General features: G+C 62.3%; 40 protein-coding genes and 2 pseudogenes (1 of these 42 cut by a window edge). 21 read left to right on the top strand and 21 right to left on the bottom strand.

Going from position 1 to position 48,869, the window contains the following annotated elements; translation table 11 throughout:
- From AC1DYW_RS29995 to AC1DYW_RS29945, 11 genes and pseudogenes are all read right to left on the bottom strand, one after another.
- Window positions 1-1,095: calcium-binding protein (locus AC1DYW_RS29995; RefSeq protein ID WP_477228601.1), on the bottom strand; the 1,095-nt coding region annotated here is incomplete at its 3' end.
- A gap of 326 nt (window positions 1,096-1,421) precedes the next feature.
- Complete coding sequence (locus tag AC1DYW_RS29990; protein WP_477228600.1) at window positions 1,422-3,698, bottom strand: beta strand repeat-containing protein; 2,277 nt, start codon at window positions 3,696-3,698, stop codon at window positions 1,422-1,424.
- 200 nt (window positions 3,699-3,898) lie between these two features.
- Window positions 3,899-4,000, bottom strand: a pseudogene (locus AC1DYW_RS29985) (3-oxoacyl-[acyl-carrier-protein] reductase); the annotation flags it as partial.
- Between the two features lie 291 nt (window positions 4,001-4,291).
- Window positions 4,292-7,282: a beta strand repeat-containing protein gene (locus tag AC1DYW_RS29980; RefSeq protein ID WP_477228599.1), complete on the bottom strand. Its 2,991-nt coding sequence runs from the start codon at window positions 7,280-7,282 to the stop codon at window positions 4,292-4,294.
- Between the two features lie 201 nt (window positions 7,283-7,483).
- Window positions 7,484-8,254 carry an SDR family oxidoreductase gene (locus AC1DYW_RS29975; RefSeq protein WP_477228598.1) on the bottom strand — a complete coding sequence of 257 codons (771 nt, stop codon included), beginning with the start codon at window positions 8,252-8,254 and terminating at the stop codon, window positions 7,484-7,486.
- A 13-nt stretch (window positions 8,255-8,267) separates the two neighbouring features.
- Complete coding sequence (locus tag AC1DYW_RS29970) at window positions 8,268-9,263, bottom strand: ABC transporter permease (RefSeq protein ID WP_457150898.1); 996 nt, start codon at window positions 9,261-9,263, stop codon at window positions 8,268-8,270.
- A gap of 123 nt (window positions 9,264-9,386) precedes the next feature.
- Window positions 9,387-10,427: a sugar ABC transporter substrate-binding protein gene (locus AC1DYW_RS29965; protein WP_477228597.1), complete on the bottom strand. Its 1,041-nt coding sequence runs from the start codon at window positions 10,425-10,427 to the stop codon at window positions 9,387-9,389.
- A gap of 39 nt (window positions 10,428-10,466) precedes the next feature.
- Window positions 10,467-11,231 carry an ATP-binding cassette domain-containing protein gene (locus tag AC1DYW_RS29960; RefSeq protein WP_477228596.1) on the bottom strand — a complete coding sequence of 255 codons (765 nt, stop codon included), beginning with the start codon at window positions 11,229-11,231 and terminating at the stop codon, window positions 10,467-10,469.
- Window positions 11,228-12,394: an ROK family transcriptional regulator gene (locus tag AC1DYW_RS29955; RefSeq protein ID WP_477228595.1), complete on the bottom strand. Its 1,167-nt coding sequence runs from the start codon at window positions 12,392-12,394 to the stop codon at window positions 11,228-11,230. Before AC1DYW_RS29955 ends, AC1DYW_RS29960 begins: the two co-directional genes overlap by 4 nt.
- Window positions 12,395-12,643: 249 nt before the next feature.
- The gene (locus AC1DYW_RS29950) at window positions 12,644-13,948 is read right to left on the bottom strand and encodes a M23 family metallopeptidase (protein WP_477228594.1); all 1,305 of its coding nucleotides are present in this window, start codon (window positions 13,946-13,948) and stop codon (window positions 12,644-12,646) included.
- Between the two features lie 145 nt (window positions 13,949-14,093).
- Window positions 14,094-14,561, bottom strand: coding sequence for a peroxiredoxin (locus AC1DYW_RS29945; protein ID WP_095085361.1), 468 nt, complete (start codon window positions 14,559-14,561; stop codon window positions 14,094-14,096).
- 95 nt (window positions 14,562-14,656) lie between these two features.
- Here AC1DYW_RS29945 and AC1DYW_RS29940 point away from each other — a divergent pair, with 95 nt between their 5' ends.
- The gene (locus tag AC1DYW_RS29940) at window positions 14,657-18,055 is read left to right on the top strand and encodes a hypothetical protein (protein ID WP_477228593.1); all 3,399 of its coding nucleotides are present in this window, start codon (window positions 14,657-14,659) and stop codon (window positions 18,053-18,055) included.
- Window positions 18,056-18,074: 19 nt separating this feature from the next.
- Here the strand turns inward: AC1DYW_RS29940 and tyrS are convergent, their stop codons facing one another.
- Complete coding sequence (gene tyrS / locus AC1DYW_RS29935) at window positions 18,075-19,328, bottom strand: tyrosine--tRNA ligase (RefSeq protein ID WP_477228592.1); 1,254 nt, start codon at window positions 19,326-19,328, stop codon at window positions 18,075-18,077.
- Window positions 19,329-19,373: 45 nt separating this feature from the next.
- Here tyrS and AC1DYW_RS29930 point away from each other — a divergent pair, with 45 nt between their 5' ends.
- The 5 genes from AC1DYW_RS29930 to AC1DYW_RS29910 all read left to right on the top strand — a co-directional run bounded on the left by AC1DYW_RS29930 (window position 19,374) and on the right by AC1DYW_RS29910 (window position 23,391).
- Window positions 19,374-19,670: a hypothetical protein gene (locus AC1DYW_RS29930; protein WP_477228591.1), complete on the top strand. Its 297-nt coding sequence runs from the start codon at window positions 19,374-19,376 to the stop codon at window positions 19,668-19,670.
- A gap of 98 nt (window positions 19,671-19,768) precedes the next feature.
- On the top strand, window positions 19,769-20,503 hold the full coding sequence (locus AC1DYW_RS29925; RefSeq protein WP_477228590.1) for a glycosyltransferase family 2 protein: 735 nt from the start codon (window positions 19,769-19,771) through the stop codon (window positions 20,501-20,503).
- Window positions 20,496-20,828, top strand: coding sequence for a lipid-A-disaccharide synthase N-terminal domain-containing protein (locus AC1DYW_RS29920; protein ID WP_095085369.1), 333 nt, complete (start codon window positions 20,496-20,498; stop codon window positions 20,826-20,828). Before AC1DYW_RS29925 ends, AC1DYW_RS29920 begins: the two co-directional genes overlap by 8 nt.
- 58 nt (window positions 20,829-20,886) lie before the next feature.
- The gene (locus AC1DYW_RS29915; protein ID WP_477228589.1) at window positions 20,887-22,536 is read left to right on the top strand and encodes an ArnT family glycosyltransferase; all 1,650 of its coding nucleotides are present in this window, start codon (window positions 20,887-20,889) and stop codon (window positions 22,534-22,536) included.
- Window positions 22,537-22,647: 111 nt separating this feature from the next.
- Window positions 22,648-23,391, top strand: coding sequence for a phosphatase PAP2 family protein (locus tag AC1DYW_RS29910; RefSeq protein WP_477228588.1), 744 nt, complete (start codon window positions 22,648-22,650; stop codon window positions 23,389-23,391).
- A gap of 20 nt (window positions 23,392-23,411) precedes the next feature.
- On the opposite strand, the gene AC1DYW_RS29905 is transcribed toward AC1DYW_RS29910, so the two are convergent.
- Together AC1DYW_RS29905 and AC1DYW_RS29900 are read right to left on the bottom strand one after the other, a co-directional pair.
- The gene (locus AC1DYW_RS29905) at window positions 23,412-24,062 is read right to left on the bottom strand and encodes an FMN-binding negative transcriptional regulator (RefSeq protein ID WP_477228587.1); all 651 of its coding nucleotides are present in this window, start codon (window positions 24,060-24,062) and stop codon (window positions 23,412-23,414) included.
- A gap of 18 nt (window positions 24,063-24,080) precedes the next feature.
- Window positions 24,081-24,755 carry an alpha/beta hydrolase gene (locus AC1DYW_RS29900; protein ID WP_013532163.1) on the bottom strand — a complete coding sequence of 225 codons (675 nt, stop codon included), beginning with the start codon at window positions 24,753-24,755 and terminating at the stop codon, window positions 24,081-24,083.
- Between the two features lie 241 nt (window positions 24,756-24,996).
- Here AC1DYW_RS29900 and AC1DYW_RS29895 point away from each other — a divergent pair, with 241 nt between their 5' ends.
- From AC1DYW_RS29895 to sufA, 7 genes are all read left to right on the top strand, one after another.
- Window positions 24,997-26,160 (top strand): cysteine desulfurase family protein, encoded by a 1,164-nt coding sequence (locus AC1DYW_RS29895; RefSeq protein WP_477228586.1) that lies wholly within the window; start codon window positions 24,997-24,999, stop codon window positions 26,158-26,160.
- A gap of 188 nt (window positions 26,161-26,348) precedes the next feature.
- Window positions 26,349-27,866, top strand: coding sequence for a Fe-S cluster assembly protein SufB (gene sufB / locus AC1DYW_RS29890; RefSeq protein ID WP_013532161.1), 1,518 nt, complete (start codon window positions 26,349-26,351; stop codon window positions 27,864-27,866).
- Window positions 27,867-27,892: 26 nt separating this feature from the next.
- Window positions 27,893-28,648 carry a Fe-S cluster assembly ATPase SufC gene (sufC, locus tag AC1DYW_RS29885; RefSeq protein ID WP_477228585.1) on the top strand — a complete coding sequence of 252 codons (756 nt, stop codon included), beginning with the start codon at window positions 27,893-27,895 and terminating at the stop codon, window positions 28,646-28,648.
- 25 nt (window positions 28,649-28,673) lie between these two features.
- On the top strand, window positions 28,674-29,942 hold the full coding sequence (sufD, locus tag AC1DYW_RS29880) for a Fe-S cluster assembly protein SufD (protein WP_477228584.1): 1,269 nt from the start codon (window positions 28,674-28,676) through the stop codon (window positions 29,940-29,942).
- 115 nt (window positions 29,943-30,057) lie between these two features.
- A complete protein-coding gene (locus tag AC1DYW_RS29875) occupies window positions 30,058-31,299 on the top strand; it encodes a cysteine desulfurase (protein ID WP_477228583.1) in 1,242 nt (413 codons plus the stop codon).
- Between the two features lie 5 nt (window positions 31,300-31,304).
- On the top strand, window positions 31,305-31,697 hold the full coding sequence (locus tag AC1DYW_RS29870; RefSeq protein WP_477228582.1) for an SUF system Fe-S cluster assembly protein: 393 nt from the start codon (window positions 31,305-31,307) through the stop codon (window positions 31,695-31,697).
- 103 nt (window positions 31,698-31,800) lie between these two features.
- Entirely contained in the window at window positions 31,801-32,181 is a 381-nt protein-coding gene (gene sufA / locus AC1DYW_RS29865) for a Fe-S cluster assembly scaffold SufA (protein ID WP_013532156.1), read from the top strand.
- 27 nt (window positions 32,182-32,208) lie between these two features.
- On the opposite strand, the gene AC1DYW_RS29860 is transcribed toward sufA, so the two are convergent.
- Entirely contained in the window at window positions 32,209-32,706 is a 498-nt protein-coding gene (locus AC1DYW_RS29860) for a GFA family protein (protein WP_477228581.1), read from the bottom strand.
- Between the two features lie 90 nt (window positions 32,707-32,796).
- Here AC1DYW_RS29860 and AC1DYW_RS29855 point away from each other — a divergent pair, with 90 nt between their 5' ends.
- Window positions 32,797-33,120, top strand: a complete 324-nt coding sequence (locus AC1DYW_RS29855) for a TfoX/Sxy family protein (protein WP_477228580.1) — start codon at window positions 32,797-32,799, stop codon at window positions 33,118-33,120.
- A gap of 13 nt (window positions 33,121-33,133) precedes the next feature.
- Here the strand turns inward: AC1DYW_RS29855 and AC1DYW_RS29850 are convergent, their stop codons facing one another.
- Together AC1DYW_RS29850 and AC1DYW_RS29845 are read right to left on the bottom strand one after the other, a co-directional pair.
- Window positions 33,134-34,051 carry a pseudouridine-5'-phosphate glycosidase gene (locus tag AC1DYW_RS29850; RefSeq protein ID WP_477228579.1) on the bottom strand — a complete coding sequence of 306 codons (918 nt, stop codon included), beginning with the start codon at window positions 34,049-34,051 and terminating at the stop codon, window positions 33,134-33,136.
- A 73-nt stretch (window positions 34,052-34,124) separates the two neighbouring features.
- A complete protein-coding gene (locus AC1DYW_RS29845; RefSeq protein ID WP_477228578.1) occupies window positions 34,125-35,069 on the bottom strand; it encodes a carbohydrate kinase family protein in 945 nt (314 codons plus the stop codon).
- 281 nt (window positions 35,070-35,350) lie between these two features.
- Between AC1DYW_RS29845 and recA the strand changes: the two genes are divergently transcribed.
- The 5 genes from recA (at window position 35,351) to AC1DYW_RS29820 (ending at window position 42,095) form a co-directional block, all read left to right on the top strand.
- Window positions 35,351-36,448, top strand: a complete 1,098-nt coding sequence (gene recA / locus AC1DYW_RS29840; RefSeq protein ID WP_095085392.1) for a recombinase RecA — start codon at window positions 35,351-35,353, stop codon at window positions 36,446-36,448.
- A 393-nt stretch (window positions 36,449-36,841) separates the two neighbouring features.
- Window positions 36,842-39,508: an alanine--tRNA ligase gene (alaS, locus tag AC1DYW_RS29835; RefSeq protein ID WP_477228577.1), complete on the top strand. Its 2,667-nt coding sequence runs from the start codon at window positions 36,842-36,844 to the stop codon at window positions 39,506-39,508.
- Window positions 39,509-39,518: 10 nt separating this feature from the next.
- Window positions 39,519-40,814, top strand: a complete 1,296-nt coding sequence (locus AC1DYW_RS29830) for an SDR family oxidoreductase (protein ID WP_457153592.1) — start codon at window positions 39,519-39,521, stop codon at window positions 40,812-40,814.
- Complete coding sequence (locus AC1DYW_RS29825) at window positions 40,811-41,299, top strand: DUF2269 family protein (protein WP_477228576.1); 489 nt, start codon at window positions 40,811-40,813, stop codon at window positions 41,297-41,299. Before AC1DYW_RS29830 ends, AC1DYW_RS29825 begins: the two co-directional genes overlap by 4 nt.
- Before the next feature lies 1 nt (window position 41,300).
- The gene (locus AC1DYW_RS29820) at window positions 41,301-42,095 is read left to right on the top strand and encodes a PhzF family phenazine biosynthesis protein (RefSeq protein ID WP_477228575.1); all 795 of its coding nucleotides are present in this window, start codon (window positions 41,301-41,303) and stop codon (window positions 42,093-42,095) included.
- A 35-nt stretch (window positions 42,096-42,130) separates the two neighbouring features.
- Here AC1DYW_RS29820 and AC1DYW_RS29815 read toward each other — a convergent pair.
- The 4 genes and pseudogenes from AC1DYW_RS29815 to AC1DYW_RS29800 all read right to left on the bottom strand — a co-directional run bounded on the left by AC1DYW_RS29815 (window position 42,131) and on the right by AC1DYW_RS29800 (window position 46,737).
- Window positions 42,131-42,756 (bottom strand): annotated as a pseudogene (locus AC1DYW_RS29815) (glutathione S-transferase family protein).
- A 24-nt stretch (window positions 42,757-42,780) separates the two neighbouring features.
- Window positions 42,781-43,992, bottom strand: a complete 1,212-nt coding sequence (locus AC1DYW_RS29810) for an NADP-dependent isocitrate dehydrogenase (RefSeq protein ID WP_095085403.1) — start codon at window positions 43,990-43,992, stop codon at window positions 42,781-42,783.
- A gap of 345 nt (window positions 43,993-44,337) precedes the next feature.
- Window positions 44,338-45,315 (bottom strand): right-handed parallel beta-helix repeat-containing protein, encoded by a 978-nt coding sequence (locus tag AC1DYW_RS29805; RefSeq protein WP_477228574.1) that lies wholly within the window; start codon window positions 45,313-45,315, stop codon window positions 44,338-44,340.
- A 441-nt stretch (window positions 45,316-45,756) separates the two neighbouring features.
- Window positions 45,757-46,737, bottom strand: a complete 981-nt coding sequence (locus AC1DYW_RS29800; RefSeq protein WP_477228573.1) for a right-handed parallel beta-helix repeat-containing protein — start codon at window positions 46,735-46,737, stop codon at window positions 45,757-45,759.
- Between the two features lie 495 nt (window positions 46,738-47,232).
- Here AC1DYW_RS29800 and AC1DYW_RS29795 point away from each other — a divergent pair, with 495 nt between their 5' ends.
- Together AC1DYW_RS29795 and murI are read left to right on the top strand one after the other, a co-directional pair.
- Window positions 47,233-48,159, top strand: a complete 927-nt coding sequence (locus tag AC1DYW_RS29795; RefSeq protein ID WP_477228572.1) for an RNA methyltransferase — start codon at window positions 47,233-47,235, stop codon at window positions 48,157-48,159.
- A protein-coding gene (murI, locus tag AC1DYW_RS29790; protein WP_477228571.1) for a glutamate racemase crosses the window boundary here: on the top strand, window positions 48,152-48,869 show its 5' portion. 98 nt of this gene lie beyond the right edge of the window; 718 of the gene's 816 nt are visible here — the first part of the coding sequence; it begins with the start codon at window positions 48,152-48,154; the stop codon falls past the right edge of the window. Before AC1DYW_RS29795 ends, murI begins: the two co-directional genes overlap by 8 nt.

Genomic DNA, 48,869 nt, shown 5'->3' with positions numbered 1-48,869 from the left:
GACGATATCGCCGGCATTGTCGACGAAGTAGGTGTCGTCGCCCTGCGCTCCGCTCATCGTGTCGGCGCCGCCTTTGCCGTCCAGCAAATTGTCGCCGGAATTGCCGGTCAGCATGTTGGCCAGGCTGTTGCCGGTGGCGTCGATGGAGGCCGCGCTGCGCAGTGCGACGTTCTCGATGTTGCCCGTGAAGTGGTTGCCATCGCCGAGGTTGATCGAGATATAGCCGTTGACGGTATCGGTGCCGTTGGCGCCGGCGGTGCTTTCACTGACGATGTCGCCGGCATCATCGAAATAATAGATGTCGCTGCCTGCACCACCTGCCATGAAATCGGACCCGATGCCCCCGTCAAGCAGATCATTTTGGCCCGAACCAATCAGGTGGTCGCTGCCCGCGGTGCCATTTACGTTGATAGTCTGGTGAGCGCCGCCCCAATTGTCGAACGTCACGCCTGAAAGATCGATATTTGTTCCGTTGACACTCAGCACCTGGGTGTTCGCTGAGTTGCCGACAACCCGATTGATATGGCCCGCGCCGATTTGCTGCGAACCAAAAATGGCCGTAAAATCGAAGCTTATCGAACGCAATATTTCCATCTCAGTGATAGTCGAGGTGGAGAAATCGTAGGCGCTCCCGGCTCCCCCATTGACATCAATGGTGTCGTTACCTGCTCCACCGTCAAAGGTCGAACCAGCGCGGGCTGCATCTGTTGGCTGAAACAAGAAGAAGTCGTCGCCGAAGCCGCCATGGATGATGTCGACGCCACCACGGGTATAGAAGGTATCCATCATGCTCGAACCGGTGACGGTGTCCGCGCCGCTGGTGCCCAGGAAATTAATCATATCGCTTGGAGGACTCCAGCCACTGAAGGTCCATGCCTGCGCCGAAAAACTGCCTCCAGCGATCAGGCGTACATCGAACTCGTCACCATTGCTGCTGCCGTTAATGGCGACCGAATTTGAGATTTTTCCCGGACCAAATTGGCTGGCACTGAAAATTGCCGCAGCAAATCCCGGCCCAGTGAAATTGATAGCAGTAATATTGACAAGATTGTCTGGGGCGTAATCATGTGTTGTGGCGATGTTGAGGACAGACATGTGTTCTCCAAAGCACTGGCGTGGCATCCATGATGGGCGTCACTTTAAAAGTTATTTTGGTATCTAGTGCGATGCGGTCTAAGTGCGCTCTGTATCTGGCCGATGTCGCCGAAAGTTTTCTGACAATATTTCGTGCCGGCAAGGGGCCCCTGCCGTCCGTCCGTATCGAACGTTTTCGCTCTGTTGATCGGCTGGCCTGAAAGCCGGGAATAGCTCGCCATTCCCGCCACGATCAAACGCAATGACGATGATTACGCTTCAGGTTTTTCTGCCGGGAAACCCGTCGCCGCCCCGGCTCACGCCGGGGCGGCCTATTTTTGTTTTACTCACACCACGACGAAATCGGCGTTGGTCAGCGCCAAATTGGCGGCCAGCGTGGCGAAATGGGTGGAGCCGCCAGCGGCACTGCCATTGCTGTCATAATAGAGCCAGCCGGTGTCGGTCTCGTAGATGATGTGATCGGTGCCGTCGGCGGCAAGGCCAGTTGTGTTCTTGACGAACTGGTCCGCTGTCAGCGTGCCGTTGCCGCCAAGCGCCGCGAAAATGGCGTTATCGACCTGGATGGTGTCCTCGGCGACCGAGAAGTCGGTGATGCGGTCGACATTGGTCGAGGCATTGAGCGTCGTGGTGAAGACAAAGGTGTCGTTGCCGGTGCTGCCGGACAGCGTGTCGTTGCCGAGCAGGCCGTTGATGACATTGGCGCCCGAATTGCCGGTGATGACATTGGCGATCGAATTGCCGGTGCCGTTGATGTTGCCGGTGCTTCGCAGCGCCAGGTTCTCCAGTTCCTGACCGGAAAGATTGAAGCTGACATAGGCCTGCACATTGTCGGTGCCCTGGCCGTTGAGCTCGATCACCTTATCACCGGCATTGTCGACGTAGTAGGTGTCGTTGCCGGTGCTGCCGCTCATCGTATCGGCGCCGCCGAGGCCGTCGATGATGTTGTTGCCCGAATTGCCGGTGATGGTGTTGGCAATCGAATTGCCGGTGCCATTGATGGAAGCCCCGCTGCGCAGCGCAAGGTTCTCCAGCTCCTGTCCGGAGAGGTTGAAGCTGACATAGGCCTGGACATTGTCGATGCCCTGGCCGTTGAGCTCGATGACCTGATCGCCTGCATTGTCGACATAGTAGGTGTCGTTTTCGCCACCTCCACGCATGATGTCGGCGCCTGTGCCACCATCCAGAAGATCGGCTCCCCGGCCGCCATTCAACGTGTCGTTTCCGCCTTCGCCGTAAACTGAGTCATTGCCGTAACTCAGGTCGCTTGAACCATCACGCTCATCGCCCCAGAGCGTGTCGTTGCCGTCGTGGCCCATCAGAACATCGTTGCCGCCACGGCCACGCAACTGATTGTCAGCCGCGTTGCCATAAAGCCCGTCGTTGAAAGCGGTTCCACGCGCGTTGTTCACGCCGACCAACGTGTCGTAGCCGATGAAGAGGTTGCTCTCGTCCATGTCGTGGGCAAAGCCGCCCTGCAGGTCGACCAGAACCGCGCCGCCAGCCCCGTTGTAGTTGACCCGGCCTCCCTCCGTGCCGGCCAGGAACCTTACGACATCGTTCCCGGCGCTGAGATAGAAATCCATGTAGCCGCCGAATGTGTTGGTAAAGGAGGCGTCGACGACGAACGTGTCGCCAAAGGCGGTGTCGTCGATGGCGTGAATGCCCGATACGCGATCGACACCACCTTGCCCATCTGCGATGGCAAAACCGATGGCATTCGATCCGGCCGCAAGGCCAGCCCGAGCCTGTGCCGTGAGGTTGGCCACGATGGCAGTCGTCGCGCCCGCATAGAGGAGTTCGACATAGTCGATGTCCGTGTTTCCGGAGGCCTGTGCAATGATCCTGTCATTGCCCTGGTCCCCCGACACCGTAGCGGCAACCGCCGTCAAGGTGTCGTTGCCGTTGCCGCCGCTCAAGAAATCGAAATCGTCCACGGTCGCCGACACGCCGCCATTGATAATATCGGCGCCGTTGTCACCCGCGAGATAGTTGCTGCCGGTTGTGCCGGTGATGGTGTCGGCGAACTGGGTGCCTTCGGCATCCTCGATGCCGGTCAGCGTATCCGTGAAGCCCCAGCCGTCAGTTACAACGCCGGTCGCCAAATTGATCGTGGCACCATGTGTGATGATGCCGCCGCCGTCGACGTCGATTCCATAGTCAAGGCTGTCGTCCCTGTAGGAAACCATATCCTCGCCGGCGCCGCCAATGATGGTGTCGGCGCCGCTTCCCGCGAACACCGTGCCGCCGTTTGATCCCAGATGGATGATGTCGTTGCCCGCCCGGGCAAACACCCAAAAGCCGTCATTTCGCATCGTTATGTTGTCTGCGAAGTGGCTGGCGTTCACCGACTCGACACTGTTGAGCGTGTCGGTGTTGCCGAGGCCGTCGGTGACGACACCAGTCTGCATGTTGATGGTCAGGCCGTTTGAGTAAGTCTCGTAAAAAACGACGTCGATGCCGTCCCCTCCATTCACCTGGTCATTGCCGCCAATCGCCATGCGAATGTAGTCGTCACCGGCCAATGCGTTGATTGTGTCGTTGCCGATCAGGTCTTGAATGTCGGGATTGATATCGTTGCCGACGGTTCCATTGATGACTGCCATTTGATCCTCCCGCTGTATGGTATTCCCCAAGGGCAACTGTATCCGAAGGTTGCATTAGAGTCATCTCATGCAAAGAACGTAGGGTCACCTTGTTCAACGCCAGCGAAGTGCCTCGCAATTCGAGTTCAACAGTATTGTTGGACAACCGCGAAGTTTTTCGAGGAAGCTTTACGGCTTCGGAGCGCCGCAGGGCGCAGCGATCACAGCGGCAGGAGCCGGAAGTCGTTGCCCTCGGGCAGCAGTTGGCCGCCATCGACGACAATGCCGGTGATGTAGCTGGCAGCGTCGGAGGCGAGGAACAGGAGCGGGTCGACCGTCATCGCACACCAGATTTCTTCAATGAAAGCGTGAGGCGCCGACGCTTTCTCCTAAAGCAATTCCAGGAAAAGTGTGAAACGGTTTTCCCGGGAAAAGCGCGTAGCGCTTTCCCTTAGGGAATTGCGTCAAAACAAAGAGTTAGAGCGGTTCGCCGTTTCCGTGAAACGGTGAACTGCTCTGGAGCCAGCAACCGCACCACCCCTGCTGGGAACGGGAGCCCGTCACACAGTCCTGGTGTGACGGGCCCCATGTGGCGGGCTGTTTTCGTTGCCTCCTCACACTACGACGAAATCGGCGTTGGTGAGCGCGAGGTTGGCGGCCACCGTGGCGAAATGGATTGAGCCGCCAGCCGCACTGCCGTTGCTGTCATAGGTGAGCCAGCCGGTGTCGGTCTCGTAGATGATGTGATCGTTGCCGTCTGCGGCAAGGCCGGTGGTGTTCTTGACGAACTGGTCCGCCGTCAGCGTGCCATTGCCGCCAAGCGCTGCAAAGATCGCATTGTCGACCTGGATGGTGTCGTCGGCGACCGAGAAGTCGGTGATGGTATCGACATTGGTCAAGGCGTCGAGCGCTGTATGGAAATGGAAAATGTCGCTGCCAGTTCCGCCGATCAGTGTATCGTTGCCCAGGTGGCCGTCGAGGATGTCGTTGCCCGCGCCGGCAGTCAGGGTGTTGTCATGCTCGCCGCCATATATCTGATCCGCAAACTGCGTACCGGTGACATTTCGGATGGTGGCTACGGTATCCGTATTCCCAAACGAATCCGTTGCGGTATCGGCTGCCAACCCCAATTGCGAGCCGACTCCCCAGAGATTGACGAGGATACCATGTATGGCGCCGCTGCTGACGTCGGTACTGTAGTCGACCGTGTCAAGGCCGGAATTGCCATTGATCGTGTCATTTCCACGTCCACCGATCAGCCTGTCGTCGCCTGAGTTGCCGTTGATGATATCATTTCCGTCTCCGCCAATGAGCGTGTCGTTCCCGTCCTTGCCGCTTATTGTATCGTTGCCGCCTCCACCGATGAGAATGTTGGCGAAACCATCGCCGTTCAATGTGTCGCCACCACTGCCGCCGGTGACGTTCTCGATGTTGCGAATAGTATCTTCCGCGATCCCGCCGATCGTGACTTGAGCGTCAACGAACTTGGTTAGACTTACAGCAACAGCTGAGGTTTGATTGCTGTAGTCGGCCGTGTCGACACCATCTCCACCATCCATAACATCGTTGCCGAGGCCTCCTCTGAAGATGTCGTTGCCGCCGAGGCCCAAAAGTGTATTTACACCACTGTTGCCAGTGATGATGTTGGCAAGGGAATTGCCGGTGCCGTCGATGTTCGCCGATCCAGTCAGCGTCAGGTTTTCCAGGTCCTGGCCTGAGAGATTGAAGGAAATCGCGCTGTTGACCGTGTCAGTGCCCTGACCACTGGCCTCGATCACGTGATCGCCGGCATTGTCGACATAGTAGGTGTCGTTGCCGGTGCTGCCACTCATCGTATCGGCGCCGCCCATTCCGTTGATGATGTTGTTGCCACTGTTGCCGGTGATGCTGTTTGCCAGGCTATTGCCTGTGGCGTTGATCGAGGCACCACCGCGCAGCGCGACGTTCTCGATATTGCCCTTGAAGTGGTTGCCATCGCCAAGGTTGATCGAGACATAGCCATTGACGACATCGGTGCCGTTGGCGCCGGCGGTGCTCTCGTCGACGAGATCGCCGGCATTGTCGACATAGTAGGTGTCGTTGCCGATGCCGCCCTGCATCGTGTCGGCACCACCCTTGCCATCCAGTGTGTCGTTGCCTTCAAGGCCGATCAGCGTGTTGACGCCAGCGTTGCCATTGAGAACGTTGGCGAGGGCATTGCCAGTTCCGTTGATGTTTGCCGCGGTGATCAGCGTCAGGTTTTCCAGGTCCTGGCCTGAGAGATCGAAGGAAATCGCGCTGTTGACCGTGTCAGTGCCCTGACCACTGGCCTCGATCACGTGATCGCCGGCATTGTCGACATAGTAGGTGTCGTTGCCGGTGCTGCCACTCATCGTATCAGCGCCGCCCATTCCGTTGATGATGTTGTTGCCACTGTTGCCGGTGATGATGTTTGCCAGGCTATTGCCTGTGGCGTTGATCGAGGCCCCACTGCGCAGCGCGACGTTCTCGATATTGCCCTTGAAGTGGTTGCCATCGCCAAGGTTGATCGAGATATAGCCATTGACGACATCGGTGCCGTCGGCGCCGGCGGTGCTCTCGTCGACGAGATCGCCGGCATTGTCGACATAGTAGGTGTCGTTGCCGATGCCGCCCTGCATCGTGTCGGCACCTTCCTTGCCGTCCAGCGTGTCGTTGCCGCCAAGGCCAATCAGGATGTTGACACCCGAATTGCCGGTCAGCGCATTGGCCAGGCTGTTGCCTGTGGCGTTGATCGAAGCCGAACTGCGCAGTGCGACGTTCTCGATATTGCCCTTGAAGTGGTTGCCATCGCTGAGGTTGATCGAGATATAGCCATTGACGATATCGGTGCCGTTGGCGCCGGCCGTGCTCTCATCGACGATATCGCCGGCATTGTCGACGAAGTAGGTGTCGTCGCCTGCCCCGCCTTGCATGGTGTCGGCACCTTCCTTGCCGTCCAGCGTGTCATTGCCCTCGTCGCCGGCAAGATAGTTGCTGCCGCTTGTGCCGGTGATGATGTCGGCGAACTGGGTGCCTTCAGCATACTCGATGCTGGTCAGGGTATCCGTGAAGCCCCAGCCGTCAATTACAACGCCGGTCGTCAAATTGATCGTGGCACCATGGGTGATGATGCCGCCGCCATCGACGTCATTTCCATAGTCAAAACCGTCGTCCCTGTAGGAGACCAAATCGTTGCCGGCGCCGCCAATGATGGTGTCGGTGCCGCTTCCCGGCAGTATCATACCGCCGTTTGATCCCAGATGGATGATGTCGTTACCCGCCCGGGCATACGCCCAAAAGCCGTCATTTCGCATCGTGATGTTGTCTGCGAAGTAGCTGGCGTTCACCGCCTCGACACTGTTGAGCGTGTCGGTGTTGCCCAAGCCGTCGGTGACGACACCAGTCTGCATGTTGATGGTCAGGCCATTTGTGTAAGCCTCGTAGACAATGTCATCCTCCCCGTCCCCTCCATTCACCTGGTCATTGCCGCCAATCGCCATGAAAATTAAGTCGTCACCGGCCAATGCGTTGATGGTGTCGTTGCCGACCAGGTCCTGAACGCCGGGATTGATATCGTTGCCGACAGTTCCGTTGATGACAGCCATTTGGTCCTCCCGTTGTTTGGCATTTCCCCAACGGAAACTGTATCCTACGGTTGCATTAGAGTCATCTGATATAAAGACGTAGGGTCATCCTGTTCGGCGCCAGCGAAGTGCCTCGCAATTCGAGTTCAACAGTATTGTTGGACAGCGGCCAAGTTTTCCCAGGAAAGCATTACGGCTTCGGAGCGCCGCGGGGCGCAGCGATCAAGGCGGCAGGAGCCGGAAGTCGTTGCCCTCGGGCAGCAATTGTCCGCCATCGACAACAATGGTCGTTCCGGTGATGTAGCTGGCATCGTCGGAGGCGAGGAACAGGAAGGCATTGGCGACGTCGCGCGGGCTGCCAAGCCGGCCGAGCGGGATGGAGTCCTCCATGTTCTTGATGTAGGCCGCGCCGCGATGCAGCTCGATCGCCTCGGTGAGGATGTTGCCGGGCTCGACGCCGTTGACGGTGATGCCGTAGCCGGAGAATTCGAGTGCCGCGGCACGGATGAAGCCGTTGATGCCGGCCTTGCTGGCTGAATAGTGGCCGTGGCCGGGGCTGGTCACATGCGGGCCGGTAATGGAGGAGGTGTACAGCATGCGCCCGTAGTGCTGCGCCTTCATCGGCACCAGGGCGGCGCGGGTGGCATTGAAGGTGCCGCGCAGATTGACCGCCATGACGCGGTCCCAGTCGTCCGCGCTGGTGTTCTCGATCAGCTGCCAGGGATAGATGCCGGCATTCTGCACGACGATGTCGAGGCGGCCATGGTGTTCGAGCGCCAACGCCACCGCGGCCTCGGCCTCGGTCATCAACGAAATGTCGGTGCGGACGAAGGGGACGCCCAGTTCGGCCGCCGTCGCTTGCCCGGCTTCGAGCTCGGTATCGGCGAGCACCAGCTTTGCGCCTTCTTCGGCAAAACGCAGCGCGATGCCCTTGCCGATGCCACGGGCGCTGCCGACGATCAGCGCCACCTTGCCTTCTAGTCGTGCGGTCATGCGAGCCGTCCTGTCATGCCAGTTTTTGACGAATGGTTTGCTTGAAAGCGTCGAGCAGCACGGCGGCCAGCACCAGCAGGCCATGGATCACCTGGGTGAAGTTGGCTGGCAGGCCCATCAGGTTGATCGCCGTGTTGATGGCTGAGAGCAGCAGCACGCCGGCATAGACGCCGGGCAGGGTGCCGACACCGCCTTTCAGGCTGACGCCGCCGATGACGACGGCGGCGAAGGCGTTGAACAAAAGGCCGACACCGAGATTGGCGGTGGCGCCCGAGGTGCGGATCGCCAGCAGCCAGCCGGCAAGGCCGGCAATGGCGCCGGCCAGCACGAAGGCGATGATCAGGTTGCGGTTCACCCGGATGCCGGCGCGGAAGGTCGCCGTCTCGTTACCGCCGATCATCACCAGATGCCGGCCGAACGGTGTCTTGGCCATGATCAGCGAGAAAATGACGAAACAGGCAATCGCGATCCAGGCGGTGAGCGGCAGGCCGACGAGGCGCTGGATGCCGAACCAGCGGATGGCTGGCGCAAGATCCTGCGCCGAACGGCCGCCCGAAATCACCAGCACCAGGCCGCGCACCCAGATGTAGGACGCCAGCGTGATGATGAAGGCGCTCATCTTCACCCGCACCACCAGATAGCCGTTGCAGGCGCCGATGAGGCCGCCGACGGCAACCGCCAGCAGCAGCGAGACCGGAACCATCAGCCATTCCGGATGCAGTTGCACGCCAAGGCCTATGCCCGACGAGCAGAACAGGATTCCGACCGCCATGGCGCTGAGCGCTGCGACGGATTCGACCGACAGGTCCATGTGGCCGGCGATGATGACCAGCGCCAGGCCGATCGACATGACGCCGAGCACGCTCGACGCCTCGATGATGTTGGCGAAGATGCCGAGCTGGAAATAGTTCGGGATGAAGATGGAGAACACCACCAGCACGAACAGCAGCATGAACCAGACGAGGTTGTCGAGGACGAACTCCAGGGCGTGGCGCGTGCGGGGGTTCATGGGCTGATCCGGCTGGCGCATCCCCCTGAAATCAATTCGATTTCCGCAAGGGATCATGCGCGATTGGAATTGCAGAGGATTGGCCCCGGGCCGAGATGGCCCGGAGCGTTTCATGCGACGGGCCTATTCGACGGACTTGATGGCCTCCGTCGACGGCTTCTGATTGCCCCAGAAGGCAGGGTTGTCGACATTTTCCTTGGTGATGGCGGCGCCGGGGATCTTGATGTTCGGGCCCCAGGCTTCCTTGGTCACGGTCGATTTCAAGCCGAGCACGTCGTATTCGCCGGGCTTGATCTCTTCCTTCTTGACGATCTTGTCCATGAACATGGCAACAGCCGCCGCCTGTGCGTAGAGCGGCTGCTCGACTTCGACATTGAGCCAGCCCTTGCGGATCAGGTCGAGGCCGACCGGAGCGCCGTTCGAGCTCATCAGCATGACGTCGCCCGGCTTCTTGCCGGCGGCCTCGAGCGAGGCGACGGCAGCGACCGACAGGTGAGCGGCATGGCTGAAGATCAGGTCGATGTCCGGGTTGGCAAGCATCTGGTCGGCGACGATGGTGCCGGCATTGCTGGCTTCCCATTGCATGGCTGGAAGCGAGATGATCTTGACGTCGGGAAACGCCTTCAGCTTCTCCTCAAAGCCCTTCTGGATGTCGAGCGTATAGGGATCGCCAGGGTCGCCAAGCACCTGCAGGACCTTGCCCTTCACCGCGCCGTTCTTGGCTTTGAGCAGCTTCTCGGCCTGGTCCGCGGCGACGTAGCCGATCTCGACCGTTCCTGCGACCGAGGTGAAGTCGGAGGGCGTCGACGTGATCTGGCGGTCGAACTCGACCACCGGAATGCCGGCGGCGCGTGCGGCTTCGATCGACGGTTTCAGGGCATTGAAATCGACGGCGGCGAGGATGATCGCCGCCGGCTTCAGCGCAATGACGTCGTTCATCTGCGACTGCTGGGCGTCGGTCTTGTTGTCGGCGTTCAGCGCCTTCATCTCATAGCCGACCTGCTTCAGGAACAGCTCCAGGGCGCTCACCGAGCCGGTCTGGAACTCGTCGAGCAGTGTCGGCACCATGTAGTAGACGGTCCCCTTGGACTGGGCGAATGCCGGCGTGAGCGTGGCAAAGGCCAGTGCCAGGATACCGAAGACAGCAAGAAGTATTCGCTTCATGTCGTTCGCTCCTGTTGAGCCGGACCCCTCTTTTGTCCCTCAGCCCGCCGGTCCGGCACCGGCAAGCGTCTCTCCGGTGATCATGTTGATCACCGCATCGGGACTTGTTTTGTTGCGTGCGACATCGCCCGCCACGACGCCCTGCCGGATCACCACGATCCGGTCCGCGACCTGGAAGGCCTGCTGCATGATGTGGGTGATGATGACGACGCCGATGCCCTGGCTCGCCACCTGGCGGATCATGTCGAGACCGCGCCGCGTCTGCTCGACGCCGAGGGCGGCGAACGGTTCGTCGAGCAGCACCAGCTTGCCGCCCCAATGCACGAACCGGTTGAGCTCGATGGCCTGCCGCTGGCCGCCGGAGAGATGCTCGACATTGGTGCGCAGCGAAGGAATGCGCGTGCCCGCGCTAGCCAGTGCCTTCTCGACGACGGCCTCCATCGCGCGCTCATCGAGCACGGGGACGCCAAAAACCTTCCTGGTGATCTCGCGGCCCATGAAAAAATTGGCGACCACGTCGACATTGGTGCACAACGACAGGTCCTGGTAGACGGTTTCGATGCCCGCCGCCTTGGCCTCTGCCGGCGACCTGGCAAGGAACTCCTTGCCCTCGAACAGCATGCGCCCCGAGGTCGGCTCCAGCCCGCCGGCGATGATCTTGACCAGTGTCGATTTGCCGGCGCCGTTGTCGCCCAGCAGCGCCACGACCTCGCCCTTGCCGATCGAGAAGCTGATCCCCTTCAGCGCTTCGATCGCGCCATAGTTCTTGGTGACGTTGTCGAGCAACAGCAGGGGTTCGCTCATGCCGCAATTCCTCCGGTTTTCAGAAGATCGCGCCCGCGTTCGCGTTCAGCCGTGAAGATCTGGCCGAAGCGCGGCGACAGCACCCCGGAAACCGCAAGGGCGGCGGCACCGCGCAACACCGAATGCTGCCCGCCCCGCGCGACCATGAGGCGCGGCGTCGTGCGGTCCTTTCGCGCCGAGACGGAGTTGTGCAGGCCTTCGGTTGAACCGGCCAGCCGTTCGAGCAGGTCGGTGGATGCAAGCCCGCCGAGGATGATCGTTTCAGGGTCGAACAGGTTCTCGATGATGGCGACGGCATTGCGAAAAATCGGGGCGACTTCCACCACCCAATCGGCCTCGCTGCCATTCCAGCGCCGGAGCGCCTCGAGCGACAGGTACCTTTCGAGACAACCGCTGTTGCCGCAGGGGCAAGCCTCGCCACCTGGAACGACGGGAATGTGTCCGACCTCGCCGGCATTTCCCCAGGCGCCGCGCAACACGCTGCCGTCATGAACCATGACGCCGCCCAGGCCGACGCCGAAGTAAAGATAATAGTATTCGGAAAATTGCGCGCCGAGGCCGTAGAGGCGCTCGCCCATGGCGGCCGCCGCCATGTCGGTTTCAAAGAAGGCCGGCAGTCCGGTCGAAGCCGCCAGCCGCTCGCGCAGCACCACGTCCTTCCAGCCGGTCATCGTGGTGGGGCCGACAAAGCTCATGGACTCGACGCCGAACGGGCCGGGCAGGGCGAGGCCGACCCCGAGGACCCGCCCTCCAGCCCGCAATCTGGTCAATTCAACCACCATTGCTCCGATCAGGTCGAAGGCGTGGTCGGGCGTCGCGTTCGGGGCTTCGCGGTACGTGCTCTCGATCACGTCGCCGCTCAGATTGATCAAGGCGGCACTGATGCCGAACGGGGTGATGTGGATACCGACGGCATAGCCCCCCTCGGGATTGATGCGCAGGGTCGCCGGGGGCAGGCCGCGCCCCTTCGGCTCTTCGCGCAGCGACAGGATGTAGCCCTGCTCTTCGAGTTCGCGAACGATGGTCGACACGGTCTGGACGGTGAGCCCGACGCGCCTGGCGATCTCGCCGCGAGCTACTGGCCCCTGCAGGCGGATGGACTCAAGCACGATGCGCCGGTTGTACGGCCGCCCGAACTCCTGATTGGTCCCCCGCAGTGCCATGACGTGCGCCCCTTAGGAGAGCTCAGCTTCGCACCGCTTATTTATTCAGTCAAATGGAATTCAAAAATAATTCGTGCATCCGGTCCTTCGGAACGAGGGCTTGACCAGTGGATGATTTCAGGGGCGCGAAACCATCGTCCGGCAGTCAGGCGGCATGGATGGCGTTGCCTCGGCTCGCCGGGTTGCTCGCGAAGCGGGGCAGATAGGAGTTCGGAGGTATTGGGCCAATCAGCTCAGGGCCTGCGCGGCTCAGAGATACTGGGCGACCCTCTTGCCGATCGTGAGGAAGCGCAGCGGATCGATGGCTTCGCCATTGTGGCGGACTTCGTAGTGCAGATGCGGGCCGGTCGAGCGGCCGCTGCTACCGGTCTTGCCGATGACGGCGCCGGCATCAAGTTTCTCGCCCACGGTCACGTCGATTTCGCTGAGATGCCCATAGCGCGTCGCAAAACCATTGCCGTGGTCGACCTCGACCATGCGGCCATAGCCACCGTTCCAGCCTGCCTTGGTGACGACGCCGGGCGCGGTGACCTTTGCGGCCATGCCGATCGGCGCCCTGAAATCCATTCCGGAATGCAGCGCCGCGGTGCCGAGGATCGGGTCGGTGCGCACGCCGAACGGGCTGGTGACGGAATGGCCCGGAGCCGGGTTGGTCAGCGGCAGCTGGCGCGCTTCCTTCTTGAGATGGTCGAGCGTGTCCAGCGCCTCGTCCAGTTCCTTGACCTTGCTGTCGAACATCATCGAACTGTCGAGCGGGATCAGCGGTCCGCCGACGTCGCTCTCGTTCTTGCCGAAATCGCTGTCTACCGGCAGGCCCGCGGCTTCAAGTGCCTGCGTGATCGCGTCAGCGCTCTTGTAGGCGTTGTCGGCGAGCGTGCTGATGCGGGTCAGTTGATCGCTCTCGATGGATTTCAGCGACTGGTTGATCGACACGAACAGTCGGTCGGCACGATCGGCGGCTGAATCGTTGGGCAGCGGATCGGACCGGGTCGACCACAACGAGAATGGCCGGGTGTCGCCGGCACCGAGATCGGCGCCCAGGCTGGCGACCGCGTAGGTCTGCGCCGGCGACTTGATGCTGCCGGTCACCTCGGCGCGTTTGTCCGGCTTGCCGGCCGCCACCGGATCCTCGGCAGGCGCCGCTCCGACTTCGGTCTCGGCGCGTTCGAGCAGCGGGCCGAGGCGGCCATGACGCTGGCTGAGCTGGCTCTGGCGTTCAAGCAGTTCGCTGACCTTGGTTTCCATCAGCTGCTGGTCGAGCAATTGGCGGCTGGTGATGCGGTCGACCTGGGCGCGAAGCGCCGAAATGCGATCTTCATAGGCCTGCTGCATGCGTGCCTGCCGCGCCGTGGTGGCGCCGATCAGGTCGTCGCGCAGCACCAGATAGGAGGTGGCCAGCAGGTAGCCGATGGCGATGGCCGCCAGCGCCGAGCCGACGAAGGCCGCGAGCCAGGGACGGATCGTGAAGTGCCTGATCTCATTGCCCCGGGCGATGATGATCGTGTGAGGTTCTTTGCGCCTGCCGAAGACTGCTGACTGACCGGTTGCCTTCACGGGACCAAGCTTTCGTTTACGACACCACGACAGCTTGACTACACATTATTAAGGTTAACAAAGCTTTGCGCTGCGGACTTTTCAGTAACGATTGCGCGTCAGGCGGGCATGGGGTTGCGGGCAGTCGGCTGTGCCGACGAAGATCTCAAAGCGCGCGGACAGCCGCGAGCACCTCTTCGGCATGGCCCTTGACCCGGACCTTGCGCCAGATCCTGGCAATCCGCCCGTCGCGGCCGATCAGGAACGTTGCCCGCTCGACACCCATGTATTTGCGGCCATACATCGATTTTTCAACCCACAGATGGTAGGCCTCGATCACCTTGCGCTCCTCGTCGGCGGCGAGGTCGATGGTGAGGCTGTATTTCGATTTGAACTTGTCGTGCTTTTTGACGTTATCAGGCGACAGGCCGATCACCACCGCGCCGGCCTTCTCGAATTCCGGCTTCAGCTGCGAAAAGCTGATTGCCTCTTGCGTGCAGCTTGTTGTGTCGTCCTGCGGATAGAAATAGAGCACAATGGGCTTGCCGGAGGATGCGGCAAGGCTGAGCGATCCGCCGCCGTCCCGCGGCAGGTCGAATTGCGGCGCGATATCGCCTACGTCCAGGTCAGCCATACCGATGCCCTTGTTTGTGGTTACGCGCCAAGCCACAGCCATATAGTGTCGAGCGGGGATTCGTCCACGATCGAGTTCGTACAACGGAAAATTGCGTGGATCAGGAGCAACCGCAGCACGAGAAGATCCGGTTCAGGCGGGATGAGATCACCGACCTGGGGGCCTTTCCCTCCGCGTGCCGCGTGCCGCCGCTGGGTCAGGCGCGGATCGGACGGGGCTTTCGCATCCTGGCAAGGGTGTTCGCCGGTTTCGCCTGCCTCGTCCTGTTGGCGGCAGTCGCCGTCTATCTGGTCGGTGCGTCCGGCGTTGGCTCCGAGCGGCTTCGGGCGGAAGCGGAAACCGCCATCGAGAAGCTGGCCGGCGTCGATGTCGATGTTTCGGTCGGGCCGGCGCGCATCACCCTTGATGGATCGAGCTTCATTGCGTTGCAGGTCAGCGACGTCAGCCTGAAGACCGCCGACGGCAAGCCGATGGCCGATGCGGGCCGCGTGCGCTTCGGCGTGCGCCTGATACCGCTGCTGCGCGGGGAAGTGCGGCTGACCAGCGCCAGGATATCCGATGCGCACATCGTCGTGGCGGCGATGCCGTCCGGCGGTGACTGGGCAGCAAGCCTGCGCAATCAGGATGGCCTCGTCGATCCGGAGAAACTGACGGCTGCGGTGTTCGCCAACGTTCACAGCGCGCTCGACGCCGTGCGCGAAGATTCGATGCGCCAGATCGATCTTCGCAATGTCGAATTCGTACTGCCCGAAACCGGGACGATAAAGCGGGTCAAAGTCACCGACGCCGCCGTCGTGCAGTCGGGACCGGGCGGCATGCAGTTTTCGTCGCAGGCCAATGTCGACGGCAGAGCGGTTACCATCGCCGCTTCCGCCACCCGCGATATCGCGGCACACCGCGTGACGGCGCTGGACGCCAGCATCAATCTGGCGGACGCGAGTGTTGTCACGGGGGCTGCAGATACCACGGCCGCTGCCGGAAAGCTGGGTGCGGTGGCGCTGAAGCTGACGGGATCGGAAGGGTCCGGCACGAATGCATCGCGGCTGACGGCCGCTCTGTCATCGACGGGTTCCATCCTCGATCTCGGCACACGCGGGCTGCTGCCGGCGGACGTCGACGTCAACGTCACGCTGGTTGCGGGCAGCAACAAGGTCCAGGTGGACAGATTGCTGCTGAAGACCGGCCGGTCGACATTCGATTTCGCCGGCTCGATCGGGCCGAAGCCGGCAACCGGAGCGGCCGGCGAGGAACCGGCCTATCGCTATGACCTGACCAGCGACGGTTCCTCGCTAGCGCCTTCGGACTCGCCCGAGCCAGCGCTCGCCTTCCTCGCCCGGATTGCCGGTGTCTACAACACGGTGAGCCACAGGCTGGTCGCCGAGCAGATAGCGCTTCGCTCCGCCTCCTCCGGCGAGGTGCTGGGCACCGCCGCAGTGGAGTTCGTCGACGGCAAGGCGCCGGGGATCAACCTGGCGTTCAACGTCCACAACATGCAGGTTTCTCACGTCAAGCAGCTTTGGCCATGGTTTTCGGCACGCAACGCCCGGCTGTGGGTGCTGGCCAATCTGTTTGGCGGCCGCGTCGTCGACGCCAACCTCCAGTTCCACGTCGTCCCGAACCGTCTCGGCAATGGCGTGCCGCTGTCCGCCGACGAGGTGTTCGGCCGCTTCCAGATCGAGGGATCGCGTTTTGACACGGCCGGCCGCATTCCGCCGATACGCGACGCTGTCGGCGTTGTTGGTTTCCACGGCAATGATGTCGACGTCTCCCTGTCCTCGGGCACCGTCTACATGCCGAGCGGCCGCACCGTCGCGGCCAGCAATGGCACGCTGACGGTCAAGGCCGCCAACCACCCGCCAGTCATCGGCGCGCTCGACATCGATGTCGAGGGCGACGCCTCCGCCGTTGCCGAACTCGCCTCCTACGAGCCGATCAACGCCATGCGCCATGTCGGCCTTTTGCCGGAAGATCTGTCGGGCAGCGTCACCGGCCATGTCAGGGCTGACATTCCTTTGCAGTCCGGCGTCGACTCCTCGAAGCTCGATTGGCTGGTGTCGCTCGACTACAGCGGCATGTCATTGGCCAAGCCGTTCGAGGGGCAGACCGTGACCGATGCGGACGGGTCGATCACCGTCGACCCTGAAAAGGCGGTGATCTCCGCCAAGGCATCTCTGAACGGCATCCCAGCCGAACTCGACCTGATCGAGCCACTCCGGGATGACGGACCGCCGCCCAGCCGCAAGGTGGCATTGGTGCTCGACGACAAGATCCGTGCCGCCGCAATGCCCGGATTGACGCCGCTGCTTGGCGGCACGGTGAAGGTCGCGATCGACAAGAGCGGCAGCGGCGACCAGAACGTCTCGGCCGATTTGACCAACGCCAGGCTGGACATTCCCTGGGCCGGCTGGAGCAAAGGGGCGGGGGTTCCCGCCAAAGCCACATTCGTCATGACCAAGTCCGGCGACACCACGACGCTGTCCGACTTCGATCTCGACGGGAAAACCTTCTCCATCGAAGGCGACATCGTGCTGGTCAATGGCGCCCTGTCTTCCGCAAAGTTCAGCAAGGTGACCTTGAACCGGGGCGACGATGTCGCGGTGTCGGTGAAGCGGTCCGGCAAGGGCTATGCGGTCGACATATCAGGCAACGCGCTGGATGCCCGTTCGCTGATCAAGCAGTTCACCTCGGACGTCGACACGGCAACCAAGACCACTGGTACCGACTCTATTTCCGTCAGCGCCGATGTCGATCAGCTGACCGGTTTCCACGACGAGCAATTGTCCAACCTGAAGCTCGACTACAGCGCCGCCGGTTCGCGGGTGAACGGCCTGAAGGTCAGCGCCACGGCAAGTTCGGGCGCCGCGATAACCATCAGCAACACCACAGGTGCTGGCCAGCGCACACTCAACATGCAGTCCGCGGACGCCGGCGCGATCCTTCGGTTCCTCAACATCTATGAGCATATGGAAGGCGGAGCGATTACCCTGGCGCTGGCGGGGCCGAGCGACGGATCGCTGAGGGGCAAGGTCGATACCAGCAACTTCTTCGTGGTCAATGAGCCGAAACTGGCTTCCATCGTCTCGACCACGCCGGCCGGCGACAGCCGCAGCCTCAACCAGGCGGTCAAGGGCAACCTGGACACCTCGCGGGTCAAGTTCGAGCGCGGCTACGCCGAGATCGACAAGGGCAGCGGCTATGTGAAACTGGCCAATGGCGTGCTGCGCGGCCCCCGCATCGGCACGACGTTCCAGGGCACCCTCTACGACCAGGACAACAACATGGACATGACCGGTACGTTCATGCCGGTCTATGGCCTCAACCGCATCTTCGGCGAATTGCCCATCGTTGGCGCGCTTCTCGGCAATGGCCGCGACCGCGGCCTGATTGGCGTCACCTATCGGCTCAAGGGCAATGCCAACAAGCCGGTGCTGGATATCAACCCGCTGTCGGTGATCGCACCCGGTATCTTCAGGTCGATCTTCGAATACCGGTGAGAAATACCGGTGGCCGATCTTAGACTGGCCGCACCAAAATGTGTTTTTTCCTGCCGAGTGAAAGCTTTACGATGTTTTCCGGACTCAAATCCTGAAGCGTCACCAGCCGGCGCTCGTCGCTGACGGGCTGGTCGTTCAACCGCACCGCACCGCCCTGCACATGCCGCCGCGCCTCGCCGTTCGACGCCGCCAGTCCGGCTGTCACCAGCAGCGACAGGACCCCGACGCCGGCTCCAAGCGCTGCCTTGTCCACCTCGACGCTCGGCAGCGATTCGGCAAGCGCGCCTTCCTCGAACGTCTTGCGCGCCGTCTCGCTGGCTTGTTCCGCGACCGCGCGACCATGCAGCAAGGCCGTGATCTCGGTGGCGAGGACCTTCTTGGCCTCATTGATCTCGGATCCGCCGAGCTGCTCGAGCCGCGCGACCTCATCCAGCGGCAGCGTCGTGTAGAGTTTCAGGAAGCGGCCGACATCGGCATCCTCGGTGTTGCGCCAGTACTGCCAGAACTCGTAGGGGCTCAGCATCTCCGCATCGAGCCAGACCGCGCCCGACGCCGACTTGCCCATCTTGGCGCCCGATGAGGTGGTCAGCAACGTCGTGGTCAGCGCATAGAGCTGCGCGTCCTCCATGCGGCGGCCGAGATCGATGCCGTTGATGATGTTGCCCCACTGGTCGGAGCCGCCCATCTGCAGGCGGCAGCCGAGGCGCTTGTAGAGCTCGACGAAATCATAGGCCTGCAGGATCATGTAGTTGAATTCGAGGAACGACAGCGACTGCTCGCGATCGAGCCGCAGCTTGACGGAATCGAAGGCGAGCATCCGGTTGACCGAAAAGTGACGGCCGACGTCGCGCAGGAAATTGACGTAGTTGATCTCCATCAGCCAGTCGGCATTGTTGACCATGACCGCGTCGTTCGGCCCGCTGCCGAATTTGAGGTACGGCATGAAGTTGCGGCGGATGCCGGCGAGGTTATCGTCGATGTCCTGCGGGGTCAGCAGCTTGCGCGCCTCGTCCTTGAAGGACGGGTCGCCGATCATCGAGGTGCCGCCACCCATCAGCGCGATCGGCCGGTGACCGGTCTGCTGTAGCCAGTGCAGCATCATGATCTGGATCAGCGAACCGGCATGCAGGCTTTTGGCGGTCGCGTCGAAGCCGATATAGGCCGTCACCGTCTCCGTGGCGAAGAGATTGTCGAGGCCGGCATCATCCGAAGTCTGGTGGATGAAACCGCGCTCGCTCATCGTGCGCAGGAAATCGGATTTGAAGGCAGGCATATTGTGTTTCCCGAAAGCGTCCGGCCAATCTGGCCCGGGCGTGGCGTGCATGAACGGGCGCGTTTAGCACCCAAGCGCGATCAGCAAAAGTGGAATCCGGTTTTGCGTCTGATCGCGCGTCAGGCAGAGATCCGCGATCAGCAAAAGTGGAATCCGGTTTTGCGTTCGATCGCGCGTCAGGCAGAGATCCGCGATCAGCAAAAGTGGAATCCGGTTTTGCGTTCGATCGCGCGTCAGGCAGAGATCCGCGATCAGCAAAAGTGGAATCCGGTTTTGCGGTCCGCGCGGATGAAGTCTGAGACCATCGGCCCAATGCTTGCTTCATCGTTTCGGCTGGCGTAATGAGGCGCCGCGCCAAAGGTTCTAGCAGTCCACGACCTCGAGCGGCACCGCACGGCATCCACAAAATGCCATATCCGACGACAGAGCCCCGACGCGACATGCCGGACGCATTGATATCCATCGTCATTCCTTGCAGGAACGAGGCGGCAAATCTGCCGCTGTTGATCGACGAGATCGAGGCCACCATGGCCGGGCGCGACTTCGAGCTGATCATCGTCAACGACGGCTCGACCGACGACACCGCTTCGGTGCTCGCAGCGCAGGCAGCACTTCGCCCGTTTCCGGTGCGGGAATTGCGCCACCGGAAATCCGCCGGCCAGAGTCTTTCGGTGCGCTCTGGCGCCTGGGCGGCGCGTGGCAGCATCGTCGCCACGATCGACGGCGACGGCCAGAACGACCCTCAATACATTCCGGTGCTGATCGATGCGCTTCGGCAGGCCGGCCCCGATTTCGGCGCCGCGCAGGGGCAGCGTCTCAAGCGCCGTGACAGCAAGGTCAAGCAACTGGCGTCACGTTTCGCCAACTGGCTGAGAAATGCCATCCTGCATGACGAGACGCGCGACACCGGCTGCGGCCTGAAGGCGGTCCATACCGATATCCTGCGCAAATTGCCGTTCTTCGACGGCACCCATCGCTTCGTTCCGGCCCTGGTCATCCAGGAGGGCTATCGCGTCGTGCACTGCGATGTCATCGATCGCTCGCGCCGGCACGGCAAGTCGAATTACGGCATATTCGATCGCGGCCTGCAGGGGGTTCTCGATCTCGCCGGTGTCTGGTGGCTGCGCCGCCGGCGCCGCAGAATGCCTAAAGTAGAGGAAATCAGCCGTGGTTAACGTGCTTCAGGAATTGGTGACCTGGCTTCACCAGGTTTTCATCAAGCAGTTCGATGCGTGGATCCTGCTCGGCTTCGTTGCGCAGTTCTTCTTCACCATGCGCTTCGTCGTGCAGTGGCTGGCATCGGAAAAAGCCAAGCGCAGCGTGGTGCCGGTCGCCTTCTGGTTCTTTTCCCTGTTCGGCGGCGGCCTGCTTCTGATCTATGCCATCCAGCGTCAGGATCCGGTGTTCATCGCCGGCCAGTCCATGGGCCTGTTCATCTACATCCGCAATCTCTGGCTGATCGCCAACGAGCGCAAGACCGCGATGAGCAAGGTCGATTGAACAGCGATCGATTGAGCAGCGTGGCATATCAATCAAAATTCGTCGCAGAGGCCGGGACATGGCGGTGAACAGGAATTACATCCTTCTCTTCCTGTTCAGCCTGGTGATGACGGTTTCGGGGCTGGCGTCGATGCCGCCGATCGATCGCGACGAGTCGCGCTTCGTCCAGGCCACCAAGCAGATGGCCGAGACCGGCGACTATGTCGACATCCGCTTTCAGGATGCCTCGCGCTACCAGAAGCCGATCGGCATCTACTGGCTGCAATCGGCGGCCGTCGCGCTGAGCGGGGAGGGCGCTGCCGCTCCGATCTGGGTTTATCGCACGGTTTCGGCGCTTGGCATTGCCATTGCTGTCCTGGCGATCACCTGGACCGGCACGAATCTGTTCGGGGCCAATGCCGGCATCGCCGCCGGCCTGGTCATGGCGGCGATCTTCGCCACCGCTTTCGAAGGCCGCGACGCCAAGACCGACGCGATGCTGCTGGCCTGTTGCGTGGCGGCCCAAGGCGCGCTGGCGCAGATCTATCTGGCGTCGCGCCGGAACCAACCTGTCGGCGGCCATCTCTGGTGGATCTTCTGGATCGCGCAGGGTGCCGCGATCCTCATCAAGGGCCCGATTGCGCCGCTGCTGTCGGCACTCACCATCGCCGTGCTGTTCGCCTTCGAGCGTGACGGACGCTGGCTGTCGAAGCTCAAGGTGGGGCGCGGCCTGGCGCTCGTCGTGCTGATCGTGCTGCCCTGGCTTGCGCTCATCACCTGGAAGAGCGGCGGCGCTTTCCTGCAGCAAGCCGTCGGCAAGGATATGCTCGGCAAGGTCGCTTCGGGTGAGGAATCGCACGGCCTGCCGCCCGGCTTCTACATGCTGACCTATTCGCTGTTCATGTGGCCCTTCGGCCTGATCGCCGTCGGCGCCGGGCTCCAGGCCCTCAACCGCTTGCGCGACGATCCGAGGCTGCGTTTCTGTCTCGCCTGGTACATTCCGTTCTGGCTGGTGTTCGAACTGATCCCGACCAAGCTGCCGCACTATGTCCTGCCGGCCTATCCCGGCATGGCATTGCTGATCGGCTGGCTGCTTACATTGTCGCCGCAGGATGCGAACGCGCCGCTCCGGCGCTGGCAGGACTGGTTGTGGTGGTCGACTGCGTTTGGTCTCGCCGTGGTCAGCCTCGGCCTGGCGGCGGTGTGCGTCGGCGCGCCGCTCTACCTCACCGGCACGTTCTCATGGTGGAGCATTCCGGCTGCCGCGGCAGCGCTCGGCGCCGGCTACTTAGGCTTTTCGCGGCAGCTGCAAGTGCCGCTCGGCCGCATCGGTGCCATCGCGGTTTGCGCGGGCATTACCTATGCGCTGCTGTTCGGCATCATCGCGCCGTCGTTGAAGCCGATCTGGCTGAGCCCGGCCATCGAGGCGGCGGTGCGCGCCAACAAGCCCTGCGACACCACCGTGCTGGCCGCGTCGCGATTTCAGGAACCGAGCCTGGTGTTCCTGGTCGGCACGAAAACGGTGCTGACCGATGTCGAGGGCGTCGCCAGGCATCTATCTGCCGATCCGGCATGCGCATTGGCGCTGGCATCGGTCGAGGACGAGCAGAAACTGACTGGCCTGCTGGCGGCACAGGGCAAATCGGTGAACCGCGTTGCCCTGATCGACGGCCTCAACTATTCGTCGGGAGACAAACTGTCGCTCGGTCTCTATCGTGTGGCGCCATGACGGCTCGTCGATGACAGGCTCGAATTTCCTATGCTGGTGAAATCGCGGCCTTCCGTTTCCGGTATGCTCCTTGGGGTGGGGCGCCGATCCCTCGACAATTTTCGCGACACAATGCAGATCGCAAGAAAGCGCTTTGCCGTTCGTCCCGCCAGGTATCCGAACATAGTTTGGCCGGTCTGGGGCCTGGTCTGGGTCTTGCTGACGTCGGCGGCGTTTGTTCGCCTCGACACCCCGGCCGGGATGCTTCATGGCGAGTGGTCGCCAGGGTTCGTCCACCTGGCCGATTTTTTCACGCAGTTCGGCCTCGGTGGCTGGTATCTCATTCCATCGGCGCTTTTGCTGGTCGCTGCGAACCTGACGGACTGGCGAAGCCTTTCAAGGCGCTCGCTGATGCTGGTCTACAACTGGACCTGCCTGGCCTTTCTGGTGCTGAGCGCCGCCGGCCTGTCCGGCCTGGCCGTCAATGTGCTGAAATATGCGATCGGTCGGGCTCGCCCGCTCTATTTCGACGATTTTGGCGTGCTGGCCTTTCATCCTTTTGCCTTCGATGCGCGCTTCGCCGGTTTCCCGTCCGGTCACGCCACGACCATGGGCGCCGTGTTCGGGGTCGCACTGCTGTTGTTTCCCCGGCGTTGGTACATCGCCCTGGCGATCACCGCCTGCATTGCCTCGACGCGCGTCTTCGTCGGCGCACACTATCCCAGCGACACTGTCGCCGGCTTCGGCCTCGGCTGCGCCTTCGCGCTGGCGTGCGGGCTTGTCTTTGCCCGGCTCGGCTTCATCTTTCGCCAGATGCCGTCGGGGTTGCCGGTCCGCAAGAACACGTTCCGGCTGATTGCAGCGAAGGCTGGCTGAAGGCTCGGGTTTGCTGAGGCTTAGTTGCTGTCCAGCCCGCCGTAGGACCTGACCAGGCGGGCCATGTCGGGTGACTGCTGCCCTTCGCTTTCGAGCCCTTGCGCAACGCCGACGCGATCGGCGACCGGCCGGTTCTGGCTGACCTTCCACTTGCCGTGGATTTCTGCGATCTCGATTTCCAGCCCGATGATGCCCTTGATCTGCGACTGGATGAAGGGCGCCGGCGCGTCGGTCACCGTCCAGGGTGCGGCGCGGGTGCCTTCCTGGGACGCGGTCAGGTCCGCGATCTGCTGCGCCAGCCAGGCCTGGTCATCCATCACCTTGACGGTGCCGCGCACCTGCACGATGGCATAGTTCCAGGTCGGCACCACCTTGCCGGTCTCACGCTTGGTCTCGTACCAGGACGGCGTCACATAGGCATCGGTGCCCTGGAAGACGATCAGCACCGGCGACGCCGGATTGTCGGCCAACAGCTGCCATTGCGGATTGGCCTTCGCCAGATGGGCGCGCAGCCTGCCGTTCGGCGGCACGTCTGCGTCGAGCAGGAACGGGATGGCGTTGGCGACGGGCCCCTCGGCTCCGTTGCAAATCAACAGGCCGAGCGGATGCGCCCGGATCAGCCCGTGCAGGATTTCCGGCCGCGTTTCCCTGAAATGAGGAGGCTCGTACATCGCTGCCTGCTCCCTTGCCTATCTCAGCCGCTTCGGCCGCGGATCCGACAGTTCGCCGGCCAGCCGGCGGTCGAGATAGTCGGCACATTCCTCGAGCAGCAGGTCGGCATCATTGGAGAAGAAATGGTTGGCGCCGGGCAAGGTCTTCTGCGTGATGGTGATGCCCTTCTGCGTGTGCAGCTTGTCGACCAGGCCTTGCACATCCTTCGGCGGCGCCACCTTGTCGGCATCGCCATGGATGATCAGCCCCGATGACGGGCAGGGCGCCAGGAACGAGAAATCATAGGTGTTGGGCTGCGGCGCGATCGAGATGAAGCCTTCGATCTCCGGGCGGCGCATCAGCAACTGCATGCCGATCCAGGAGCCGAAGGAGTAACCGGCGACCCAGCAGCTCTTGGAATCCGGATGCAGCGACTGCACCCAGTCGAGTGCCGCCGCCGCATCCGACAACTCGCCGGTGCCGTGGTCGAACTCGCCCTGGCTGCGGCCGATGCCGCGGAAATTGAAGCGAAGCGTGGTGAAATCCCGCTTCTGGAACATGTAGAAGAGGTCGTAGACGATCTTGTTGTTCATCGTGCCGCCGAATTGCGGGTGCGGGTGCAGGACGATGGCAATCGGCGCGCTCTTTTCCTTGGAAGGCTGGTAGCGTCCCTCCAGGCGGCCGGCAGGACCGGTAAAAATGACCTCAGGCATGAAATACTCCACTTGGGTAATGCGAATGCGCGGCGCCCGGAACGTGTCTTCCTCTGGCCTTGACGCAGGGCGAGCGTCTTCTTAGAAGCTAGTTTAGAATTGTTCAAAACTGAGTGGCCAGACGTCGAGCCGGGCCACCCGCGCCGCAAGCCGCGTAAATAGGACGGCTCGCCTTGGAATTTCAAGGAAATAACGCGATACGACAGCGGAATGGCTTCTGACGGGAACCAAACGGACGAAAATGGCCGGAATGCGCGCCTATCTCGACTATAATGCCAGTGCGCCGCTGCTTGCCGCGGCGCGCGAGGCTATGGTCGCCGCACTTGATGTCGCCGCCAACCCGTCGTCGGTCCACACCGAAGGGCGCGCCGCACGGCGCCTGATCGAGACCGCAAGGCGAGATGTCGCGGCACTGGTCAACGCCAAGGCCGAGCATGTCGTGTTCACCTCCGGCGCGACGGAAGCCGCCTCGACGCTGCTGACATCAGACTGGCAGATGGGGCGCGGCAGCGTGCGCATGAGCCGTCTCTACGTGTCCGAGGCCGATCATCCCTGCCTGTTGAATGGCGGGCGCTTCCCGGCAGCGCAGGTGGCGCGGATCGGCGTCGATGCCAACGGCATCGCCGATCTCGACGCGTTGGCCGCCGCACTCGCCCGTCATGACAAGGCCGAGGGCCTGCCGCTGGTCGCCATCCATGCCGCCAACAACGAGACCGGCGTCATCCAGCCGATCGACCGCATCGCCGGGATCGTTAAGGCCGCGGGCGGCGTCCTCGTCGTCGACGCCGTCCAGGCGGCGGGGCGCGTTTCGATCGATCTATCAGCTGGTTACGCCGATTATCTGATCCTGTCTTCGCACAAACTCGGCGGCCCCAAGGGCGTTGGCGCCATCGTCGCCGCCTCCGATCTGATGATGCCGAAGCCGCTGATCAATGGCGGTGGCCAGGAAAAAGGCCATCGCGGCGGCACCGAAAACCTTGCCGCCATCGCCGGCTTTGGCGCCGCGGCACGCGAGGCGCTCGAAGGGCTGCGGGCGATGGACACGGTGCGGCAGCGCCGCGACGAGATCGAGGCCATCGTGAAAGTGCTGGTGCCGGATGCGGAAATCTTTGGAACCGGCGCACCAAGGCTTGCCAACACGACATTCTTCGCTATTGCGGGCATCAAAGCCGAAACCGCGCAGATCGCTTTCGATCTGGCCGGCGTGGCGCTGTCGGCCGGCTCCGCCTGTTCGTCGGGCAAGGTCGGGCCGAGCCATGTGCTGAAAGCCATGGGATACGGCGACAGCCTTGGCGCCTTGCGCGTGTCGATCGGTGCCGCGACCGGCGCCGAGGACATCGAACTGTTTCGCACCGCGATGGCGGCAATCGCCGCACGTCGGGCGAGTAGGGAAAGGGCCGCATGAGCAGCGGCCGGATATAGACAGGCCTTCGGTCTGGTAGAGCCGTGCGTTTTATGCTGGACGGGTGAATTTCCGGTCAAAACGCACTATATGGAACTTACGCTGCCGCGAATGCCTCTTCGGCGTTCATTTGGCGGTGCCATAGTTTGAAAACTGTCGGGCCTTGACCCCGGCGTGGATGGAGAACGCATATGCCTGCTGTGCAGGACACGATCGATCGGGTCCGAAAGATCGACGTCGACCAATACAAATACGGATTCCAGACTGAAATCGCGATGGACAAGGCCCCCAAGGGCCTCAGCGAAGACATCATCCGTTTCATTTCGGCCAAGAAGGACGAACCGTCCTGGATGCTGGAATGGCGGCTGGAAGCGTATCGCCGCTGGCTGACGCTGGACGAGCCGACCTGGGCGCGCGTTCACTACCCGAAGATCGATTTCCAGGACATCTACTTCTACGCGGCGCCCAAGAGCACGCCAGGCCCGACGTCGCTCAGCGACGTCGATCCCGAACTGCTGAAGGTCTACGAGAAGCTGGGTATCCCGCTGAGGGAACAGGAAATCCTCGCCGGCGTGCAGAAGACCGACGCCTCGGAACTCGAGGAAGTCAGCGACAATGTCTACAAATCGGGCCGCGTTGCTGTCGATGCCGTGTTCGATTCCGTCTCCGTCGTCACCACCTTCAAGAAGGAGCTGGCGCAGGCCGGCGTCATCTTCTGCTCGATCTCGGAAGCCATCCGCGAGCATCCGGAACTGGTGAAGAAGTACCTCGGCTCGGTCGTGCCGACCTCCGACAACTACTACGCCACGCTGAACTCCGCCGTGTTCACCGACGGCTCGTTCGTCTTCGTGCCCAAGGGCGTGCGCTGCCCAATGGAGCTGTCGACCTATTTCCGCATGAACGAGAAGAACACCGGCCAGTTCGAGCGCACGCTGATCATCGCCGAGGAGGGGGCTTACGTTTCCTATCTCGAAGGCTGCACGGCGCCGCAGCGCGACGAGAACCAGCTTCACGCCGCGGTCGTCGAACTGGTGGCGCTCGACGATGCCGAGATCAAATATTCTACGGTGCAGAACTGGTACCCCGGTGACGCCGAGGGCAAGGGCGGCATCTACAATTTCGTCACCAAGCGCGGCGACTGCCGTGGCGACCGCTCGAAGATTTCGTGGACGCAGGTCGAGACCGGCTCCGCCATCACCTGGAAGTACCCGAGCTGCATCCTGCGCGGCGACGATTCCAGCGGCGAGTTCTATTCGATCGCTGTGTCGAACGGCTACCAGCAGGTCGACAGCGGCACCAAGATGATCCATCTCGGGAAGAACACGTCGAGCCGCATCATCTCCAAGGGCATCGCCGCCGGCTTCTCGCAGAACACCTATCGCGGCCAGGTCTCGGCGCACCGCAAGGCGACCAATGCCCGCAACTTCACCAACTGCGATTCCCTGCTGATCGGCGACCAGTGCGGCGCACACACCGTGCCCTACATGGAAGCCAAGAATTCGACGGCGCAGTTCGAGCATGAGGCGACGACGTCGAAGATTTCCGAGGACCAGAAATTCTACGTCATGCAGCGCGGCATTCCCGAAGAGGAAGCGATCGCGCTGATCGTCAACGGCTTCGTCAAGGACGTCATCCAGCAACTGCCAATGGAATTCGCTGTCGAGGCGCAGAAGCTGATCGGCATCTCGCTCGAAGGCTCGGTCGGCTGACCGGACAAATATTCAGGAAACAAAGAATGCTTGAGATCAGAAATCTGCACGCCCGCATCGTCGATGACGGCACCGAGATCATCCGCGGCTTGAACCTGACGGTGAAAGCCGGTGAAATCGCCGCGATCATGGGGCCGAACGGCTCGGGCAAATCGACGCTGTCCTATATCCTCGCCGGCCGAGAGGACTATGAGGTGACCGAGGGCGACATCCTCTACAATGGCCAGTCGATCCTCGAAATGGATCCGGCCGAGCGCTCCACTTCCGGAATCTTCCTCGCCTTCCAGTATCCGATGGAGATACCGGGCGTAGCGACCATGGAATTCCTGAAGGTTGCGATGAACGAGCAGCGCAAGGCGCGTGGCGAAGAGCCGCTGAAGATCCCGGAATTCCTGAAGCGCGTGAAGGAAGCCGCTGCTTCGCTCAGCATGGACATGGCGATGCTGAAGCGGCCGCTCAATGTCGGCTTCTCCGGCGGCGAGAAGAAGCGTGCCGAGATCCTGCAGATGAAGTTGCTGGAACCGAAGCTCTGCGTGCTCGACGAGACCGATTCCGGCCTCGATATCGATGCGCTGAAGATCGTTTCGGATGGCGTCAATGCGTTGCGTGCGCCCGACCGTGCGTTCCTGGTCATCACCCATTACCAGCGCCTGCTCGAACACATCGTGCCCGACACCGTGCACGTGCTCTACAGGGGCCAGGTCATCAAGTCCGGCGACAAGTCGCTGGCGCTCGATCTGGAAGCCAATGGCTATGCCGGTGTGATCGGCGAAGCCGCGTGAGATGCCAGAAGGCAAGGTCAAACTGATGAATATGCACACTCAGCCCCAGCGGACACCGGCCGAAACAGCGTTGATCGACGCGTTCGGCGACCGGCTGTCGCTGCTGCCGGGCGACGGCGCGGTGATGCTCAAGCGCGACGACGCCATCGAGGCGATCAAGCACGGCCTGCCGACACGGCGCATCGAATCCTGGCACTACACCGATCTGCGCCGCCTGTTGAACGCGGTGCCGGACTTCGATCCGGCCGCCATGACCAAGGCTGTTGCACCGATCGTGGAAGGCTCCGCCGTGCTGGCGATCCTGAACGGCAAGTCCGACGCGAAGACGCCGGCCGTCGATGGCGTCACCGTGCAGCGCCTGTCGGAAAAACTGACTGACGGCAGCGCAGCACCGGGGCTCGATCCCTATGGCAGCGATGACGCCATCGGTGCGCTGAACACCGCCTTCGTCGCCGACGGCTACTTTGTCGACATCGCCGATGGCGCCGAGCTGGAAAAGCCGATCGAACTGCAGAACCTGCAGGCCGGCGGCCAGACCCATGTGCGCCTCATGGCGCGCGTTGGCGCTGCCGCCAAGGCCGTTATCGTCGAGCGTCAGGCCGGCGAGGGCGCGGCACTGACGAGCTCGGTCAGCCAGCTCGTGCTCGGCGAAGGCGCCGAGGTGACGTGGCTGATCGTCCAGGAGCAGCCGGAGACGGCAACGCATCTGGCGCAGTTCAAGGCCCATGTCGGCAAGAACGCGAAACTGACGCTGTTCGTCATGAACGCCGGCGGCAGGCTGGTGCGCCAGGAGGTCATGGTCAGGACGACCGGCGAAGGCGCCGATTTCAAACTGCGCGGCATCAATCTTCTGGCCGGCGACACCCATACCGACGTGACCATGGTGCTCGACCACGCCGTGCCGCATACGACCTCGACGGAAGTGATCCGCAATGTGGTGACGGGCAAGGCGCGCGGCGTTTTCCAGGGCCGCATCAACGTCCACCAGTACGCGCAGAAGACCAACGCCAAGATGGCCTGCAACACGCTGCTGTTGTCGGACGATGGCGAGTTCTCGACAAAGCCGGAGCTTGAAATCTTCGCCGACGATGTCGTCTGCGGCCATGGCGCGACGGTCACCGAAATCGACCACGACCATCTGTTCTACCTGATGGCGCGAGGCGTCGACGAGAAGACCGCTCGCGGCCTTCTGGTCAAAGCCTTCGTCGCCGAGGTGATCGAGGAACTGGACGACGAGACGATCGTCGACGCGCTCGAAGCGAAGCTCGACGACTGGTTTGTGACACATGGGTGAGGAGCGGTCGGCGTAGCCGACAAAAAGCCAACGATTTGGCTTTTTGAGCGACGAACGCCCGGAGCCATAGCGAAGGGCCGGCTGACGCGGGAGCCCGGGTATCGAAAGACAGACGATGGACCAGAAAGTCGAAAACATCCCCTACGACGTCGAGGCTATCCGCCGCGACTTCCCGATTCTGTCGCGCGAGGTCTACGGCAAACCTCTGGTCTACCTCGACAATGGCGCCTCGGCGCAGAAGCCGCAGGTGGTGCTCGACACCATCCAGCACGCCTATTCCCAGGAATACGCCAACGTCCATCGCGGCCTGCATTTCCTCTCCAATGCGGCGACCGACGCCTACGAAAAGGCGCGCGAAACGGTGCGCCGCTTCCTGAATGCGCCAAGCACCGACAACATCGTCTTCACCTCGAACACGACCTCGGCGATCAACAGCGTCGCCTATGGCTATGGCATGCCCAACATCGGCGAGGGCGACGAGATCGTACTGTCGATCATGGAGCATCACTCCAACATCGTGCCGTGGCATTTCATCCGCGAGCGGCAGGGCGCCAAACTGGTCTGGGTGCCGGTCGACGATCTCGGCGCCTTCCACATCGAGGAGTTCGAGAAGCGGCTGACCGATCGCACCAAGCTGGTCGCCATCACCCAGATGTCGAACGCGCTGGGCACGGTGACGCCGATCAAGGAGATCGTGCGCATTGCGCATGCGCGTGGAATTCCCGTCCTCGTCGACGGCAGCCAGAGCGCCGTGCACATGGCCGTAGACGTGCAGGATCTCGACTGCGATTTCTTCGTCTTCACCGGCCACAAGGTCTACGGCCCGTCGGGCATCGGCGTGCTCTATGGCAAGAAGGACATTCTCTCTGGCATGCGGCCGTTCATGGGCGGCGGAGAGATGATCGAGGAGGTGACGGAGGACATCGTCACCTACAACGAGCCGCCGCATCGCTTCGAGGCCGGTACGCCGCCGATCGTGCAGGCGATCGGGCTCGGTGCTGCACTCGACTATATGGAAAAAATCGGTCGCGAGCGCATCGCCGCGCATGAGGAAGACCTCAAGGCCTATGCGCATGAGCGGCTGCGCGCCATCAACTCGCTGCGCATTTTCGGCGACGCGCCCGGCAAGGGCGCCATCATCTCCTTCGAACTGCAAGGCATTCACGCCCATGACGTGTCGATGGTGATAGACAGGCAAGGCGTTGCCGTGCGCGCCGGCACGCATTGCGCCCAGCCGCTGTTGAAACGCTTTGGCGTAACCTCCACATGCAGGGCATCGTTCGGCATGTATAATACCAGGGCCGAAGTCGATGCTTTGGCCGAGGCGCTTGAAAAAGCGCGCAAGTTTTTTGGGTGACGACCATGGATGATGTGAGCATCGCTGCCGAAACCACGCCGGAAGCCGCCGCCAACAGCGTGGTGTCTGCTTCGACCATTCCCGCCGACGAATTGGCGCGGCTGACCGACGACATCGTCTCGGCGCTGAAGACGGTCTATGACCCGGAAATCCCGGCCGACATCTACGAACTTGGCCTCGTCTACAAGATCGACATCGAGGACGACCGCTCGGTCAAGATCGACATGACGCTGACCGCGCCGGGCTGCCCGGTCGCCGGCGAAATGCCCGGTTGGGTGGAAAATGCCGTCGGCGCCGTTGAAGGCGTGTCCGGCGTCGAGGTCAACATGACCTTCGACCCGCCGTGGACGCCCGACCGCATGTCGGAAGAGGCGCAGGTCGCGGTGGGCTGGTACTAGCCTCACAAAGGTTGGCGCCCTTGCGCCAGTGGTAAAACTTCACCATTTTAGGTGAGGAATCGTTCGGCAGGCCTTGAACCTGCACGGAATGGAGAAAGAACAGATGGGACGCTTTGCCGTCATCACCATGACCGAAAAGGCCGCCGACCGGGTGCGCGAGATCGTCGCCACCCGCGACAACGCGCATGGCATTCGCCTCGGCATCAAGAAGGGCGGCTGCGCCGGCATGGAATACACGGTCGATCTGGTGACCGAACCCAACACCAAGGACGACCACATCGAGCGTGATGGCGCCCATGTCTATGTGGCGCCCGAGGCTGCCCTTTTCCTGTTCGGCACCGAGATGGATTTCGAGCAGACGACGCTGCGCACCGGCTTCACCTTCCACAACCCGAACCAGAGTTCGGCCTGCGGCTGCGGCGAATCCGTTGAGCTGAAGCCGGCCGACCTGAAGGCTCTTGCGGAAGCGCGCGCCTCGGCCTGAGATTTCCCCTCGCCAGGGCGACGAACGCTAATCCACCCACATGCCCGTTCGCTTGTGCCAGTCGGCGATGGATTCCTCCGGATAGACGTCGAACGTCCTGTCGTCCTTGCCAATCACGGGTTCGACCCAGTTGGCTTTGTATTTCAGCATCAGATGCACCTTGCTCGGCGGCTCCGGCAGATCGGTGTCGATCGCCGAGGCGAAGGGATGCACCAGATCCGGCCAGGTCGGGTCGTAGAGCCACAGTGCCGACCCGCATTTGCGACAGAAATTGCGCTCGCCGGTCGATATCTCGCACCGCGGATGCTCGTCGTCCTCGATCTCGGCCCGGTAGACGCCGAGGTTTCGTTTGCCCTTGATATTCAGGGTCTCGTTGTCGGCACCGAGATTGATGGCGAAGCCGCCGCCGCCTTGCTGCTTGCGGCATATCGAGCAGTAGCACAGCATGAACGGCGCCGGCGTGTGGCTCTCCACCTCGAAACGAACGGCATTGCAACGGCAGGACCCCTTGAGCAGAAGCGGCATGACAAAACGACTCCGACGGATGTTCTCAATCTGTCAGCATGATCTTGGTTGCGCGATGACAATGTCAAATGCCGGTGACATGATCGCGGCATGGACAACGAACGCATCGCCGAACTGTTCGAGGGCCTTGGTCCGGTCAGCATCCGCAAACTGTTCGGCGGCAAGGGCATCTATTTCGACGGTGTCATCATCGCCGTCGTGCTGCGCGGCGAACTGATGCTGAAGGCCGACGAGCAAAGCGCGCCGGACTTCGAGGCGGCAGGCTGCCGGCAGTGGACCTATACCGGGTCCCGGCACGGCAAGCTGGTCTCGATGCCCTACTGGAACATTCCCGACAGCGCTTTTGATGATCCCGACGAGATGACGCTCTGGGCACGCCGCGCCTATGAGGCCGGGCGGCGGGCGGGGAAATAGCCCTCGTGGCGAACTACAGCGCCTTCGCGATCTTCGCCGCCAGCCTTGCGTTGTTCTCGACCAGCGCGATGTTGGTCTTCAGGCTCCTTCCGCCCGTGAGTTCCAGGATTTTCGACAGCAGGAACGGCGTCACCGCCTTGCCGGTCACGTTGAGCGCTTCGGCGGCCTTCTGCGCGGCCTCGATATAGCCGGCCATCTCTTCGGCGGGGATTTCGTGGTTTTCGGGCACCGGATTGGCGATCAGCATGCCGCCGGCGAGCCCCAGCGCATGCCGGGTCTGGTAGAAATGCGCGATCTCTTCCGGTCGGTGCAAGGTCAGCGGCGCGCGGAAGGGCGAATGCCGCGACCAGAAGGCCGGCATCGTCTCGCAGCCATGGCCAACCACGGGCACGCCGCGCGTTTCCAGCACTTCCAGCGTCTTTTCGATGTCGAGGATGGCCTTGGCGCCGGCCGACACGACGATGACCGGCGTGCGCGCCAACTCGTCGAGGTCGGCGGAAATGTCGAAACTCTTTTCCGCCCCCTTGTGCACGCCGCCGATGCCGCCGGTGGCGAACACCTTGATGCCAACCATATGCGCCGCGATCATCGTGGCGGCGACGGTGGTGCCGCCCGTGCGCCCTTGCGCAACCGCGAAGCCGAGGTCGGCGCGCGACAGTTTCATGGCGTCGCCGGTCATGGCGAGGGATTCGCGCTCGCCGTCCGAAAGCCCGATCTTGATGCGCCCGCCAACCACGGCGATCGTGGCCGGCACGGCGCCGCCGTCGCTGATGATCTTTTCGACATCGGCCGCCATGGCGCCATTGTCGGGGTAAGGCATGCCATGGGTGATGATGGTGCTTTCCAGCGCCACCACCGGCCGCCCGGCGGCCAAGGCCTGTGCAACCGGCGCATGGATATCGATGAAGGGACGGGCGGTTTCTGGTGTCATCCTGATCTCCAATCCGGCGCGATGCGTCTCCACTTGGACGCGAAAACACTCCGGCACTATGAACTGGCCGGTCTCATGCCACTTCCTGCGCATCTGGCACAAGAGCCAGCGCCTCGGTGAAATCAGCCGTGGTGAAATCGGGAACGGCGTCGGCGCTTTCGATGGCCAGCGTCGCCGCGGCAATGCCTTCGCGCAGGGCCGCGCGCAACGGCATGCCGCGAAGCGAGGCAGCGACCGTCGCTCCCGCCAGCGCATCGCCGGCGCCGGTGACGTCGGCGACCTTTCTTGGCGTCGGCGGCAGGATCGAGAAGGTGCCGGCTTCATCGAAGCCCAGCATGGGAGCGCCGCCCGCTGTCACCACGCCGCTTTTGAGCCCGGCACGTTTCAGCCCGTCGACGATGTCCTGCCCGGAGGCCGCACTGTCCAGGCCGGCAAGTGCGACGGCCTCGCGCTGGTTCATGAAGACGACGGCCAGATTGCCGAGCACCGGCCTCAGGCGCACGATCTTGGCCGGCGAAATGGCAATGGCGAAGACGGGTTTGCCGGCGGCGAGTGCCACGAGCCGCTCCAGTGCGGCCGTCGGCAAATTGGCGTCGCAGAAGACGGCATCGGCGGCAGCGAGTACCTCGCGCACCTTCGAGCGTCTGACCTGTTTGGGAAACGCCAGCTCGTAGAGCGCCATGTCGGCAAAGCCGACGATCAGTTCGCCTTCGCTGTCGATCAGCGCCGTATAGCTTGGCGTCGTGCGATCGAGGAACACCGCCGAGAGGTCGGTAATCCCCGCTTTGGCGATGGCCCGTGAAACCGTATCGGCGGCGGCATCGCCGCCGCGCACCGACAGCAGCGAGGCCGAAACACCGCGCCGGACCGCACTGCGCAAGGCATTGAAGACGCCGCCGCCGACGTCCTCGCGCATCGTGCCCGGATTGGACGCGGCCGGCACGTAAGCGCCGGACACCTGGCCACGCCGGTCGATATGGGCGCCGCCCACGGCCAGGATTCTTGGAGATTTCACCATGCCGGCGATATGACCTTTGTTATTCCGGCCGCACAAGCGCTACGCTAACTAACGAAGCTTCGCATGCGGGGCGGCGATTCGGCAGATCGAAACAATCGAGCCGACTGGCCCAATGCGAGGTGCGCTCCTGATGTGATTCTTGGGACAAAAAAAGAACAAATCCGGATAGTGATTGCCTTTCAGGTACTTGAACCCTCTTGCCAAACAAGAACAAAAAAGGTACAAATGGGCAGGGATTACGGATTGTCCGGCCTTCATTGACGACCAAGGGGTGATGTATCATGGCTCAGAATTCTTTGCGGCTGGTAGAGGACAAAGCGGTGGACAAATCAAAGGCTCTGGATGCGGCGCTGTCGCAAATCGAGCGGGCTTTCGGCAAGGGCTCGATCATGCGGCTCGGCGCGAACGAGCAGGTCGTCGAGATCGAAACCGTGCCGACCGGCTCGCTTGGCCTCGACATCGCGCTTGGCGTCGGTGGCCTGCCGCGCGGCCGCATCATCGAAATCTACGGGCCGGAAAGCTCGGGCAAGACGACGCTTGCCTTGCACACTGTTGCGGAAGCCCAGAAGAAGGGCGGCATCTGCGCCTTTGTGGATGCCGAGCATGCGCTCGATCCGGTCTATGCCCGCAAGCTTGGCGTCGATCTGGAAAACCTTCTGATCTCGCAGCCCGACACCGGTGAACAGGCGCTGGAAATCTGCGACACGCTGGTGCGCTCCGGTGCCATCGACGTACTGGTGGTCGATTCGGTCGCGGCGCTGACGCCACGCGCCGAAATCGAAGGCGAGATGGGCGATTCGCTTCCCGGCCTGCAGGCCCGCCTGATGAGCCAGGCGCTGCGCAAGCTGACCGCCTCGATCTCGCGCTCCAACACCATGGTCATCTTCATCAACCAGATCCGTATGAAGATCGGCGTCATGTTCGGTTCGCCCGAGACCACGACGGGCGGCAACGCGCTGAAATTCTACGCCTCGGTCCGCCTCGACATCCGCCGCATCGGCTCGGTCAAGGACCGCGACGAGGTCGTCGGCAACCAAACCCGCGTCAAGGTGGTCAAGAACAAGCTGGCGCCGCCCTTCAAGGTGGTCGAGTTCGACATCATGTATGGCGAGGGCGTGTCCAAGACCGGCGAACTGGTCGACCTCGGCGTCAAGGCCGGCGTGGTTGAGAAGTCGGGCGCCTGGTTCTCCTACAATTCGCAGCGTCTCGGCCAGGGCCGCGAGAATGCCAAGCTGTTCCTGCGCGACAATCCCGACACGGCGCGCGAGATCGAACTGGCGCTCAGGCAGAATGCCGGGTTGATCGCCGAGAAATTCCTCGAGAATGGCGGCGCCGAGAGCGGCGACGACGGCTTCGAGGAGGAATCCGGCGCGATGTAACAACTTCGTGCACGGGATGCTGGCCGAAGATCGGCCATAATCCTGTTCTATTATCTCAGGCTTATGTAATTGAGTTCAGTGTTTTTTGCGTCCCAAACCGCCGGCTTTCGAGCCGGCGGTTTTTCATTTTGCGGCCGGCGCCGATGGTCGGCAAGCGCGCGATTTGGACCAATTCCGTGTTTCTGGACAGGGTGCGGTGCGACCGCTAAAAGGCCAAGTCTATTTTCTTATGGATGTCGCCCAAAAGTGCGCAGCGGTTTTGGGACAGCGACATGCATGGAAGCAAAAACTTGAAGCGCGTCGACTGAATCCGTTTTTCAGCGCGACGCGCTTTGAGACCCAGAGCCCATTTTCCGCCGGTTTGCCGGCGGTTTTCTCGAAAAGGCAGCATTCATGAGTGGCGTGAACGAGATCCGGTCGACTTTTCTCGACTACTTCCGCAAGGAGGGTCACGAGATCGTCGCGTCGAGCCCGCTGGTGCCGCGCAACGATCCGACGCTGATGTTCACGAACGCAGGCATGGTGCAGTTCAAGAACGTCTTCACCGGCCTGGAGAAGCGGCCCTATTCGCGCGCCTCGACCGCGCAGAAGAGCGTCCGCGCCGGCGGCAAGCACAACGACCTCGACAATGTCGGTTACACCGCGCGCCATCTGACCTTCTTCGAGATGCTCGGCAATTTCTCCTTTGGCGACTATTTCAAGGAGCGCGCCATCGAGCTTGCCTGGAACCTGATCACCAAGGAATTCGGGCTCAACAAGGACAAGCTGCTGGTCACCGTCTATCACACGGACGACGAGGCGGCGGGCTTCTGGAAGAAGATTGCCGGGTTTTCCGACGACCGCATCATTCGCATCGCGACCTCGGACAATTTCTGGGCGATGGGCGACACCGGACCGTGCGGGCCGTGCTCGGAGATCTTCATCGACCGCGGCGAACACATCTGGGGCGGCCCGCCCGGCAGCCCGGAGGAGGATGGCGACCGTTTCCTCGAATTCTGGAACCTGGTGTTCATGCAGTATGAACAGGTGACGAAGGAGGAGCGCATCGATCTGCCGCGCCCGTCGATCGACACCGGCATGGGCCTGGAGCGCATGGCGTCCATCCTGCAAGGGGTGGAAAGCGTCTTTGAGACCGATCTGTTCCGTCACCTGATCGACGCGGCGTCTTCCGCCATCGGGCACGGTCCCGACAAGGAGACGGTCGCGTCCTTCCGCGTCATTGCGGATCATCTGCGCTCGTCGTCCTTCCTGGTCGCCGATGGTGTGCTGCCGTCGAACGAAGGCCGTGGCTATGTGCTGCGCCGCATCATGCGCCGCGCCATGCGCCATGCACAGTTGCTCGGTGCCCGCGATCCCTTGATGTGGCGCCTGGTGCCGGCCCTGGTGCGCGAGATGGGCCAGGCCTATCCGGAACTGGTGCGCGGCGAGCAGTTGATCACCGAGACCCTGAAGCTCGAGGAAACGCGGTTCCGCAAGACGCTGGTGCGTGGCCTCGGCCTGCTTTCGGAGGCGACGGAAAAACTGGGCGCCGGCGACATGCTGGATGGCGAGACGGCCTTCAAGCTCTACGACACCTACGGCTTCCCGCTCGATCTGACGCAGGACGCGCTGCGCCAGCGCAGCATCTCGGTCGATCTGGCCGGCTTCACCAATGCCATGGAACGGCAGAGGGCCGAGGCGCGGGCTCACTGGGCAGGCTCCGGCGACGCGGCCACAGAGACGATCTGGTTCCCGGTGCGCGAGAAGGCGGGCGCCACCGAATTCCTCGGTTACGAGACCGAGCAGGCGGAAGGCCTCATCCAGGCGCTGGTCAGGGACGGCAAGACCGTCGACAGCGCAAGCAAGGGCGAGGCAGTTGCCGTGGTCGTCAACCAGACGCCGTTCTATGCCGAGTCCGGCGGCCAGATGGGCGACACCGGAATCATGTCAGGCGAAGGCTTCTCGATCGAGATTTCCGATACGCAGAAGAAGGCCGATGGCCTGTTCGTCCATATCGGCAAGGTGGCCAGCGGCACGGTCAAGACCGGCGCGGTCGTCGAGCTCAAGGTCGACCATGACAGACGCTCCAGGCTGCGCGCCAACCATTCCGCGACGCATCTAATCCATGAGGCGCTGCGCGAGGTTCTGGGTAGCCATGTCGCGCAGAAGGGTTCGCTGGTTGCGCCTGAGCGCCTGCGCTTTGACATCTCGCACAACAAGCCGATTTCGCCCGAGGATCTCGAAGAGGTCGAGCGCATGGCGAACGAGATCGTCGTCCAGAACGGCCCGGTGAGCACGCGCCTGATGTCGGTCGACGATGCCATTGCCGAGGGCGCCATGGCGCTGTTCGGCGAGAAGTACGGCGACGAGGTGCGCGTCGTGTCGATGGGCACCGGCCTGCATGGCGCCAAGGCCAACCGGCCCTATTCGGTCGAGCTCTGCGGTGGCACGCATGTCAGGGCGACCGGCGATATCGGCCTGGTGCGTGTCGTGTCGGACAGCGCGGTCGCCGCCGGTGTGCGCCGCATCGAGGCTTTGACCGGCGAAGCCGCGCGCAAGCATCTCGACGAGCAGGACCGGCGTTTGAAATCGGTGGCCGCGACGTTGAAGATCTCGCCGGCCGACGTGCCGGCGCGCGTCGAGGCGCTGCTCGACGAGCGCAAGAAGCTTGAGAAGGAACTGAGCGAAGCGCGCAAGAAACTGGCGCTGGGCGGCGGTGCCGCGGCGGGTGCACCGTCGGAGAACGAGACTGTCGCCGGCGTCGGCTTCCTCGGCAAGGCAGTTTCGGGTGTTTCGCCGAAGGATCTGAAGCCGCTGGCCGATGCCGGCAAGAGTTCGCTCGGTTCCGGCGTCGTCGTCTTCGTCGGCGCCGGCGACGACAACAAGGCGAGCGTCGTGGTCGCTGTCACTGATGATCTGCTAAGCCGTTTCAGCGCGGTCGATCTGGTGCGCGTGGCCTCCGCAGCATTGGGCGGTCAGGGCGGCGGCGGGCGGCCCGACATGGCGCAAGCCGGTGGCCCGGACGCCTCGAAAGCCAGTGATGCGATCGCCGCGGTCAAGGCGGCGCTGGAGGCAGCCTGAAAGTCCCTGCATGAAGGTGCTCGTCCTTGGCGGCTACGGTCTGATCGGCGAAGCCGTCGTCGGCCGCTTGCTTCGCGACGGTCATCATGTGGCCGGCCTTGGTCGCAATGTCGTGGATGCCGAGCGGCGCTGGCCGGCGGTGCGCTGGATCGCCGCCGACATGTCGCGGCTGCTTGCCGCTGAGCACTGGCTGCCGGTGGTCACCGGCATGGATGCAATCGTCAATGCGGCGGGCGCCTTGCAGGACGGCCCGCGCGATCGCCTCGACGCCATCCACCGGCATTCGGTGGTGGCGCTGGTCGCGGCATGCGAACAGGCCGGCGTGCACCGTATTGTCCAGATTTCCGCGATCGGCGCCGACCTCTCCTCCAGCGACGCTTTCTTCAACAGCAAGGCGCAAGGCGACAGGGCTGTCGCAAGCTCTGCGCTGGAATGGACGATCCTGCGCCCGGGTTTGGTGATCGCGCCCGCCGCCTATGGCGGGACAGCCCTTTTGCGCGCCCTTGCGGCCTTCCCCGCTTTTATCCCTGCCGTCATGTCGCGCCAGCCGATCCAGACCGTGGCGGTTACCGACGTTGCTGAAGCGGTCTCGCGCGCGGTCGCCGGATCGCTGCCGCCCCGTACTGCCGTCGATCTCGTCGAGGCGCAAGCCAGACCGCTCGCCGATGTTCTCCTAGCCTTTCGGGCATGGCTTGGCCTGCCGCAGGCGAAGGTCGTACCGGTGCCGGCCATTGTCGGCCGTCTTGCTGCCGTGACCGCCGATGGCCTCGGCCTCCTTGGCTGGCGATCGCCTTTGCGCAGCGCAGCCCTTGCCGCGCTGGCGCGTGGCGTGACCGGCAATGCCGGGCCATGGAACCAGATTTGCGGCCATCCGCTGCAGCCGCTGGAAGCAACGCTGGCCGCCATGCCGGCCCATGTCCAGGAGCGATGGTTCGCGCGCCTCTGGCTGGCAAAACCTGTCATCTTCGGCTGCCTGGCCCTGTTCTGGCTTGCTTCGGGCATCATCGGCCTGATCCGGCAAGACGAGGCCGCTTCCATTCTTGTCTCACGCGGCGTGTCGGCGAAATTGGCGGACATGTCGGTTCTTGCCGGCAGTGCTGCGGATATCCTGGCCGGCGCGGCGGTTCTGGTCCGGCCCTTTGCTCGGCCAGCGCTGCTGGCGATGATAGCCATCACGCTGTTTTATCTGGCGGCGTCGACGCTTCTCGTTCCCGGTCTATGGCTCGCGCCGCTGGGGCCGCTGGTCAAGACGATCCCAATGCTGTGCCTGGTGCTTGTGGCGCTGGCGGTCCTCGACGAGAGATGAACCTCTGGGCCGACATACTGCGCTGGACGCATGTCATTGGCGCCACGGTTCTCTTTGGCACCGGCGCCGGGATCGCCTTCTTCATGCTGATGGCGCAGCGCACCGGTCGCGCCGAGCTGGTCGCCCATGTCGCGGGCACGGTTGTCATCGCCGACACCATATTCACGGCAACCGCGGTCGTCGTGCAGCCGATCACCGGCGTGTTGCTTGCTCGGGCATTGGGGTGGCCGCTGTCCGAGGGCTGGATTGTACTGTCGCTGCTGCTTTATGTCGTGACGGGTCTGTTCTGGCTGCCGGTGGTCTGGATCCAGATTCGGATACGAAATCTGGCGCGACAGGCGGCCGTCGAAAATCGACCGCTGCCCGTCGAGGAAAAGCGCCTTTTTCGCATCTGGTTTGCTTGCGGCTTTCCGGCTTTCGCTGCCGTGCTTGCCATCGTTTGGCTGATGGTCGGCCGGCCGGCGATCAGTCTTTTTGGAGGATGATGTGCCGACGCTGACCATGTACCAGGTCGATGCCTTTGCCGAGCGCGCCTTTCAGGGCAACCCCGCTGCCGTCCTCATCTTGCAGGACTGGCTGGCGGACGAGGTGATGCAGGCCATCGCAAACGAGAACAATCTTGCCGAAACCGCCTTTGCTCGGCCGAACGGCAAGGGCTGGGACTTGCGCTGGTTCACACCGGTTCATGAAGTCGACTTCTGCGGACACGCCACCCTGGCGACCGCCCATGTGCTGGCCTCGCAACACGATGTGGCCGATGACATGGCCTTTGCCACGCGAGTGGGCGAGTTGCGGGTCTCTCAGCGGCAAGGCGCCTACCAGCTCGATCTGCCATGCTTCCCGCCGCAGCCTGTCGATTGCGAAACCATGCTGGCGCTGCGGGAGATATTGTCGCCGCATCCGGTTGCGGGCTTTCGCAATTTTGAGAACCTGTTCGTCGAGCTTGCCGACGAGCAATCCGTCCGGTCCTTCGTTCCCGACCTGCTCAGGATCGAAGCTTTTCACCCGCTCGGCCTTGTCATTACCGCGCACGGCCAAACGCATGATTTCGTCTCCCGCTATTTCGTTCCCGGAGCCGGCATCCCCGAGGATCCGGTGACCGGCTCAATTCATGCGACGCTGGTGCCGTACTGGGCTGAAAAACTCGGCAAGACCCACCTGTCGGCCTTCCAGTGCTCACAGCGTGGCGGGCATCTCTTGTGTGACCTGGCCGACGATCGCGTGCTGATCCTGGGTCGCGCCAAGACCTTCATGAAGGCGGAAATCTATCTTCCGGAATGAACGGCGGGCCGGATTGAACAACGGGCGCAGGCTGATCAGGCCGCAGGACCGCTCGCGGCAAAGCTTGGACGGGCAGCGATCCGGTCCCACCACGCCTGGATCTCGGGGAACTCCGCGAGCAGCTTTTGCCCCTCGGCGACCTTGACGAAATAGCCGATGATCGGCGCCGCATGCAGATCGGCCAGCGTCAGCTGGTCGCCAAGCAACCATGGACCCGGCGCTTTCAGTGAGGAGAGCGTCTGAAGCGCCTGCTCGCCTGCGAAAGCCCTTTGGCGATCAGTGCCTCGTCGGGCGCCTCCTTCTCCAACCGTTCGACGGCGACATCCCAGACCATCGACCGATAGGCATAGGCGTCGAGCATGCCGATGAACTGGTTCATCCGCGCATGGCCGCGCGGATCCTTCGGCTGCAGCGCCGGCCCGTCAAAGGCTTCGTCGACATAGCCTGCAATCGCGCTCGTCTCGAAAAGGCGAAACCCGTCATGCTCGAAGGCCGGAATGCGGCCGAACGGGTGATGTTCGAAATACCAGGCGGGAATGCCCTCGGCGGCAAAGACATCGACCGGCACAAGCCCGTAGTCGATGCCTTTCTCCTCGAGCACGAGCCTCACGATGCGCACATAGACGCTGTAGTCCGCGCCGTAGACGACGGGCTTGCCCATATACCCCTCCCGGGTCTTGCCTGGTCAGGCCATCGCCTTCTGCAGGTTCTCGTCGATCTTGTCGAGGAAGCCGGTGGTCGAGAGCCAGGGCTGGTCGGGGCCGATCAGCAGCGACAGGTCCTTGGTCATGAAACCGCTCTCGACCGTCTGGATGCAGACCTTTTCCAGTGTCTCGGCAAAGCGCTTCAGTTCGGCATTGTCGTCGAGCTTGGCGCGGTGCGCGAGGCCGCGCGTCCAGGCAAAGATCGAGGCGATTGAATTGGTCGAGGTCTCCTCGCCCTTCTGGTGTTGCCGGTAGTGGCGGGTGACGGTGCCGTGCGCGGCTTCGGCTTCCACCGTCTTGCCATCCGGTGTCATCAGCACCGAGGTCATCAGGCCGAGCGAACCGAACCCTTGCGCAACGGTATCGGACTGGACGTCGCCGTCATAGTTCTTGCAGGCCCAGACATAGCCGCCGGACCATTTCAGGCTGGACGCCACCATGTCGTCGATCAGCCGGTGCTCGTACCACAGCTTCTTCGACTTGAACTCGGCCTCGAACTCGGCCTCGTAGACTTCCTGGAAGATGTCCTTGAAGCGCCCGTCATAGGCCTTGAGGATGGTGTTCTTGGTCGAGAGATAGACCGGATAGTTGCGCAGCAGGCCGTAGTTCAGCGAAGCACGGGCGAATTCGCGGATGGAATCGTCGAGATTGTACATGGCCATGGCGACGCCGGCGCCCGGCGCATCGTAGACATCGTGCTCGATGACCTTGCCGTCCTCGCCGACGAACTTGATCGTCAGCTTGCCCTTGCCGGGAAAGCGGAAATCGGTGGCGCGGTACTGGTCGCCGAAGGCGTGACGGCCGACGATGATAGGCTTGGTCCAGCCCGGCACCAGGCGCGGCACGTTCTTCATGATGATCGGCTCGCGGAAGATGGTGCCGCCGAGGATGTTGCGGATGGTGCCGTTCGGCGACTTCCACATCTTCTTCAGCTTGAATTCCTCGACGCGCTGCTCGTCGGGCGTGATCGTCGCGCATTTCACGCCGACGCCGTATTTCTTGATGGCGTTGGCCGAATCGATGGTCACCTGGTCGTTGGTGGCGTCACGGTGCTCGATGCCGAGGTCGTAATATTCAAGCTTGAGGTCGAGATAAGGGTGGATCAGCTTGTCCTTGATGAACTGCCAGATGATGCGGGTCATCTCGTCGCCGTCGAGTTCGACGACCGGGTTCGCCACCTTGATCTTCGCCATGGAAAGAATGCCTCGTTCAACAGTTGGGTGATGGCGGGGCAGACCTCGCCAGAGCAGGGACTTCGCCTATAGCAAAGCGATCAGAGCGGTGCAAACCGGGACGACGCAGACGCAGGCTGCTGCCGGAGCAATTCCAGGAAAAGTGCGAAGCGGTTTTCTCGGGAAAAGCGCATGGCGCTTTTCCTCAGGGAATTGCGACAAAAACAAGAAAGATAGAGCGGTACGGCGTTTCCGTGAAACGGTGAACCGATCTGGCAATCGAGAACAAAAAAAGGCGATGCCGCGCTGCCCCTGATGGGCAACCGGCATCGCCTTGTTTCATGCTGCCGCGGAAGCGGCGGTCGCTTATTGCAAAGGCGCACCGCCGGGGCCCGGGAAGGCGGTGAGCGGTGTGCCGTCGGCTACGTTGCCGGAGATCATGTTGTTCTTGAACGACTGCACGGCGCCGCTCCCGGTATTGCTGACCCCGGTGACATTGCCGAATATCGTCGATGCGCCGAGAAAAGCGATGGCGCTTCCGTTGCCGCTGGCAGCGGCACCGTTCGCGTTGACACCGCTGCCGGCATTGCCGCTGATCGTGTTACCCGTAATCGTCGCACGCACCGGCGATGCAGCGGCGACGGATTTGATCGCCACGCCGTTGCCGGTGTTGCCGCTGATCAGGCTGTTGGTCAGCGTCAGGTTCATGGCAACGGTATTGCCGGTGCCGTCGACAAGAATGCCGCTGGCGCTGTTGGTGATTTCCACCCTCGAAAGGATGGCGTTGATACCAGCAGCCACGGACGATTTGATGAGAACGCCTTCAGCGCCTGACTCGGCTATGCGCGTGTTGCTTATGTAGAGTTCGCTGTTGGCGTTGGCGGCGAATTCGACGCCGTTGCCGCCCATCCGCTCTATGTTGCAGTCCTCGATATGCAGTTGACCCTGGCCAACCATCCGCACGCCGTCGAGGCCATTGCCTATACCGTCTATGTCGATACCGCGAAGATGCACCACCGAGCCGACCGGCGTGTTGACGATGATGCCGTTCACGAGGGACGCGAGCACGCCAGCTTCAGTGTTTCTGCAGTCGATGGTGATGGATTTGGTGATGGTGACCGCGCCAAAGCCGCCCGGGTCGATGCAGTTGATCTCGCCGGCCGTAGCCGTCTTCGAGATGGCACCGGCAAAAGTCTTGCACGGTGCGGTTCGGCTGCACGGATTGGCGTCGTCACCAACGCCGGAAACCCACGTCCGCGTCGCTTGCGCGGAAGCTGGCGCAATCAGGAAGGCTGACGCCAGAGCCAACACAGCGAGTGAAAGGAAAAACCGTAAGATTTTCAATTGCCCCTCCTAGATTTGGCCAACGCCTCGTCGGCCATGGAAACCGGTGTCGATATGCTTGGGGCATAAATAAACGACGGGAGCGTGCAGGACACACTCCATCTTCGAAATACCAACCGTCGATACACTTTGAAAACCCAAGCGGTCGGGAGATTACCTTTTTCTAATTTGATTCTCCAGTGACGCGACGCGTCATCGTAAATAAATATACATTCGGATCGTTGATGATTTTTACAAATGGAAAATATCGCCGATGCCGGCACCGAGCACAGGGCGGGTCCATTTGTCGACGGCTTGGGCCGCCATGGTCGAGCGGTGCAACCGGGCAGCGGAAGACGCAGGCTCCTGCTATGGCAGTCGGGAACAAAGAGGCAATGCCGCCTATCCCTTGAGGGCAGCCGGCATCGCCTTTGTTCACGCTACCGCGCAGGCTGTCGTCGCTTATTGCAGCGGCGTACCGCCAGGGCCCGGGAAGGCGGTGAGCGGTGTGCCGTCGGTTACGTTGCCGGCGATCATGTTGTTCTTGAACGACTGGACGGCGCCGCTCCCGGTATTGCTGACCCCGGTGACATTGCCGAAGATCGTCGATCCGCCGAGAAAGGCGATGGCGCTTCCGTTGCCGCTGGCAGCCGCACCGTTGGCGTTGACGCCGGCGCCGGCATTGGCGCTGATCGTGTTGCCGGTAATCGTCGCGCGCACCGGCGATGCCGCTGCGACGGATTTGACCACCACGCCGTTGCCGGTGTTGCCGCTGATCAGGCTGTTGGTCAGCGTCAGGTTCATGGCCACGGTGTTGCCCGTGCCGTCGATAAGAATGCCGCTGCCGCTGTTGGTGATTTCCACCTTCGAAAGGATGGCGTTGATACCAGCAGCCACGGACGATTTGATAAGAACACCTTCGGCGCCTGCCTCAGCTATCCGCGTGTTGCTTATGTAGAGTTCGCTGTTGGCGTTGGCGGCGAATTCGACGCCGTTGCTGGTCACCCGCTCTATGTTGCAGTCCTCGATATGCAGTTGACCTTGACCAAGCATACGCACGGCGTCGGCGCCTGTGCCTACACCGTCTAGATCGAGGCCGCGGAGATGCACTATCGAGCCTGCGGGCGTGTTGACGATGATGCCGTTCGTGCCGAGCGTAAAAAGCACACCGGCTTCAGTATTTCTGCAGTCGATGGTGAGGGATTTGGTGATGGTGACCGCGCCAAAGCCGCCCGGATCGAGACAGTTGATCTCGCCGGCCGTCGCTGTCTTCGAGATGGCACCGGCAAACGTCTTGCAAGGTGCCGTTCGGCTGCACGGATCGGCGTCGTTGCCAACGCCGGAAACCCACGTCCGTGTCGCCTGCGCGGAAGCTGGCGCAATCAGGAAGACTGACGCTGCAAGCAACACGGCGAGTGAAAGGAAAAACCGTACGATTTTCATTTGCCCCTCCTAGATTTGGCCAACGCCTGCGTTGGCCGTTGAAATCCGTGATGAAATGCTTGGGGGGCATAAATAGATGACGAGAGTGTGCAAGACACGCTCCGTCTTCTCAATACCATTCGTCAATACACGCTGGACCCAAGCGGGCGGGAGATTACCTTTTTCTAGTTTGATTTTCCACCGACGAGATGCGTCATCGTAAATAAATATGCATTCGGTTCGTAGATGATTTCTAAAAATGGAAAATATCGTCAATAGCAACAGTGAGCACCGGCCGGTCCATTTGCCGGCGGTTTGAGGCGCCCAGTCGAGCCATCACGCAACAGCGAGGTCGGATGTCTTCTTGGTTGAGTGCACGAGTGCGATGCCGCATCCCGCCAATCTCCCGAGGGGACGGCACAAGGCTATTTGTCGGCCAAGTGGCGGATAACTCTTCAAAAAGCCGCATCGATATGGCACGACGCGGAGACTTCGTGGCGCATTCACCTGGAAAACATGACCGGAACGGACTTTCAGCACGGCCTCACGACCGCTGGCCCGGCGATCATCCTCGTCGAGCCGCAGCTCGGTGAGAACATCGGCATGGTGGCTCGTGCCATGGCCAATTTCGGCCTGTCGGAACTGCGCCTGGTCAACCCTCGCGACGGTTGGCCGAGCGAGAAGGCGCGCGCGGCCGCCAGCCGCGCCGACCATGTCATCGACGCAGTCAAGGTGTTCGACGACCTGGCCTCGGCGCTCGCCGACCTGAACTTTGTTTTCGCAACCACGGCCAGGCAGCGCGACGGCTTCAAATCCGTGCGCGGCCCGGTGGAAGCGGGCAGGGTGCTCCGGACCCGTCACGCGATGGGGCAGCGCACCGGCATCCTGTTCGGTCGCGAGCGCTTCGGCCTCTACAATGACGAGGTCGGCCTTGCCGACGAGATCGTCACCTTCCCCGTCGATCCCGATTTCTCCTCGCTCAACATCGCCCAGGCGGCCTTGCTGATGTCCTACGAGTGGATGAAGTCCGGGCTGGAAGACGAGACCAAAACCAATTTTTCCGGTCCGGACATGAAGCCGGCAAGCAAGGAAGAGCTGCACGGCCTGTTTGCCTATCTCGAAGGCGCATTGGAAGCGCGCGGCTATTTCCGCCCCGCACCGAAGAAGCCGAAGATGGTCGACAACCTGCGCGCCGTGCTGACGCGTGCCGGTTTCGCCGAGCCGGAGCTGAAGGTGCTGCGCGGCATCATTTCGTCGCTGGACAGGTTTTCACCGGCGATGCCGCGTGGCGAGGGTTCCCCGGGCGACGATCCAAGACGATTGCCGGCGGCCGTGGCGCGCGCCCGCAAGGCGGAAGGCGATCGCCTGGCAGGCAAGGCAGACGGCACCGGCAAGGACGACGACATGCCGCCGCTCGGCGGAAAGGGAACCGACAATGACTGAGCGGCCGATCCTGATGTTCGATTCCGGCATCGGCGGCCTCACCGTGCTGCGCGAGGCGCGCGTGCTGATGCCCGACCGCCGCTTTGTCTATGTCGCCGACGATGCCGCCTTCCCCTATGGCGCCTGGGAGGAGCCGGCCCTCAACGCCCATATCCTTGGCCTGTTCGGCGCGCTGCTGGAAAAATTCCAGCCCGAGATTTCGGTCATCCCCTGCAACACCGCATCGACACTGGTGATCGACGCGTTGCGCGAGAAATTTCCCGGTCACCCTTTTGTCGGCACGGTGCCGGCGATCAAGCCGGCCGCCGAGCGCACGCGCTCAGGCCTCGTCTCGGTGCTGGCGACACCAGGCACGGTCAAGCGTCAATACACGCGCGACCTGATCAGCAAATGGGCGCAGAAATGCCATGTGCGGCTTGTCGGCTCGGACCGGCTGGCGCCGCTGGCGGAAATCTACATGCGCGAGGGGTTCGTCGACGAGGAGATCGTCCGCCAGGAGATCGCGCCCTGCTTCGTCGAGAAGGACGGCGCCCGCACCGACATCGTCGTGCTCGGCTGCACGCACTATCCGTTCCTGGCCAATCGCATGCGCAAGACCGCGCCCTGGCCGGTCGACTGGATCGATCCGGCCGAAGCGATCGCCCGCCGCGCCATGTCGCTGCTGGCGCCGGTCGACGGGCCATTGCCGGTGGGTGAGCCTGACATTGCGG

It is taken from the genome of Mesorhizobium sp. P2_D5 (assembly GCF_056404355.1).
This window is presented reverse-complemented; position numbering and strand designations above follow the sequence as displayed.

Bases quoted from the DNA above. Each gene is read 5' to 3' on its own strand.
- sufC (WP_477228585.1), top strand. From the start codon at position 27,893: ATGCTTGAGATCAGAAATCTGCACGCCCGCATCGTCGATGACGGCACC.
- sufD (WP_477228584.1), top strand. From the start codon at position 28,674: ATGAATATGCACACTCAGCCCCAGCGGACACCGGCCGAAACAGCGTTG.
- AC1DYW_RS29830 (WP_457153592.1), top strand. From the start codon at position 39,519: ATGAAGGTGCTCGTCCTTGGCGGCTACGGTCTGATCGGCGAAGCCGTC.
- AC1DYW_RS29905 (WP_477228587.1), bottom strand. From the start codon at position 24,062: ATGTACGAGCCTCCTCATTTCAGGGAAACGCGGCCGGAAATCCTGCAC.
- AC1DYW_RS29970 (WP_457150898.1), bottom strand. From the start codon at position 9,263: ATGAACCCCCGCACGCGCCACGCCCTGGAGTTCGTCCTCGACAACCTC.
- AC1DYW_RS29975 (WP_477228598.1), bottom strand. From the start codon at position 8,254: ATGACCGCACGACTAGAAGGCAAGGTGGCGCTGATCGTCGGCAGCGCC.
- AC1DYW_RS29955 (WP_477228595.1), bottom strand. From the start codon at position 12,394: ATGGCACTGCGGGGGACCAATCAGGAGTTCGGGCGGCCGTACAACCGG.
- AC1DYW_RS29875 (WP_477228583.1), top strand. From the start codon at position 30,058: ATGGACCAGAAAGTCGAAAACATCCCCTACGACGTCGAGGCTATCCGC.
- AC1DYW_RS29850 (WP_477228579.1), bottom strand. From the start codon at position 34,051: ATGACACCAGAAACCGCCCGTCCCTTCATCGATATCCATGCGCCGGTT.
- sufA (WP_013532156.1), top strand. From the start codon at position 31,801: ATGGGACGCTTTGCCGTCATCACCATGACCGAAAAGGCCGCCGACCGG.
- AC1DYW_RS29980 (WP_477228599.1), bottom strand. From the start codon at position 7,282: ATGGCTGTCATCAACGGAACTGTCGGCAACGATATCAATCCCGGCGTT.
- AC1DYW_RS29990 (WP_477228600.1), bottom strand. From the start codon at position 3,698: ATGGCAGTCATCAATGGAACCGTCGGCAACGATATCAATCCCGACATT.
- AC1DYW_RS29925 (WP_477228590.1), top strand. From the start codon at position 19,769: ATGCCGGACGCATTGATATCCATCGTCATTCCTTGCAGGAACGAGGCG.
- alaS (WP_477228577.1), top strand. From the start codon at position 36,842: ATGAGTGGCGTGAACGAGATCCGGTCGACTTTTCTCGACTACTTCCGC.
- AC1DYW_RS29795 (WP_477228572.1), top strand. From the start codon at position 47,233: ATGACCGGAACGGACTTTCAGCACGGCCTCACGACCGCTGGCCCGGCG.
- AC1DYW_RS29965 (WP_477228597.1), bottom strand. From the start codon at position 10,427: ATGAAGCGAATACTTCTTGCTGTCTTCGGTATCCTGGCACTGGCCTTT.
- AC1DYW_RS29900 (WP_013532163.1), bottom strand. From the start codon at position 24,755: ATGCCTGAGGTCATTTTTACCGGTCCTGCCGGCCGCCTGGAGGGACGC.
- AC1DYW_RS29895 (WP_477228586.1), top strand. From the start codon at position 24,997: ATGGCCGGAATGCGCGCCTATCTCGACTATAATGCCAGTGCGCCGCTG.
- AC1DYW_RS29855 (WP_477228580.1), top strand. From the start codon at position 32,797: ATGGACAACGAACGCATCGCCGAACTGTTCGAGGGCCTTGGTCCGGTC.
- AC1DYW_RS29945 (WP_095085361.1), bottom strand. From the start codon at position 14,561: ATGGCTGACCTGGACGTAGGCGATATCGCGCCGCAATTCGACCTGCCG.
- AC1DYW_RS29910 (WP_477228588.1), top strand. From the start codon at position 22,648: ATGCAGATCGCAAGAAAGCGCTTTGCCGTTCGTCCCGCCAGGTATCCG.
- AC1DYW_RS29860 (WP_477228581.1), bottom strand. From the start codon at position 32,706: ATGCCGCTTCTGCTCAAGGGGTCCTGCCGTTGCAATGCCGTTCGTTTC.
- AC1DYW_RS29825 (WP_477228576.1), top strand. From the start codon at position 40,811: ATGAACCTCTGGGCCGACATACTGCGCTGGACGCATGTCATTGGCGCC.
- tyrS (WP_477228592.1), bottom strand. From the start codon at position 19,328: ATGCCTGCCTTCAAATCCGATTTCCTGCGCACGATGAGCGAGCGCGGT.
- AC1DYW_RS29845 (WP_477228578.1), bottom strand. From the start codon at position 35,069: ATGGTGAAATCTCCAAGAATCCTGGCCGTGGGCGGCGCCCATATCGAC.
- recA (WP_095085392.1), top strand. From the start codon at position 35,351: ATGGCTCAGAATTCTTTGCGGCTGGTAGAGGACAAAGCGGTGGACAAA.
- AC1DYW_RS29810 (WP_095085403.1), bottom strand. From the start codon at position 43,992: ATGGCGAAGATCAAGGTGGCGAACCCGGTCGTCGAACTCGACGGCGAC.
- AC1DYW_RS29960 (WP_477228596.1), bottom strand. From the start codon at position 11,231: ATGAGCGAACCCCTGCTGTTGCTCGACAACGTCACCAAGAACTATGGC.
- AC1DYW_RS29915 (WP_477228589.1), top strand. From the start codon at position 20,887: ATGGCGGTGAACAGGAATTACATCCTTCTCTTCCTGTTCAGCCTGGTG.
- sufB (WP_013532161.1), top strand. From the start codon at position 26,349: ATGCCTGCTGTGCAGGACACGATCGATCGGGTCCGAAAGATCGACGTC.
- AC1DYW_RS29800 (WP_477228573.1), bottom strand. From the start codon at position 46,737: ATGAAAATCGTACGGTTTTTCCTTTCACTCGCCGTGTTGCTTGCAGCG.
- AC1DYW_RS29870 (WP_477228582.1), top strand. From the start codon at position 31,305: ATGGATGATGTGAGCATCGCTGCCGAAACCACGCCGGAAGCCGCCGCC.